Source organism: Marinobacter sp., from assembly GCF_052091845.1.
Taxonomy (GTDB): domain Bacteria; phylum Pseudomonadota; class Gammaproteobacteria; order Pseudomonadales; family Oleiphilaceae; genus Marinobacter.
This window is the reverse complement of record NZ_JBQDCO010000006.1, coordinates 55965-105216: the sequence shown is the minus strand read 5'-3', so window position 1 is coordinate 105216 and position 49252 is coordinate 55965. Positions and strand designations below refer to the sequence as shown.

Genomic DNA, 49252 nt, shown 5'->3' with positions numbered 1-49252 from the left:
GGTTGACGATGGCTGTATTATCGCCGATTTTGAGACTTATTCAGAGTCTCCTTAGAATACCGGTTCGTAAAACTTAAAACGATGATGAGAGGTTAATCATAATGAAACTTAAACACTATGCTGTTGCGGGTCTTTTCGCTTTGAGTGCAGCTGTTCCCGCGGTGGCTTCTGCCGCTGGTGATGTCGAGGCTGGTAAGGCAAAAGCAGCCGTTTGTGCTGCTTGCCACGGCCAGAACGGCGTTGCACAGATTCCTATGTACCCAAACCTGGCGGGCCAGCATGAGCAATACCTGGTTTCTGCTCTTAAGGCCTACAAAAACAAGCAGCGCAGTGGTGGCCAGGCGGCTGTCATGCAGGGCCAGGCCGCAGCCCTGAGCGATGATGACATCGCCAACCTGGCGGCTTATTATGCAAGCCTGCCAGCCGGCGGTAAGTAAACGACATGCATCAGCGCAACAGCTCAGGCTGTTGTGCTGATAATACGGTAGCTGGGGCTGTAGGCTGATGTGCCGGGTAACTTCATTCGGTTTTGCGCAACAAATTGTTCCAGCATAGCCTCGAGTGGTTTGATCAGGGTGGGGTCGCCGGCGATCTCGAAAGGCCCTTTCTCCTGAACTTTCCGAATACCCCCTTCCTTTACGTTTCCGGCCACGATGCCACTGAACGCTTTTCTCAGATTTGCTGCAATCAAGTGCACGGGTTGTTCACGGTGCAGGTCCAAGGCGCGCATGTTCTCGTGATCTGGCTCGAAAGGCAGCTGGAATACCGGATCAATTTTCAACATCCAGTTAAAGTAATAGGCATCCTGCATGGCACGGCGGAAGGTCTCAACGTCTCCCATTCCCTTTTTCATGGTTTGCGCCACTCGTACCGGGTCATCAATAATGATTTCGTATTTGCTGGCGGCTTCGTTCCCCAGAGCATTGCGGATGAACTTGTCGATCATCTCAAAATATTCGGCGTTTTCAGGCCGACCGGTGAATACCACCGGGAAGGGCAGATCGGCGTTATCCGGGTGTAGAAGAATGCCCAGCAGATAGAGAATTTCTTCAGCGGTGCCCACGCCACCCGGGAACACGATAACGCCGTGGCCACAGCGCACAAAGGCTTCCAGGCGCTTTTCAATGTCCGGCAGAATGACCAGTTCATTCACAATAGGGTTGGGCGCCTCTGCCCCTATAATGCCCGGCTCGGTAATGCCAATGTAGCGGCCATTCTTTACGCGTTGCTTGGCGTGGCCAATAGTGGCGCCCTTCATTGGTCCCTTCATGGCACCGGGGCCGCAACCCGTGCAGATACTTAATTCACGCAGGCCCAGTTGGTGGCCAACTTCTTTGCTGTATTGGTATTCTCTGTCGCTGATGGAGTGCCCGCCCCAGCATACGATCAGGTCGGGCTGACGCCCTGGCTGAAGGGCACGGGCATTGCGCAGAATATGAAACACCATGTTGGTCAGATCGTCTGGCTCATCCCCCTTAAGCACACGGGCAAACTGTGGCGAAGAGTGGGTGTAAACAATATCTCGCAGCACCGAGAACAAGTGCTCGCGAAGGGCCCGTAACATTTCTTCGTCCACAAAAGCGTGCGCCGGAGCATTAATGAGTTCCAGCTTCAGGCCTCTGGGTTGGGGGATCAGACGTATATCAAAATCGCTGTGGGCCGCCATCAGATCCTGGCAATCGTCGGTCACGACCCCGGTGTTCAAAACGGCCAGCGCACATTGTCTGAAAAGCCGATACAAGCCACCTTCACTTCGGTCTTTAAGTAAATTGACCTCGTGATTAGACAGTATTTCCAAACTGCCCTCGGGGGAGACAAGGGCATTGATTGTGGGGTTGCTCATGAACGAAGAAAGCTCCTGGATGTTGCGGTAATACTCTATTTTAAAGGATGACTGCGAACGGTTAGACTATGCGCTTTTCCTAATATATACCACCCGACAAAATATCCTCTTATGAAACTGCTTATTCGCCCAGCTCCGGAAGTCGCCACCAAGAGCAAACCTGTTCGTCGCCAGCAAATGCGCCACCTGCGCCAAAATGTTCGTAAACTTCTTGCACGGCTCGACCACAATATTGTGGTGAGTGGTTGCTGGGACAGGGTAGATGTTGAAGTGCCAGACGATCGTGGCTTGAATGGTGCTGTGGTCGACGAGGTGATGCGTATTCCCGGTATCTCCACTATTCAGGAAGTCGCGGCGTTTCCGCTTGTCAGCCTTGAAGATATTACCGAAAAAGCGGTAACGGCTTTTGATGGTCGTCTTGATGGGAAAACCTTTGCGGTGCGTGCCAAACGTCATGGCAATCATGATTTTGATTCAGTGGAACTTCAACGTGCAGTGGGCAGTGCGCTGATGCTGGCGGCCACGGATGCCAGCGTCGCTCTCCGTTCGCCAGATGTGGAAGTGCGCATTGAGGTGCGAGATGACAATTTCCACATCGCCCATCGCAAACACCGGGGCCTGGGTGGTTACCCGCTGGGCAGCGTCGAGAATGTAATGACTTTGGTATCCGGTGGCTATGACTCATCTGTGGCAGCTTATCTTATGTTACGCCGCGGGCTTCGCAGCCACTTTTTGTTTTTCAATCTTGGTGGTATAGCCCATGAGGTGGGGGTGCGCCAGGTGGTTCATTATCTGTGGGATCGCTACGGTGCCTCCCACGGTGCCAAGTTTATCTCTGTGCCTTTTGATGGCGTGTTGGAAGAAATCATGAGGTCGGTAGGTCATCGCCATTGGGGCGTGGTGCTGAAACGACAAATGCTCAAGGCTGCCAGCGAGCTTGCTCAGGGCAATAATGCCTCTGGCCTGGTTACGGGTGATGCGGTGGCCCAGGTATCCAGCCAAACCCTGACTAACCTGAACGTGGTTGACCGGGCCAGCGACGAAGTGGTTTTGCGCCCGCTGATCGCTATGGATAAAGAAGCCATCATTGCGATCGCCCGGGAAATTGGTACAGAGCCTTATGCCCGAACCATGCCCGAATATTGCGGCGTAATATCCCAAAAGCCAGCGACTCGCGCAAAGTTGAGCCGGGTAGAGGCAGACGAGGCGGCAATGGATCCACAGGTCCTGATCCGTGCGATTGAAGCCCGCAAGGAAACCAGGGTCAGTGAGCTTCTGGACAGCACCGCAACGCCGGAAGAGGTGGAGCTGGTAACCACGCCCGCTGTCACAGACGTTATCATTGATGTTCGCCATCCTTCAGAGGGGGAGCAGTCGCCGCTGCAGCTCACGGGCAACGAGGTTCTGAGCATTCCGTTTTATGAACTGAACCGGAAGGTGGCAGAGCTGCCCGCTAATCGCCAGTACCTGCTGTATTGTGACAGAGGTTCCATGAGCCGCATGCACACTGTGCATTTGAAGGCCGAAGGGCATGGCAACATCAAAGTTTACGCGCCAGCTTCCTAGCAGGTTGCTGGCACTCCGCGAGTCATCTGTTCGTCATGCCTTTGAAGAACTGCTGTACGTTCTCGCTCAGGGTATCCAGGTCATAGCCGCCTTCCTGAACCACCAGCGTTGGCAACTGAAGCTCGCGAACCCGCGAGCTGAGCCGGCAGAACCCTTCCGAAGACACAGAAACCTTGGCCTGGGGGTCATCCTTGTAAATATCAAAGCCCAGGGTCAGAATCAGTGCGTCTGGCTGAAACAGTCCGATAGCCGTGATTGCCTCCTCCAGCTTCTCGAAAAAGACCTCTTCGGTTGAGCCGTGGGGCATTGGCATGTTGATATTGTAGCCATAACCCTCGCCTTCACCCCGCTCATTTTCGAAGCCGCTTACCACAGGATAAAAGTTAGTGGGATCGCCGTGGATGGAGATATAAAGCACGTCGCTGCGCTCGTAAAAAATTTCCTGAATGCCCTGACCGTGATGCATGTCGGTATCAAGAATCACCACCTTTGGAAATTTTGATTTCATGTGTTCGGCAGCAATGGCGGCGTTATTCAGGTAGCAAAAACCGCCGGCAGAATCCTTGCGGGCGTGGTGCCCCGGTGGCCGGCATACTGCATAGGCAGAGCGGTCGCCTTCCAACAACGCGTCGGCGGCGCCAAGAGCGCTCTGGGCAGACCAATACGCCGCGTTCCAGGTGTGCTCGCCGATGGGGCTGCTTCCGTCTGCCTGGTAGCGCGCTGCTTCCGCAAGAATACCGATGAGGTGGTTTGGCGAACGGACGAAGATATTGGAAATGACCTCTTCTCCCCAGTCGCCCATTTTTATCCAGCGGCGGTGGGCAGATTGAAGAAAGCGTAGATATCCCAGGTCGTGTACCTTGGAGATAGGCCCTGCGTTATGGTCCGCCGGCTCTAAAACCGGAATGCCCATCTCCTTCAGACCTTCCAGCATTTGGCGGGTACGATCTGGTATTTCCTGGGGCTCGCGCATTTGGCCACGGGTGAAGTAGGTTTTCGGACAGTGCTGATCTTGTGCAGGATGGAAAAACGCTTTCATTATCCGACCTCCAGGGTTTCCGGTTCTACGGGTATGGGCACTGGGAGTATAGGCACAGATGGAGAATGGTCAAAAGCCATGCTATTGGCTTTACAGGTTGAGAATCTGCATCCACTATGGAAGACATACCCAACTGACGCAAATGTGCACCTTATCAGGTGTCGTTACTGACTGAACAGGAGCCGAAATGATCGAGTCACCATTGCTTGAAAAACTGACTGGCTACATTGGCGGTCGCTGGACAGACAACGAACAGGGCAATACCTTTGACGTTTATAACCCGGCAACGGGAAAGGTGATTGCGCAGGTCGCTTCCATGCCGGAACGTGAGGTAAAGGCGGCAGTTGATGCAGGCAAGTCGGCGCTTCGGCTGACCAGCCCCTACACTCTCGAAACCCGCAAACAATGGCTGGAAGATATCCGTGACGCTCTCCGCGCCAACAAAGAGGAAGTTGGCCGAATTCTGTGCCTGGAACATGGCAAGCCGTTGCACGAAGCTCAGGGCGAGGTGGATTATGCCGCCGGCTTCTTCGATTACTGCTCCAAACACATTCAAGCGTTAGACGCTCATACACTCCCGGAAAAACCCAAGGACTGCACGTGGACTGTGCACTATCGCCCTGTAGGGGTTGCCGGGTTAATTACGCCCTGGAACTTCCCTATTGGCATGATTGCCAAGAAACTCTCTGCCGCTTTGGCTGCCGGTTGCCCGTCAGTGATTAAACCGGCCAGCGAAACGCCGCTGACCATGATTGCTCTGTTTGCGCTGCTGGATAAACACGTGAAGCTGCCAGATGGCATGGTGAATCTGGTTATGGGCAAATCCAGTGTGATTGGCAAGGTTTTGTGTGAAAGCCCCGACGTGCCTATGCTGAGCTTTACCGGTTCTACCGAAGTGGGTCAGAAACTGATTGTGGATACCGCCGGTCAGATTAAAAAGCTGGCTTTGGAGTTGGGTGGTAACGCGCCGTTTATTGTGTTTGATGATGCCGATCTGGACGCTGCGGCAGACAACTTGATTGCGAACAAATTTCGTGGCGGTGGGCAGACATGCGTGTGCGCGAATCGGATCTTTGTTCACGAGAAGATAATGGATGCCTTTGGTGAAAAACTCGCAGAACGCGTAAACAAGATGACGGTGGGGGATGGCATTACCGGCGATGTTGATCTCGGACCGCTCATCAATAAAGCCGGTTTCGACAAAGTGAAGCAACACCTGGAAGACGCCCTGAATAAAGGCGCGACGCTGATTGCCGGCAAGCAACCGGCTGATCTGGGGAGTGGGCATCTTTTCTTCCCGCCAACGGTTGTCTCGGGCGTTACACGGGATATGCGCTGTTCCCGGGAAGAAACCTTCGGGCCGCTGGTTCCCATGGCAAGCTTCCGTACCGAGGACGAAGTGATCGAAGCCGGTAACGATACAGAATTTGGCCTGGCTTCTTATGTTTTCACCGCAGATGTTGAGCGTGCCCAGCGAGTCACAGCTGGCTTGCGGTTTGGCCATGTGGGCTGGAATACCGGCACCGGGCCTGCGCCTGAAGCGCCTTTTGGCGGCATGAAAGCCTCCGGAACCGGCCGCGAAGGTGGGCTTGAGGGCCTGTTTGAGTTTGTGGAAGCGCAAACGGTGCCCAGAGGGTTCTGATTCAGGAGCAAGTCGTCTAAACAAAGAGGGCGAGCCAATGGCTCGCCCTCTTTGTTTCCGGCTTCTGTTCAAGGTGTGAGAATAACCTTCACAGAGCTGTCTACGTCGGCTTCATCAATATAGCCAATGGCGCCGGGCGTTGATGAGACCTGGGCCTTCATCGCTGCCCCGCTGGCGGCTTCTGCAGGTGGCTGGCCACGGCCGGTAAACACCTGCTTGGACCAGAAGGCTTTGAGCTGGGCATCGTTGCGACCGGTGATCTTGTCGTGGAACTCGGCGCGAACCGCATTGCCACCTGGAAGTTCAAAAGGGCTGGCTTTTTGACCATCTGGTAGTTGTTTACTGCGATTCAGGTACAGATCACGTACCTGATTGTTGGTGATAGTATCCGGGCCAGCGGTATTGCCAATAACTACAACATCAGCTATCGCAAGGGGGCTGACCAGCAAGCTGGTCGCGAAAATCAGGCTTAGCTTTTTCATGGGAGCCTCCTTTAAAACGCTGAGTCGAGTTTGAGGGTAAATACATTGGTGCTGTCGGTGTCATTGAACACCATGTGTTCAACATTTAAGTTGCCGTAGCCTTTATCGAGACCGCGGACATGGGTTACATCGGCTTTAATGGCCACGCCCGGAGTGATATCCCAGCGTGTGCCAACGCTGAACTCCTCGCGCTGATAGTTCAGGATGGATTCTGGAACTGCGCCGGGGATGAAAGCACCTGTGCGTTCGCTTTCATCCTTGCTCTCAATCCAGCCAGCGGCCACGTATGGTGTCCAACTCCCAAAGCGATGACCTACAGAAAGATAGGCGGAATCAGTGTCTGGGAACTTGCCGTCTACCTCCACTCGGGTCACTTCACCGATAATTTGCCACTCGCCATCGTCATAACTAGCACCAACTCCGTAAAAGTTGCCTCGGCTGAAATCTGCAAGAAGGCTGTTTACTTTAATTCCCGGCGGTGCCAGAGCACCTAGTTTTGTGGCATCAATATAAGTCTCGGCAGTAGCTGCAACACCGCGCACGGTCCAGATGTAATCAGTCCAGGTCAGGTTAATGCCACCCATGTTGCGGAGCTCAACGTCTCCTGAGTTGCCATCTTCATCGGTAAAACCTGTAAATGCCGTTGCAGTGAGAGATGAATTTTCAAAGTTAAAGTTATAACTGGCATCAGCACCCACGTAGCTGGTGATCGCAATCGGGCCGTAAACGCTTTGTGGTGGGCGTGCCCAAGGCTGTGCGTAGCCAACTTCAAGAGAATCGGAATACATGAAGAACGGGATGCGCATTTTGCCCGCTCTCAACTGAAGGTTATTAGTGGGGCGATGGCTCAAATAGGCCCACTCTACCTGTGGCTCCCAGTCATCAGAGCCGCGGCCAACCAGTTGCAAAACGGCCTGGCTTTTCTCGGTTACATCAAACGTGCCTTGCAGTGCCAGCAAGCTTAGGTCGGCCACGTTGGTTTTTTCAGTAATGCCAGCGAAGCCAGCGTCGTTACTGGCCCGCGCCACACCGGTGCTGAAGAAGCCGTTAAAGCGTACGCGGTCATTATTGGTGGCATTCAGCTGTTGCTGCATGGAGTTCAGCTGCTGCTGCATGCGGGCCAATGTGTCGTCAGTGTCCTGGGCAGAGGCACTGCTCGCAGCAATAGCCAGGGCCAATGGAGCGAGGTGTAGCAATTTTTTCATAGGTTTTGATCCGTAGAAAATTTATCGTGATTTATTTACACGCGGAATTGGCTGGCAACGGTTTGAAGACCGTTGCTGACGCTCTGGATATCGCGACTTACGCCATCCAGTTCGTCGGTGCTCTCCATGACTGCCTCGGCATTCCGGTGCATATCCGTCATGTATGTGGTGACTTCATTAAACGTGGTGCTTTGTTCATAGGTGGCGGCAGCAATTTGTTCATTCAGCTCACTAATTTGCTGCACGTTCTGCAGAATTCGGGAAAGAATCTCGCCAGATTCGGTGGTTGCTTCCACGCCTTCATGGGCTTTATTTACACTGGATTTCATAGACGTAACAGCGGAAGACGAGAGCTTTGACAGCTCGGAAATCACACTCTGAATCTCTTCAGTCGCTTTATGGGTGCGTACAGCTAACCCCCGAACCTCATCTGCAACCACCGCAAAACCTCGGCCATGCTCACCGGCACGGGCGGCTTCAATTGCGGCGTTTAGCGCCAGCAAGTTTGTTTGCTCTGCGACTGTTTGAATGGTGTCCAGCAAGCCGCCGACACGGGCGGAGAACTCGTCAAACTGATTAACCAGGCCAGCGGTATTCTCGATCTCGTTTACCAGTTCACGAATGGTCGACACATTATTTTGAACCTTCTCCTGGCCAGACTGGGCAAAGCGGGTGGCATCCTGAGTCTGATCCGAAGCGCTGGAGGCAAAGCCTGCGACTTCCTCAACGCTTTTTACCAGCTCATCCACAGAGTTACGGGTGGATGAGATGGATTGCGCTTGGCTGCTGATACGCTCCAGGTTCGTCCGGCTGGCGCTTGTTAGATTACCTGTGGCCGTATTGAGGCCGTTCACGTCGTCGCTGATGGTGGCAAACGAGTTATGCAGCTTGGCAACAAACAGGTTGAACTGGTTAACCAGCTCCCGGAGCTCATCACGGCCTTCGTAGTTCAGGCGCTGCGTGAGGTCGCCCTCGCCAGAGGCCATGTTTTTCAGGGAATCGATAATTTGAGTAAGGCTGGAAGATATGGAACGCCCAATCACCAGGCTGATCACGATGAGCACAATGACCGTCACTACCAGAATGATCAGCGCCAGTGTCTGGGCGTTGCTTGAAGCGGTAACTGTTTCTGAAATAGCGCTCTGGAATTTAGCCCGATTGGTTTCCCGCATGGCTTTCAGGTCTGCCTGCAATTTTTTCAGACGCTCTGCATTTTGAGCCGCATCGTCACCGATACGGCTGAAGTCGGCAGAGCCATCAATAATAGAGGCCGCAATGCGGGTGGCATTGTCGTAGTAGTTGTTCAGATTACGATTAAGTTTTTCGATGGTGTCGGCTTGGGTTGGGCTTAACTCGGCGATTTTTTCCAGGTTGGTCGCGATAGTGTTGCGATAAGCCTGTGTTGACTCAAGCTGTTGGTCGTCACCGGTGGTAACCGAGCCGCTGATCTGCTGTTCCATTAACTTTAACTGGCCTTCATTAATGGTGGTCAGTTCCAGTGTTGGATAAAGCCGATCCTTCACTTCACTCAAACGGTCAGAGTTGGATCGCTCGGTCATAAATGCAAAACCCTGACTGATCAGGAAGGCGAGAATGGCGATGCTGACAAGCAAGCCAAGCTTTTGTGAGATTTTCAGAGATGACAGCATAGTCTTTTCCTGGGGGTATAACCTGAGTTAACGGTGCGGATTATATGGGCCGGTCGTTATAGGCGAAGTGGTAATCGTGTTTCATGCTGTTACCTTCTGTTGTCGGCCGGAGTGGCCATAACTTTATAGGGGTGTATACGCATGGCACACAATCGTTGTATAGGAACAAGGCAGGGTGCAGCCCAAATTGTTATAATCCATCGCCTGAATTTTCAACTTACCGGACTACAGTGATACCCCAATGGATGTCTCCCACATTATCGATTCCCTGAATGATGCCCAGCGTGAGGCAGTGACGGCCCAGAACGACCATTTACTGGTTCTGGCCGGTGCCGGGAGCGGTAAAACCCGGGTGCTGGTACACCGGATTGCCTGGCTGATGCAGGTAGACCGGGTACCGCCTACGGGGATTCTGGCTGTTACCTTCACCAACAAGGCCTCGAAGGAAATGCGTTATCGCATTGAGCAGATGATGGATATTCCTGCCCGGGGTCTGTGGTTTGGCACCTTCCACGGTATCGCCCACCGGCTGCTGCGGGCCCACTGGAAAGACGCCGGCCTGCCGGAGAACTTTCAGGTGTTGGACAGCGACGACCAGTTGCGGCTGGTGAAACGGGTGATGCGGGAAGCGGGGATTGACGAGAGCCAGTTCCCGCCACGCCAGGCCCAGTGGTTTATAGGCAGCCAGAAGGACGAAGGCCTGCGGGCCGACCATATTCAGGAGAATCCCGGCGACCATTTCACCGCCACCATGCTGAAAATCTATCGCCGCTACGAGGCGCTATGCCAGCAAAGCGGCCTGGTGGATTTCGGCGAACTGCTGCTGCGCTCCCACGAACTCTGGTTGCACCGGCCGCAATTGCTGGCCCATTACCAGCAGCGTTTCCAGCACATTCTGGTGGACGAATTCCAGGACACCAACACCATTCAATACGCCTGGCTGCAGGTGCTGGCCAGCAACCGGGTGCCGCTTACCGTGGTGGGCGACGACGACCAGTCCATCTACGGCTGGCGCGGTGCCAAGGTGGAGAATATCCAGCAGTATCAGCGGGATTTTCCCAACGCCCGCCTGGTGCGGCTGGAACAGAATTACCGCTCCACCCAGCTGATTCTGAAAGCTGCAAACTCAGTCATCGCCAACAACCAGGGCCGGTTGGGCAAGGAGCTGTGGACCGAGGGCGTAGAGGGCGAACCCATCAGCCTGTACGCCGCCTTCAACGAACAGGACGAAGCCAACTACATCGCCGACAGCATTGCTGCCTGGGTGGATGAGGGCAACCTGCGCAGTGAATCGGCCATTCTGTACCGCTCCAATGCCCAGTCCCGGGTGCTGGAAGAATCCCTGATGCGCCAGGGCATTCCCTACCGGGTGTACGGCGGCCTGCGCTTCTACGACCGCCAGGAAATCCGCAACGCCCTGGCCTACCTGCGGCTGGTGCACTACCGCCGGGACGATGCCGCCTTTGAACGGGTGGTCAACCTGCCCACCCGGGGCATCGGGGCCAAGAGCCTGTCTGAAGTGCGCGAATACGCCACGGCTCAAAGCATTTCCTTGTGGGAATCCGCTCAACGGCTGCTGGACGCCGGGCAGGTGAAAGGCCGGGCCAAAACCGGTTTGCAGGCGTTCATCGGCATTATTGAAAGCCTGTCCGAGATGGCGGAAGACGCCTCGCTGCAGGGTTTGATGAAAGAAACCATCGAGGCGTCGGGGCTGAAGGATTATCACGCCAAAGAGAAAGGTGAGAAGGCCCAGCAAAAAGTGGAGAACCTGGAAGAGCTGGTCAGTGCGCTGGCGGACTACTCGGTGGAAGAGGGCGTGGATCCGCTGGTCGAGTTCATCGCCCAGGCGGCCCTGGACGCCGGTGAGTCGCAGGCGGAAGATCACGAGGACAGTGTGCAGCTGATGACCCTGCACTCCGCCAAGGGGCTGGAATTCCCGTTGGTGTTTCTGGCGGGTGTGGAGGAGGGTCTGTTCCCCCACGGCATGTCGCTGGAAGAACCGGGGCGCATGGAAGAAGAGCGTCGTTTGGCCTATGTAGGTATCACCCGGGCGATGAAGAAGTTGGTGGTTACTTACGCCGAATCCCGCCGTTTATATGGGCAGGAAAAGTTCAACGCTGTCTCCCGTTTTGTGCGGGAAATCCCCGGGGACTGCATTCAGGAAGTGCGGCTACGCAACACGGTCACCCGCCCGGCGATGATGGATCGCCCCAACGAAGGGCTGTTCAGCCAGGATTCTGCCAGGGAGTCCGGGTTCAGCCTGGGACAGCGCGTTCGGCACCCCAAATTTGGCGAGGGCGTTGTAATGAACGCCGAAGGCAGCGGCCACCATACCCGGGTGCAGGTGAATTTCGATGAAGGCGCAAAATGGCTCGTGCTGGCGTTTGCACCCCTGGAGGCCTGCTAGACTTTCGGAGTTGGCAGAGGCTGGGTAAGGCTTTTCAAAACACGCTCCTTGCGGCACATCCATGTGACGCTTGGGCTCCGCCCTTTAACGCTTCATGCTCCTGCGTCGCGCTAAAGGTCCTGGGCAAGCCGTCCTTGGCTTGCCCGTGAAGTGCTTCGCACTCCACCCATGGCTCCGCACAGTTTTGAAAAGCCTTACCCAGCCTCCGCTGCAAACATTTTGCTGGCCGCCGCCTACATCAACACCGCGTAAATAACCCCAGCCAGAATGACCCGATAAATCACGTAAGGCCACATGCCCACTTTATTCAGCCATTTCAGGAAGTAGTGGATGGCCGTAATCGCCACCACAAAGGACACCGCGCCGCCTACCAGAAACGCACTCCAGTCTACCATTACATCCGCCGTGGCCACTTCCAGAAGCTTTACCATAGAGGCCAGTGCGGTGATGGGGATGGCCAGCAGGAACGAGAACCGGGAAGCTGCCTGGCGGCTCATGCCCAGAAACAGGCCGGCGGTGATGGTGATGCCGGAACGGGAGGTGCCGGGTACCAGGGCGATGGCCTGGGCAATGCCCACCAGCAGGGCGTCCTTCCAGTTCAGGCTTTCCAGGCTGCGTTGGCGCTTGGGCAACCAGTCGGCCAGGCCCAGCAGCAGACCGAAGAACAGCGTGGTGGCGAAGATGATTTCCACGGCGCGCAGTTCGTTGTCAATAAAGTCCAGCAGGGCCAGCCCGGCCAGGCCAGCGGGAATGGTGCCGATCACCAGATACAGGGCCAGCGCCCCCTGGCCGACCACGCGCCTTTGGCTCATGGAGATCAGCCCGTCCCGGGCGATGCCGAACACGTCTTTGCGGAAGTAAATCACCACCGCCAGCAGCGTGCCCACGTGCACCGCCAGGTCAAAGGCAACGCCCTGGTCGACCCAGTCGAAAAAAGCCGGGATGAGAATCAGGTGAGCCGAGCTGGAAATGGGCAGAAATTCGGTCAGACCCTGGAGTAGGCCAAGGTAAAACGCCTGGAGAAAGTCCATTCTGGGGGTTCCGTTGGAGTCAGGGGTTCATCGTTCAATGCGTATAAAAAGTGGGCGGGATAGTAGCAGGGTGGTGGTGTACTGAACAGGCCCGGAGACGCTGCAGGTTTGGCCCGGGCCTGGATTGATCGATCAGTTGGGAAATTGGTCCCGGGTGTTGTTGGCAATACGAACCAGCACCAGCATCAACGGCACCTCCACCAGCACGCCCACCACGGTGGCCAGGGCAGCGCCGGATTGCAGCCCGAACAGGGCAATCGCCGCTGCGACAGCCAGCTCGAAAAAGTTACTGGCCCCGATCATCGCGCCGGGGGCGGCGATGCAGTGGCGAACCTTCCATAACCTGGCCCAGCCGTAAGCCAGGAAGAAAATGAAGAAGGTCTGGATCACCAGCGGCACCGCAATCAGGGCAATGTGCAGCGGGTTCTGCAGAATCACCTCGCCCTGAAAGGCAAACAGCAGCACCAGGGTGATGATCAGCGCCGCCGGGGTGATCGGGCCCAGGCGTTTCATGAACACCTCGTCGTACCAGGCCTGGCCGTGGCGGGCGATGAGCGTGCGACGGGTCAGGTAACCGGCACTCAGGGGCAGCACTATGTACAACAGCACCGACAGTAGCACTGTGTTCCAGGGCACCTGGATGTCGGAAATGCCCAGCAGCAAGACCACAATAGGGGCGAAGGCGAACAGCATGATGATGTCGTTCAGGGATACCTGTACTAACGTATAGGCGGCATCGCCCCGGGTCAGGTGGCTCCACACGAAAACCATGGCGGTACAGGGGGCGGCCCCCAGCAGGATGGCACCGGCCAGGTATTCAGCCGCCAGGGGCGGTGCAATCCACGGCTCGAACACCACCATCAGGAAGAACCAGGCGATGGCGAACATGGTGAAGGGTTTGATCAGCCAGTTCACCAGGGTGGTGATGGCCAGGCCCCTCGGCTCTTTGCGCACACCGACCACAGCGCTGAAATCTATCTGCGCCATCATCGGGAAAATCATCGCCCAGATCAGCACGGCTATGGGAATCGACACCTGGGCGTATTCAAAGCGGGCCAGGGTTTGTGGCACCACTGGGGCAAGCTGGCCCAGGGCCACGCCTGTGACAATGGCCAGCGCCACCCAAACAGACAGGTAGCGGCCGAACAGGTCCATGCCTTCAGTGTCAGAGGCGTTATCGGCTTCGGTACTGTGGCTCATGGTCGCCTCTCAGATAGATCGTTGGTTAACGCGTTTTGATAGATCTTCTGCGTTTTCCTTGCGCTCGGAGTAGCGGTTGGTGAGGTAGCTGCTGTGGTCGCGGGTCAGCAGGGTAAACTTCACCAACTCTTCCATCACGTCCACGATTCGATCGTAGTAAGGAGAGGGTTTCATGCGATCCTTGTCATCGAACTCCATGTGGGCTTTGGGTACTGATGACTGGTTTGGAATGGTCACCATGCGCATCCACCGGCCCAGCACCCGCAACTGATTGACCACATTGAACGACTGGGAACCTCCGCATACCTGCATCACTGCCAGGGTTTTGCCCTGGGTTGGTCGCACGGCGCCTATAGACAGGGGAATCCAGTCGACCTGGGTTTTCATAATGCCGGTCATGGCGCCGTGACGCTCCGGCGAACACCACACCATACCCTCGGCCCATTGCGCCAGTTCCCGAAGTTCCTGAACTTTTGGGTGTGAGGCATCTTCTGCGTCGGCCAGTGGCAGGCCGCGGGGGTTGAAGAGGCGGGTTTCGGCGCCCATGGCATCCAGTAAACGCGCGGCTTCCTCAGCCGCCAGGCGGCTGAATGAGCGCTCACGGAGCGAGCCGTATAGCAGCAGAATTCGCGGTGCGTGCTCGGAAGGCGCATTGGCGGATAACTCTTCTGTGGCGGGGGCCATGAACAGCTCGGGATTAACGTTGGGCAGGTCATGTGCTTTCATAGGGTAGCTCGGAGGTTCCGGAAAGTTGATGATTGGAGTCGATGGCCGGCGTCTTTACTTTGTGACATTTCACGCCTAATATCGCTTAAAGCATATATGCGGGAAATCGAATATTCAATCACGTGAAAGACAAGCATGATGGATAGAAGTGCTGTGCCAAAAAGTGAAATTCGCCAGAAAGCAGCGCATATCAGCCCGGGTGCCCTGTTCAGGGCCTTTAGTGATGAGTTGCGACTGGCGGCGATGCTGCTGATTCGGGATCAGCAAGAGCTATGTGTGTGTGAGCTGACTGAAGCCTTTGGAGTGTCCCAGCCGAAAGTCAGCCGCCACCTGGCCATCCTCAGGGATTTAGAGCTGGTGGAAACGGAACGTCGTGGCCAATGGATCTATTATTGTCTTAATCCCCGGCTGCCAGCCTGGATCCTGCGGGTTCTGGATGAAACTGCGCAGAACAATGGCGTATTGATTGAAACACCTCTGGCGCAGTTGCGGGCCATGGCGGAGCGCCCAACTGTGCAGTGTCCCTGATCATTTACCGGGTACACGGGTTGAGAAACTCTCAAAGAGGTCTGTATGAGTAAGGTCACAGTAGGCATTAACGGATTTGGCCGTATTGGTCGGCTGGCTCTGAGAGCAGCCTGGGGCTGGCCGGAGCTGGAATTTGTTGCCGTTAACGATCCCGGGGCAGATACCCATGCCCTTGCACACCTGCTGAACTTCGACAGTGTGCATGGATGCTGGAGCCACGAGGCTGAAGCCCGTGGTGACAAGTTAGAGATTGAAGGCAAGCGCATCAACGTCACCCACAACCAAGCTATCAGCGACACCGACTGGTCTGGCTGCGACCTGGTGATCGAGGCCAGTGGCGTGAACAAGACGGTAGCGGTGCTGCAGGGTTACCTGTATCAGGGCGTGAGGCGCGTGGTGGTTGCCGCGCCAGTCAAAGAAGAGGGGGCCAAGAACATTGTCTTGGGGGTGAACGAGCACATTTTCGATCCGGCTAACGACCGCATAGTTACCGCGGCTTCGTGTACCACCAACTGCCTGGCGCCTGTGGTTAAAGTGATTCACGAGAAACTTGGTATCAAACACGGCTCCATTACGACCATCCACAGCCTGACCAACACTCAGACCATCCTTGATGCGCCCCACAAAGACCTGCGCCGGGCTCGGGCCTGCAGCAGCTCGCTGATCCCCACCAGCACAGGGTCCGCTACCGCGATTATCGAGATATTCCCGGAGCTGAAAGGGCGGCTGGATGGCCACGCTGTGCGAGTGCCGTTAACCAATGCTTCGCTGACCGACTGTGTGTTTGAAGTGGAAACGCCGACGGATCGCGACACCGTAAACCAGCTATTGAAAGAAGCTGCCGAGGGTGAACTGAAGGGTATTCTGGGCTATGAAAAGCGCCCGCTGGTGTCTATCGACTACAAGACCGACCCCCGTTCCTCCATTGTCGATGCCCTGTCCACGCTGGTGATCAATGGCACCCAGGTGAAGATATACGCTTGGTATGACAACGAATGGGGTTACGCTAACCGTGCCGTAGAACTGGCACGCAAGGTAGGTTCTGCCTGAAATGACGGCTGCTATCCGTCAGTATCTGGTAATAACCGGTAACTACTGGGCCTTCACCTTGACGGACGGTGCTCTGCGCATGCTGGTGGTGTTGCATTTCCACCAGCTGGGTTATTCGCCCCTGGAAATTGCCCTGTTGTTCATCTTTTACGAATTTTTCGGGGTGGTGACCAATTTGCTGGGTGGGTATCTGGGTGCCCGCATGGGCCTGAACCGCACCATGAACATCGGGCTGTTCCTGCAAATTGCAGCGCTGGTTATGCTGGCAGTGCCCGCAGTCATGCTAACGGTACCCTGGGTGATGGCAGCACAGGCTTTGTCCGGCATTGCCAAAGACTTGAACAAGATGTCCGCCAAGAGCGGTATCAAACTGCTGGTGCCGGATGAGCAGCAGGGTAAGTTATACACGTGGGTGGCCATCCTTACCGGTTCGAAGAATACCCTGAAAGGCGTGGGCTTTTTTCTGGGCGGCGTATTGCTGATGTCGGTTGGATTTACCAGCGCAGTGATTGCCATGGCGGCGGCTCTTGGGTTGGTGTGGCTGTCCAGTCTGTTCCTGCTCAAGCAGGAACTGGGCAAGAGTAAAGCCAAGCCGAAGTTTCGCGAGATCCTGTCAAAAAGTCGCGCCATTAATGTGCTATCGGCCGCACGTATGTTTCTGTTTGGCGCCCGGGATGTGTGGTTTGTGGTGGCCTTGCCGGTGTATTTGCATACGGTGTTTGGCTGGGATTTCTGGAAGGTAGGGGGCTTTATGGCCTCCTGGGTCATCGGTTATGGCTTTATCCAGACCGTTGCTCCCCGAATCACTGGCAACCTGGAAAGCAAAAAATCTGCCGTGCTCTGGGCAGCTGCCCTGGCGCTGATTCCCGCCGCCATTGCCATTGGCCTGATGGTCGGCTGGCCGCCGCAGTGGGTGGTCATCGGTGGTCTTGTGTTATTCGGCGTATTGTTTGCTGTCAACTCATCCCTGCACAGCTATCTGATTGTCAGTTATGCCCGGGGCGACGGCGTGTCGCTGGATGTGGGCTTTTATTACATGTCCAACGCCGCGGGCCGGCTGATGGGTACTATTTTGTCTGGCTGGGTTTATCAAGGATACGGTTTGGAAGCCTGCCTCTGGATTTCTGCAGGACTGGTAGCGATGGCGGCGCTGTTGTCCCTGATGCTTCCCGAAAGGCATGAAGCCCGGGCCTGACAGCGACAGGGTTCAGAAGCGCAACACCAAGCCCGCACCCGCTTCAATCTGAAGGTAACCGCTGCTGCGATATTTAAGCTCACAGCCACCGGAGCAGAACGCCGAACCGCCCGAGTTTAGAGCCGTATAGATACCGCGCAGGTCAAGCCGCAGGCGCAGGCTGTCGCTGAGAAAGAACTGATACCCTCCACCGAGGGATAGAGCAAGTCGGTGGTTAGTGTCGTAGGCGGAGTTGTGGCGGGTTACACCCAGTACGCCAGACGCAAAGCCACCGTAGGTTTTGCCTCCCGGAAAGTATAGGCCGCCGAATTGCAGCTGGTAAATCGTCACGTCGATTGCCTGTGTGCCTGGGGCAAACTGGCCGTTATCAAGCTTTGCCGAGGTTTCCTGCCGGCCAAAATACAGCTCACCTTGCTTGCCTGCCTCAGGCAGGTCGAAGTTCAGGGTCAGCCCATGGCTTGTGGTGTCTTTAAATCGGACTTGGTCTTTGGTGTTGGCGCTGGCGGATTCAATATCCACGGAGCTACCCATACGGTAGCCCGCGAAAGGCGCAATTCCGATATCGGCTGCCGCTGGCGAGGCTGCCAGTGCAAGGCCTGACGCCAATGCGATTGACTGCCTGAAGTTCATGGGTTTTGGATCTCTGCTGTCGCATTTTGGTCAGGTTGAACGCTATGGTGTCACCATTACAGATACGGGCGACCTTGCCAATAGGTGGGGACGATCCAACAGAACGATGATTCTGATCAGAATGGAGGTGTTTTTTATGTCGGAGACCAAAGTTGTTGTAATCACCGGTGCCAATCGCGGCATTGGTTTAGAGCTCGCCCGCCATTATGCCGGAGAGGGGCATGAAGTGATTGGTGTGTGTCGGCAATCGTCCGAACAACTGACAAGCGTGGCCACACAAGTAATCGAGGGGATAGATGTCACCACCGACGAGGGCATTGCAAAACTGAAGGCCGAGCTGGCGGGCAAAGATATCAGCTTGCTAATCAATAACGCCGGCTTGCTGCAGGATGAGCAGCTTGGCAGTATTGATTTCGACTCCATCCGGACACAAATGGAAATTAATGCTTACGCTCCGTTGCGTGTAGTCGAGGCGCTAGTTTCATTGATGGGGCAGGGTAGCAAGATCGCTAATATCACCAGCCGCATGGGCTCCATTGCTGATAACGATTCAGGTGGTCGCTATGGCTATCGCGCCTCCAAAGCGGCGCTGAACGCCTTTGGTAAATCTTTGGCGATGGATTTGAAGCCCAAAGGTGTGGCCGTTGCCCAATTGCATCCAGGTTATGTGAAGACGCGCATGGTGAACTTTGGTGGCTTGATCACCCCGGAAGACTCCGCCCGCGGCCTTGCAGAACGTATTGCCCAGCTGAGTTTGGAAAACACCGGCTCATTCTGGCATAGCAACGGTGAAGAACTGCCGTGGTGAAGCGGTTGCCGAATTACTGATTATTGAGGCTGCTCCGGCACTTCCCGGATGCGGCCTTGTTCATCAATGGCCACGTATACAAAACAGCCTTCGGTCACCTTGCGCAGGGTTTTTGCGGTGCGATCCAGAGTCCACACTTCTACATTGATTTTCATAGAGCTGCGCCCTATGTCCACCAGTTTGCAGTAGCAGCCGACTTGAGAGCCAACCCGCAGAGGCGAGAGAAATTCCATCCCGTCCATGGCAACAGTCGCGTTGCGGCCCAGTGAAATACGCCCGGCCATGGTGGCGGCGGCGATATCCATCTGTTTAACCAGCCAGCCGGCGAATACGTCACCATTGGCATTGGTATCCTGGGGTAGTGGCACAATCTGAAGGGTCAGGTCGCCTTGGGGTTTGGGTTTGTCGTCATCGTATGCAGTCATCAAGCCAGCCTTTTAAGTCTCTAGAATTATTTTCTTAGCATGGTAACGGTCTATCACGTGGCTGCAAGCTTATTTGCAACTTCTGATCAATATTTCAAATGATGTAACAAAGCTGTCATACAGGGGCTTTAACCTTCACCCATCAGTAAACCGGTGCTGTACACAAACTAAGTGACTGATGGAGATTTAACGTGATTAAACCGAATATGGCTCTTGCTATTGTTGCTCTGACTGGCGGGTTATCCATGGTTTCTGCCCCAGCCCTGGCCCGCGACACCGTAAACGTTGTGGGTTCTTCAACGGTTTACCCTTTTGCCACGGTGGTTGCCGAACGCTTTGGGCGCAACACCGATTTTCCAACACCTAAGTTGGAATCAACAGGTTCGGGCGGTGGCTTCAAGTTGTTTTGTGCTGGCACTGGCACCCAGAACCCGGACATTACCAACGCATCCCGCCGGATGAAGTTGAGCGAGTTCGAGATGTGCCAGCGTAACGGTGTAGAAGCCATCACCGAAGTGAAAATCGGCGCAGATGGAATTGTGATCGCCAACTCGAAGGACGCTCAGAAGCTCGATTTAACCCTGAAGCAGGTGTTCCTTGCGCTGGCCAAAGACGTTCCAGACCCGGTGGGCGGCGAGAAGCTGGTGCCGAATCCCTACAAAAAATGGAGTGATGTAGACCCCGGCCTGCCTGACACCGCTATTCGCGTAATGGGCCCGCCGCCAACCTCGGGTACCCGGGATGCTTTTGTGGAAATCGCCATGGAAGGGGGCTGCAAAACCTACGACTTTATCGCGCAAATCAAAAGCGACGACAAATCCCGCTACAAATCTGTATGCCACAGTATGCGGGAAGACGGCCCGTTTGTAGAAGCCGGCGAAAACGACAATTTGATCGTGCAGCGTCTGGTGCAGGATAAAGACACCCTGGGGATTTTCGGGTACAGCTTCCTGATGGAAAACAGCGGTGAAATTCAGGCCTCAACCATTAACGGTGTTGAACCTACGCCAGATACCATTGCCGATGAGCGGTACCCGGTGGCCCGCTCGTTGTTTTTCTACATCAAGAACGCCCACGTAGGTGTGGTGCCGGGTATTCAGGAATATGCCGAGGCGTTCACCACCGAAAATGCCTGGGGTGATAACGGCTACCTGGTGGATGTGGGCCTGATTCCGAACCCACGCAATGTGCGCATGGAAACGGCGAAGGCGGTTAGAGCGCTTAAACCAATGACAGGTGATGCGCTTTAATGCAGACCGCTGATTTATTGCCCCTGGTTCTGGTGCTTGCCGCAGTCGCTTTCGGGTTCGCTTATATGCGTTCCCGTGCGGTAGCAGCACCTCTTGGCGGCATTCGTAATCTCAAGGCTCTGCCGGCGTACTATGCCGCCAGGGCCGCACTTTGGTGTGCAATCCCGGCGCTGATCATCCTGGGCGTTTGGGCGGCCTTTGAGGGCAAGGTCATTCAAGACATAGTGATGGCCTCCCTGTCCGAAGAATTAGCGCCACAGTCGGAGGGTCAGGCCAGCCTAACGCTTTCCCAGGTCAGTAACCTGGCTGCCGGCAAGCTGAACCCGGCTATAGTTCCGGATGGGATTTCCGGCGCAGCAACACTGTTGCAAGAACTGCGTGAGCAAAGCGGTCAATTCAAAACGCTGTTGGTGATTCTGTTAGCCGTTCTGGGCGGTGCTTTCGCATGGGCACGGGTCGCGCCGCACATCAATGCTCGTAAGAGCGTTGAACGTACGCTTCAGAGACTGTTTTTTGTGTGCGCCGCCGTGGCGATTCTTACCACCATCGGCATAGTTTTTTCCGTTATTTTCGAAACCTTCCGGTTTTTTGGCAAAGTGCCGATCAGTGAGTTTCTGTTTGGTACCAGCTGGAGCCCGCAAACGGCGCTACGTGCCGACCAGATAGGCTCAGAGGGCGCGTTCGGCGTTATTCCGCTGTTCACCGGAACCCTGATGATTTCCGCCATTGCCTTGTTGATCGCCGTGCCAGTCGGCCTGTTGTCGGCGGTGTACCTTTCCGAATACGCCAGCCGGCCGGTTCGTGCGGTGGTTAAGCCATTGCTGGAGATGCTGGCTGGCGTGCCCACAGTGGTTTACGGCTTCTTTGCAGCGCTCACGGTGGCGCCTTTTATCCGTGATCTGGCGTTGGCGCTGGGGCTTGAGGCCTCCTCCCAGAGTGCGCTGGCTGCGGGGCTGGTAATGGGCATTATGATTATTCCGTTTGTGTCGTCACTGTCTGACGATGTGATCAACGCGGTTCCGAGAACCCTTCGGGATGGCTCATTGGCACTGGGCGCCACTCAATCCGAAACCATGAAGAACGTGATTTTCCCCGCAGCATTGCCAGGCATTATGGGGGGTATCTTGCTGGCGGCTTCCCGGGCCATAGGCGAAACCATGATTGTGGTGATGGCTGCCGGCCTGGCGGCAAACCTGACTGCCAATCCGTTGGATTCGGTGACCACCGTAACGGTGCAGATTGTCAGCCTGCTAACTGGCGACCAGGAATTTGACAGCGCAAAAACCCTGGCTGCATTCGCGCTCGGCATGATGCTATTCATCGTAACGCTGCTGTTGAATGTGATTGCACTGAAAGTGGTGCGCAAATACAGGGAACAATATGACTGATCCAGGCTCGCAGGCGGAGCTTGTCCGCCGGTCGCTCAAGCGCCGCTACCGTAAAGAACGCCGCTTCCGGTGCTATGGCATAGCCGCCATCGCGATTGCGCTGTTTTCACTGGTGGCGCTGTTCACAGATATTATCAGCAAGGGCTATACCGGTTTCATCAAAACCACGGTAACTCTGGAGGTGCATTTGGATGGCGAGCTGATGTATCTGAATGACGCCACGGACCCGGATCAGATCGCCATGGCGGATTTTCAGGCGCCCATTATCCAAGCGCTGCAAAGGTATTTTCCGCAGGCTACAAGCCGCGGCGATAAGCGGGAACTCAGCCGGATGACCGGCAGCTACGCCAGCAATCAGGTGCGCGACCTGCTGAAAGCAAACCCGGGTTTGTTGGGCACCAAGGTAACGATGGAGTTTCCGGCCCACGATACGGTGTCGGTTTATGTAAAGCATGCGGGCGATTCCGGGTACTCCATACGTTTGACTGAGCAGCAGCAACGGTGGACAGATGAGCTACGCCGCAAAGGCGTGATTGATGCCGCCTTCAACGATGTGTTCTTCAGCCGGGGTGACTCAAGAGAGCCGTCTAATGCGGGCATTCTCGGGGCGCTGATCGGGTCGGTACTGACCATGGGGGTTACCCTGGTCATCGCCTTCCCCGTGGGCGTGTCAGCGGCCGTTTATCTTGAAGAATTTGCGCCCCGTAACTGGCTCACAGACTTTATTGAGGTGAACATCAACAACCTGGCTGCGGTGCCTTCCATTATCTTCGGATTGCTGGGGCTGGCGGTGTTTATTGGTTTGTTCGGTATGCCCAGGTCGGTGCCCGTGGTGGGGGGCCTGGTGCTGGCGCTGATGACATTGCCTACCATCATTATCTCAAGTCGGGCTGCGATTAAAAGCGTGCCGCCGTCGGTTCGCGAGGCTGCCCAAGGCATTGGCGCATCGAAAATGCAGGTGGTTCTGCACCATGTGTTGCCTTTGGCCATGCCCGGTATGCTGACCGGTTCCATTATCGGCATGGCCCAGGCATTGGGTGAAACTGCGCCTCTTTTATTGATCGGGATGGTGGCGTTTATAGTGGACATTCCAGAGGGATTCTTCAGTTCCGCCACCGTTTTGCCCGTACAAATTTTTATCTGGGCCGGCAGTGCTGAGCAAGGCTTCGTGGAGTTGGCCTCCGCGGGCATCATGGTTTTGCTCGCCTTCCTCATTACTATGAATGCATTCGCCATCTGGCTGCGTAAGCGTCTTGAGCGCCGGTGGTAACGAGATCACTCCTATGGGCATGAATATGAATCCAGCAGAAACCATGATTGAAGAGGGGCGAACCGTTGGTATCCCTTTCTCGGACGAACCGAAATTCAAACTGCGGAATGTTAACGTATTTTATGGCGAAACCCAGGCGATCAGAAACATCAGCCTGGATATTGCCCGCAATGAAGTGATTGCCTTTATCGGGCCATCTGGCTGTGGCAAATCTACCTTTTTGCGTTGCCTGAACCGCATGAACGACAGTATTGAGAGCTGTCGGGTTAAAGGTTCTCTGCAACTGGATGGCCAGGACATCTATGTAGCCAAGCAAGATGTGGTGGAGCTGCGTGCCCGTGTGGGCATGGTGTTCCAGAAGCCCAACCCTTTCCCCAAGTCGATCTACGATAACGTTGCCTATGGCCCGCGCATTCATGGCCTGGCTAATCGCAAATCGGAGCTCGATGACATTGTAGAACGCAGCTTGCGCAAGGCCGGCCTGTGGAGCGAGGTGAAGGATCGTCTGGACGCCATGGCAACCGGCATGTCTGGTGGTCAGCAGCAGCGATTATGCATCGCCCGGACCATAGCTGTAGGCCCGGAAGTGGTTTTGATGGATGAGCCGTGTTCCGCGCTGGATCCTATCGCCACTGCCCGAATTGAAGAGCTGATTGCCGAATTGTCCCAGAATTACACCATTGTGATCGTAACTCATTCCATGCAGCAGGCCGCTCGGGTATCTAACCGCACCGCCTATTTCCACCTGGGCCATCTTGTGGAAGTAAACGACACCAGCAAAGTATTTACCACACCGGAACACGAACTGACCGAGTCCTATATTACGGGCCGTTTCGGCTGATCCAGGTGCCCGGAACAAGAGAGGAACCCAGAATGGTTGCTAAAACAGATGACGTTTATGGGGATCACATCTCCAATAAATTTAACGATGAACTTCTGGCCCTGAAAACCCGTTTTCTGAAAATGGGCGGCTTGGTAGAAGCTCAGATAGGCAGTGCCGTTGTGGCATTAATGGAAGGTGATGCCTCTTTCGCAGAAGAAATCCGGAGCAAGGACAGGTTGGTGGACCGGATGGAGATGGATATTGATGAGGAAGCCATGCTTATTATCGCCCGTCGACAGCCAACGGCCCGGGATTTGCGACTGGTCATCTCGGTGATCCGAATGGTTGCGGACTTGGAGCGAGTGGGGGATGAAGCCAAAAAAATTGCCAAGTTTGCAATGAAGTTGTCCGAGGAAGGAACGTCGCCCCAAGGGTACGGAGAAGTCCGCCACATTGGTGCCCATGTAATGAGCATGCTTCACGACTCGCTTGATGCGTTTGCCAGGCTGGATTCTGAGCAGGCTTTGCAGGTGATGAAAGAAGACAAGCGAGTGGATGAAGAATATCAGACCGCCGCACGAACCCTGCTGACCTTCATGATGGAAGACGCCCGCAACATTTCACGTTGCATGTCGGTGATGTGGGTTCTGCGAGCGCTGGAGCGAGTCGGGGATCACGCCTGCAACATTGCCGAGAACGTGATCTTTATGGTCAAGGGGGAGGACGTCCGCCATACTTCCATGGAGGAAGCAGAGCGGGTTGTGGGGCGCTAGGCCCCACTGTATGCCTTTTTCAGGGCTATTCAGGCTTGCTTCATTTTGTCGGTATAAGGAGGCCAGCCCAATGGCTTGCCCGCCAACAGATGAAGGTGAATGTGAAACACCGTCTGGCCGGAGTTTTCACCACAGTTCATCACGGTGCGGTAACCGTCCTCAGCGAAGCCCATGTCTTTGGCAAGTTTGGCGGCAACCCAGAATAAGTGGCCAGCCAGTTCGCGGTCCATCTCCTCGATATCATTGATGGTGGCAATTGCTTTTTTCGGAATTATCAGCAAATGCACCGGTGCCTGAGGGTTGATATCGCGGAATGCCAGACTGATGTCGTCTTCATAAACAATGTCAGCAGGGATTTCGCGGTTGATGATTTTTGTGAAAAGCGTATCTGCCATGATGGATTCCTGTTTTGTCGCTTGGTTTTTCATGCACTCAAAGTTGGTTCAGTCCCGGAAGCCTGGCGGTTAATTGCCGGATGACCGCCGGTAGTTCGTCATCGATCCCCATGGCATAACGTGCCACCTGGTTACGGGCGAAGGGGACGGCTCGGGCGGTTCCCAGCCCGATGTTCCGAAGCAAGTGGAGCGGCGGAGCCTGGTTACTGAACAGGTGGTAGAACGCATCCATGGCAAACATCATGCGCCGGTTCGCCGGCCTGCGTTGCTGTTCGTAGCTGGCCAACCGTGTGGAATTTGCCAAATCCTCACCCGCGCGCCAAGCCTCCCTCAGAATAGCCTGCAAACACTGGGCATCCTGGAAACCGAGATTCACACCCTGGCCTGCCAGCGGGTTGATGGTGTGGGCGGCGTCACCCGTCAGCACAATGCGCCCAGCCGAGTAGTGCTTGGCGTGTTGCCGGGCGATGGGGAAGCTGGCCCGGCCGTCAATATGAGTTAGATGCGGCAGTTCTGCCGGAAAGCTCCGCTGGATTTCTGCCATCAATGCGTCGTGGCTCAGGCTTTTAAGGCGCGCGATGTTCTCGGGTGCGTCGTACCATACCAGTGATCCTCGGCTCTCGCCCGGGTAGTCGGGGCCTGCGCTATGCAATGGCAAAAAGGCCCTGGGGCCAGAAGGATAGAAACCCTGCCAGGTGATGTCTTCCACTTCGCCTTGATAGCGCACAGAAATCACCATGGCCTGCTGGCCATACTGATTCCGGGTAACACCTATGCCAGCCATGTCTCGCACCCGAGATTGGCCACCATCGGCGCCGATAACCAGTGCGGCGGTTAACTGCTTGTTGTTCTCAAGCGTTACCGTTGCCAGCTCATGTGTCTGGGTAATACTGGACACGCCATTGCCGGCCAGTGTGGTAACGCTGGGCTCTGCTTTTGCTGCTTGCCAAAGGCCTTGCTGGGTGACTGAGTTTTCAACGATATGACCGAGGTGCGTGGTGTTCAGACCGGCAGCATTGAATTCCACCCGGTTCGCGGTTCGCGGCAAAAGCTTGCTAAGCGGGTGTTGGGTCTCATCCCACACGGCGAGGCGATGATAGGGGGTCGCACGCATCTTGAGTATGTGATCCCAGGCGCCCAGGCTTTGCAAGTATCGTTCGCTGCCAACACTTAAGGCAGACACGCGGATGTCTGGAGCGGCTTCCGGATCGAATGTGGGGGCAGGTGCGCGATCAACCATCGCAACGTGAAAGCCTTCACGTCCGAGGCCGGTGGCAAGAGCGGCACCGACCATGCCGGCGCCGACAATCACAATATCAAAAGCTTGAGTCATATCGGGTTCCTGTCTGATGCCCACAGTTTACGCGAAGGCAAAAAACAGACAAGCGACGGAGATCAAGCCGGCTATAAATGCACTCTTACTCCAGCATGCCAGACACACTGCGCTCTGGTGAGTTCTCAGGCCGGTGACGGCTTTTCAAAAGCCAGGCCGGTTTCTGCGAGCCAGGTTTGATAAAGCCCCTGTTGAGTACCATTGGCTGAGCCAGGTTCAGGAAATCCCGGGTCTTCATATGCAGGGTTTCGGTATGGCTTCCCGCGGCAAAGGCGAGTTCAGTTTGATCTGTCAGAGCCTCTGCACAATAAACCGTCATGCCAAAAAGGCTGCCAAACGGCGGCATGGCACCGACTTCGCAATCCGGAAACCGATCCTGGAAAGCCTGTTCATCGGCCAGGTCGACAAAGTCGGTATCCAGTATGCGGGAAAGGCTATCCCAGCGTACACGCCAGGTGGCCGGCATGACCAGCATAGCCATTTTCCCATCCAGCTCGATAATAACGGTCTTGGCAACCTTGTCACCTGCAATTTTTACGTGGTGAGCCAGTTCCTGGGCGGTAAACGCGGGAGGGTGATTAAGGCACATGTATTCAACATTTGCCTCATCAAGAAACTCTTTTAGCTGCTGTATCGGCACAATGAAAGCCTCCTACCAGCAATGACAGCAATCCGGAGCGGCTGACTTGATGCCAGCTCCGCTTCGACGACGGTCTGACGGGGCGTATTTTGCCCCGCCATTATTGGTCAGCTTAGCTGAGGTTACCGAGTTTGCGAGTAACGTGTTGTATCATTTTGCGCGGTTGCTGTTTCTTGTCCAATCTGCTGCATATTAACGTTACGCTGTGGCAGCGGAGCATGCAGGCCTTCTTCGTCAAACGCTTTTCTGACACTTTCGTGCATGTCCCAATAATATGGCCACAAATCGTCTGTGGCGACCCAGACACGGAACATCAGGTTAACTGAGCTTTCGCCAAGACTGCCCACGCAGATTCTGGGTGCCGGGTCGGTCAGCGAGCGCTCATCTTCTTCCATCAAGCGTTGCAGTATAGCCTTGGCTTTGTCAATGTCGTCGCCGTAGCGAATGCCGAATGTCATATCGCAGCGGCGGGTGTTGTAGATGCTCACATTTACCAGCGTGGCGTTGGACAAGCTGCCGTTCGGAATAACAATTCTGCGGTTATCGAAGGTATTCACAATGGTGTAGAGAATGCTGATCTCATCTACGGCACCCAAATAGCCCTGTGCTTCTATGGTATCGCCAACCTTGAACGGCTTGAAAATCAAAATCAGTACGCCGCCGGCGAAGTTTGCAAGGCTACCCTGCAGGGCCAGGCCAACAGCCAAACCGGCCGCACCGATGAGAGCCACAAAGGATGTGGTTGCAATGCCGACCATGGAGGCAACGGAAACCAGCAGCAGCACTTTGAGAACAACGCCGATTAATCCGCATAAAAACTTGTTCAGCGTAGGGTCTTTTTTGCCCAGTTTGGAGTCCAACAGGGTCACAAGGCGATTAATCAGCCACAAACCGATAATCAGCGTGATAATGGCCAGCAGAACCTTCGGCGCGTAAGTCATGACCAGTGAAATAGCCTGATCAATGTATTCCGAGGCGGGTCCGTCGGCGCTGAATAAGTCTTCCATAGGGGCTCCTTGTGATTTTCGATTTTTGATACGCTTAAATTTTCAGCGTAAGTCTGAAATGAATGGGTGTATTCAGCGCTTTATATAGCAGACAAAGCGGCCGAGGTACATCAAGGTGATGGTGGCAATGCCTGTACCTTACGCAGAGGTATTCCCTTTGGCCCAGTCGATAATGACATCCGGGCCACCGCGAACCAGTATTTCCCCTTGTTTTTGCCCAAGCTGATAGTCGTACATCGGGTCGTAATAGTTTTGAAGAAGCGGTTGAATCCAGGCATCGTGGGCATGAACATCGCCGGTGCTTTCCTGTTTTACCAGCGCTTGCTCCATAAAGCCGCGCAATTGGCTATACCGATCGCCGCCCAGGCGTTTGCTTATGCGTTCAAGCGCCCCCAGAAGGTAGTCCCGAAAATTCAGCCAGCCGGCTTCATCGCCGTCACGTGCCATATAATCAGCCGTCATGTTTTCTACGTAGTCTTCCCGGATAATCTGTGTGCGGTCTTCCAGTGATTGTTCCAGAACAAGCAGGGGCGCGTGTGCCATGCGCTCCTTCAGGGAGTCCGGTATGGCGCAGCGGCCAACCAGACGGCTTTCATCTTCCAGATACACCGGGCCGCCAATCAAGTGGTGGGCCTTTAACATGGCAACCGCTAAACGGTTTTCGAAATCTATCTGTGATGGCTGTGGTGTTACCTGACGCCCGAAGCTGGAGCCTCTGTGGTTTGCCAGCCCCTCAAGGTCTACCGGATTCGGCAGCTGTTGCAGTACCCGGGTTTTGCCTGTTCCTGTGCGCCCGCTGATGATTTGAAAACTGCCCGTTTCAACAAGGCTTTCCAGGCCATCTATAAGATACCGACGCAAAGCCTTGTATCCACCCTGAACGAGCGGGTAGTCAATGCCTGCCTCTTTTATCCACTGCTGAGTCAGCCTGGATCGCAAGCCGCCCCGGAAGCAGAATAAATAGCCCTCCGGATGGCGTGCTCCAAATCGTTTCCAGGCTTCGATGCGCTGGGCTTTGATGTCGCCGGCTACCAGTTGATGGCCTAGTCTGATGGCTTCGTCCTGACCCTTGTCTTTATAACAGATGCCTACGCGGTGTCGTTCCTCGTCATTCATGAGTGGCGCGTTTTCAGCGCCAGGGAAGCTGCCTTTTGCAAATTCTACAGGCGCTCGCACATCCATCAGAGGAACGTCGTTCAGGAACAGGGAAAGGAAGTTGTCGGTATCAGGTCTGCTTGCCATTTCAGGGTTCAACCGCTTGCTATAATGAAGCGGCAGTATAGCGGATATGGGGTTTTTCTGCTTTGTGATTGGTTTTTAAGCGGCGCGTACGCAAGTTTTGCACAAAAAAGGGTAACCCATGGGTTACCCTTTAACGAAACAGATCAGCGCGTCCTTGCGCTGCGTGCAACAGCCGTGTTGCGAGTCCTTGTGCCATTCCCTGGTGCCGGCTTCCTGGCCAGCAACCCGAATAGTTGTCCCTTAAGCCTGGTATCCGTGAGTCCTTGCTTCTCCCTGCAGTCCTTGCAAGGGTGCATCCAGTGCATCGTCCTTTTCCCTGTCATCCTTGACGACCACACTATAGCAATTGATTACATGGAAACCTATCAACTCTGAACACTTATGCGGCATGTTTTGTGGTTTTTGAGATGGTGAGCTATACATATCAGCAGCTTGGGAGCTTTTTTAGCGATGCTGGCAACCGCTGCGTACGCAAACTTACCGTAAGTTCCTACAGGATTGTGCGAGATATCTCACAAGATTTCAGGTGAATCTCTCAAATCTCTTTTGCGGGGTTTGCGTATGCCCGGCCAGGGTAAAAGCCCTATCAGTATTCCTGCGCCGTCGGCTGCGACATCCGCAAAGGAAAAGTCCCGGTAAGGCAGGTTGGCCTGAACGGCTTCAATGCCCAGCCCGAAGCCAAGAAGCGCGGGCACATACCAGAGAACGCGCAGTTGCGGCCAGGCAAGCCGGGTAACAATAGTGAGCTCAAAAAACGCGATCAGGTGATTCACTTTATCGCTGGACGCTGAGGGGATCGGGTAATCGTTGCTTGTGGTCGCCAGATAGCCAACGCCTATCACGGACAGTATAAGAGCCGTGCGCCACAGTGGCTGAAAGTTAAGCAGCGCCAGCAGTTGGTTTTTCAGTGTTGCCATTGGTGACATCCGTCAGAGTTCTCTGGCTGTGTGGAGGTTTTCAACATGATATGCTTTGCGCCCCGTCACTGTCATCGAAGCGGAGGACTATTCAGTAATGCTCAGAGGTAATTTTTTTCGTGGGCTGGGCTATCTGGGTGAGGGCTTCCGCCTGATACGCCAGCCTGGCTTGCGGCTGTTTGTCGTGATTCCGCTTGTCATTAACATTCTGCTCTTCGGGTTGCTTTTCTATTTTTTGGGTGAGGTTTTCAGTGCGTTAATCGCCACAGCCATGGGCTGGCTGCCCGATTGGGCCTGGCTGCAGTCGCTGGACTGGCTGTTCTGGATCCTGTACGGAGCTGTCATCCTGCTCATGCTGGCCTACGGTTTTGTGATCCTTGCCAATCTTATTGGTTCCCCGTTTTATGGTTACCTTGCAGAACTCACCGAAAAACACCTTACCGGCCAGGAAGTCAGTCCTGACGACGGCTGGGCAGCTATTATAAAGGACATTCCCCGAGCGCTCTGGCGCGAAGTACAAAAAATTGTTTATTACTTGCCGCGGGCTATTGGCCTGTTTGTTATAGGGCTTATCCCGGTAGTTAACTTGATCGCTGCAGTGCTGTGGTTTGTCTTCAACAGCTGGATGATGGCGTTGCAATATGTAGATTACCCTGCAGATAACCACAGGGTGAGCTTTAAGGCATTGCGTCAGCTGCTTGCTGACACCCGGCTGTCTGCAGTGGGATTCGGGCTGCCGGTTGCCCTGGCCGCCATGGTGCCGGTTTTGAATTTAATCGTGGTTCCTGCAGCCGTCTGCGGTGCAACTGCCTATTGGGTGCGTGAAAACGGCGCAACACGAAATTAAAGAGTTTGGAGGTTTTTTGGACGCATCGGAATTTGTGGTTGGTCAGCGTTGGGTGAGTCACAGTGATACAGCGCTTGGTTTGGGCATAGTGACGGACATTTCCGGTCGGCGGGTTACCCTGGGGTTTCCTGCCGCTGATGAAGAGCGCACTTACGCCATTGATAATGCACCGCTTTCGCGCATTGTGTACCAGCTTGGCGAGGAGATAGAGACCTTTGAAGGCGCCAAATACACCGTGCGTGCGGTAGAGGACCTTGGTGGTGTGCTGTTGTATCACGCTGAGCTTGTTAACAGTGAAGGGCTTGAGGAAAACCTTGAGCAGATATCTGAAGTAAAGCTTGCCGGGTCGGTGAATTTCTCTGCGCCCCATCAGCGCCTGTTTGCCGGTCAATTTGATCGAAACGGGGCGTTCCGCCTGCGTTTCGCAACAATTCAGCACATGGATCGGCTGCGTGCCTCGCCGGCCAGGGGGCTGATTGGTGCGCGCACACAACACTTGCAGCACCAGATTTACATTGCTCACGAAGTCGCAAAGCGTCACGCGCCGCGAGTGCTTCTGGCCGATGAAGTTGGCCTGGGTAAAACCATTGAGGCCGGTCTTATTCTGCATTATCAGTTGCAGACAGGTCGCGCCCGCCGCGCTCTGATTGTGGTGCCTGACTCGCTGATTCACCAGTGGCTGGTGGAGATGCTTCGTCGCTTTAATCTGCGTTTTTCTATTGTCGATCAGGGCCGCTACGACGCCTTGAAAGACAATGAAGACGATGTCGACGCACTGATGAGCCACATTTTTGGCGATGAAGATGCCATTAATCCGTTTGAGAGTGACCAGCTGGTGTTGTGCAGTCTCGATTTTCTGGTTAACAGCAAGAAAGCCCGGAAAGATGCACTAAAGGCCGACTGGGACTTGATGATTGTAGATGAGGCCCACCACCTGGCCTGGAGCCCTGAGGGCGCCAGCCCTGAATATCAAGTGATAGAAGAGTTGTCTGCAGCCAGTGAAGGCTTGCTGCTGCTGACCGCAACACCGGAACAGGTGGGCGTAGCCAGTCACTTTGCCCGGCTTCGCTTGCTGGATCCGGCGCGTTTTCACGACTTACAGGCGTTTCAGGACGAAGAGCAACAGTACGAAGCGATCAATAGCGTTGTGCGGCGCCTGCAGGACGAGAATGCAGACATTCATGGTGACGACCAGAAAGCACTGGAGAGCTGGTTGGGCGATGAGCTGCAGCAGTTGTTGAAAAGCGATTCGCCACGTCAGTCCATTATTGACGCATTGCTCGATCGCCACGGCACCGGGCGGGTTCTGTTTCGCAACACCCGGGCGGCCATTCAGGGGTTTCCCGAGCGCCGCGTAAACGCCGTGCCCCTGGAACTCCCGGCCATGTACCAGGGTCAGGAAGTCGGTTACCCGGGGTTGGCACCAGAGCAATCAGTGCCTGAAGAACAGTGGTTAGCCGAGGACCCCAGAGTTGCCTGGCTGGAGAAAAAACTGGCAGGGCTACGCCCGGCTAAAGTGGTGGTTATCTGCGCCAGGGCTGAAACGGCCATGGCTCTGGAACACTATCTTCAGTTGCGGGCCGGTATTCGCAGCGCCGCATTTCATGAACACCTGAGTCTTGTGGAGCGTGATCGCGCCGCGGCCTATTTTGCCGACGATGAACAAGGCGCTCAGGCGTTGATCTGTTCAGAGATTGGCAGCGAAGGTCGCAACTTTCAGTTTGCTCACCATCTGGTGCTGTTTGATCTGCCCGCCAACCCGGATTTGCTCGAACAGCGAATTGGCCGTCTTGACCGGATTGGTCAAACCCAGACCATTGATATCCACATTCCCTATCTTCAAGGCACTTCTCAGGAGATTCAGTACCACTGGTTCCATGAGGGCTTGAACGCATTTGCCGAGAGTTGCGCGGTGGGTGTCGCGGTGCAGGAAAAGGTTAGCAAGCAATGGCAGAGTGCCATTGATGGCGAGTTTTCTGCGCTGAACAGTTTGGTGGAATCGTCCTCTGCCGAGGCTGCCCGGCTTAAAACACTCCTGCAGAATGGCCGGGATGCGCTGATTGAGCTTAACTCCTGCCGGGGCGATATTGCGGATACGCTGATTGCCGGCATTGAAGAGGAGGAGGGCTCCGCACAGGTGCGGGACTACATGGTAGAAGCGTTCGATATTCTCGGGGTGGACATAGAGGATCACTCGGAGCATGCCGACATTCTGCGCCCGGGCGAGCAGTATCAGGCAGGGCATGTAGCCGAATTGCCGGAGGACGGTGTAACCGTTACCTGGGACCGCCAGCATGCCCTGGAGCGCGAAGACATTGCCTTTATGAGCTGGGAACACCCGATGGTCACCGGGGTGATGGATTCTGTAACCAGTTCCGGGTTGGGCAAAGCAGCGTTGGCCAGTTTGTCGGTGAAGGCGTTGCCTGCCGGTACTCTGCTGATGGAGGCGGTGATGACGGTGCATTGCCCTGCACCGGACGCCTTGCAGTTAACTCGCTATTTGCCCGTTTCGCCCCTGCGCTTGTTGGTAGATGTGAACGGTAAAGAGCTTTCGGCAGCTTTGCCCCATGATCGTTTGAACGACCTGTGTTCAAACATCCGACGCCGCACGGCACAGGCGGTTGTGCCGCAGATCCGGCCACAGGTAGAAACTATGGTGGACCATGTGGAGCGGCTGTCTGAACCGCACCTGGAGCCGATGAAGCAAAAGGCGCTGGAGCAATTAGCGGCCAATGTTGAGCCGGAAATTCGTCGGCTGGAAGCTCTGAAAAAAGTGAATCCGGCTATTCGGGAAGAGGAAATCGATTACTTCCGCAATCAGCTGAGCGCCGCCCGTGAGGCAATTGGGCATGCGAGCCTGGCACTGGAAGGTATTCGGGTCATTGTCACGGCGTAAGTGTTTTGCGACACCGCTCACCGTTGGCGGCTACGGCACCGGTTGATGAATGATAATCTGGTACTATGCCTTGAACGTAGAACTTCGAGTCTTTAACCATGGATGACAGAGAGAACCTATGATGACTTTCATTCTGTTTGTAGTGGCGCTGGCAGGCCTGTTGGTGGTCATGCGTCGTGAAGCCGGTGCTAAATCGGCTATTGGCGTATTGGTTGTGGTTGGCGTTTTATCGATGCTGTTTGCATCCGGGTGGCTGGCCTTCATTCTGTTTGTTGGTGCAGCCGCGACTGCCGCCGCCGGGCTGCCTGCTTTCCGCCAGAGCTGGCTGACACCGCGCATTTTCGCCATGTTTAAAAAGGTTGCCCCGAAAGTGTCTGAAACCGAAAAGGTTGCCCTCGAGGCCGGCACCGTAGGTTGGGATGGCGAGCTGTTTACCGGCCGGCCGGACTGGCACAACTTGCTGATTAACCGGAACACCGGGTTAAGCGACGAAGAACAGGCCTTTGTGGACGACCAGTGTGTTCAGGCTATTTCCATGTGTGATGCCTGGGATGTTGCCGTAGAGCGGGCCGACCTGCCGAAAGAGCTTTGGGACTTCCTCAAAAAAGAGAAGTTCTTCGGGATGATTATTCCCAAAGAGTACGGCGGGCTGGGTTTCTCTGCAAAAGCGCAGACAGCCGTCCTTCAAAAGATTGCCGCTAATGAAACACTGATGGTATCTGTGGGCGTGCCTAACTCTCTCGGGCCTGGCGAGCTGTTGGTCAAGTACGGCACTGATGAACAGAAGGATCACTACTTGCCACGCCTGGCCGATGGTCGGGAAATTCCCTGCTTTGGCCTGACCGGCCCTCGTGCTGGCTCGGATGCCACATCACTGCCGGATGCCGGTATTGTGTGCAAACAGAAAGTTGACGGCAAAGAAGTTGTAGGCATTAGGCTGAACTTTGAAAAGCGCTGGATCACCCTCGCACCTATCGCGACGGTTGTCGGCCTGGCGTTTCGTATGTTCGACCCTGACGGGCTGCTTGGCGAAACCGAAGACTACGGCATTACCTGTGCGTTGATTCCCCGTGATACCGACGGCATGGAAATCGGCCGCCGCCATTGCCCCATTGGCAGTCCTTTCCTGAATGGTCCGATTATTGGTAAGGATGTTTTCATTCCACTGGATTACATTATTGGCGGTATGGAAATGGCCGGCCAGGGTTGGCGTATGCTGGTCGAGTGCCTTTCCGTGGGTCGCTGCATTACGTTGCCCTCCGGTGCCGCCGGTGGGGCAGCTGCCGCTGTTGGTACTGCGGGTGGATTCACTCGCATTCGTCGTCAGTTCAATACGCCTGTGGCAGACATGGAAGGTGTGCAGGAGCCCCTGGCGCGAATTGCTGCCAAAACCTACATTGCCCAGTCGGCCGTTAATCATACAGCTAACATGATCGATAAAGGCGAAAAGCCTGCTGTGCCGTCTGCCATCCTTAAATATCACCTGACGGAATACCAGCGCGAGGTTCTGACGGATGCCATGGATGTGCACGGTGGCAAAACCGTGACCCTTGGGCCGCGCAACTACCTTGGCATTGGTTACAGTGGCGCTGCAGTGTCCATTACGGTGGAAGGCGCTAACATCATGACTCGCAGCCTGATGATTTTTGGTCAGGGCGCTATTCGTTGTCATCCGTATGTGCTCAAGGAGTTGGCGGCTAAAGACAACGACGATATCAATGCGTTCGATGATGCCTTCTTTGGCCATGCCGGTCTGGTTTTCGGCAACGCAGCCCGAGCCTTCACTCAAGCACTTGGTCTTGGCCGTGCAGATGTGCCGTTCGACAGTGCCAGTCGCAAATACGCGCAAGCTGTGTCGCGCTTCAGTGCTGCCTTTGGCTTGTGCTCTGATGCCGCCATGACAACTCTGGGCAGCGACCTTAAAATGCGCGAGCTGATTTCCGCACGCCTTGGCGACATGCTATCCAATTTGTACCTGGCCTCCATGGTTCTTAAAAACTGGCACGAAACCCAGCCAGTGGAGGGCGAAAAAGAAGTGATGCAGTACAGCCTTGGGTTTTTGTTGCATCGCACGGAAGAGGCTCTTGAGGGGTTTCTTCAGAACCTTCCCAACCGCGCCGTTGCAGTGGTTCTGCGCAGCATTACGTTGCCGCTGGGTCGGCGTTGGGGTAATCCCCATGATGACCAGACCCGCAAACTGGCTCGGTATATCTCTACTGATACGCCCATCCGTACCAAGCTGCTTGACAGTACCTGGACTACCGAAGGTGCAGGTTCGGTTCAAAACCCCGTGGCCACCTACAACGGTCTCTTGAAAGACTACGACAAAGCCGAGCAGTTATATCGTAAAGCCGGAAAAGCGTACGCCAAAGGCGAGTTGCCTATGACGGCACTGCATCCGGAGCAGCGTTTTGAGGCTGCATTAGAGGCCGGTGTTTATACTCAGGAAGAGGCGGACTTTATGGTTGAGTATGAAGCGGTGGTTCTGGAGATGCTCACAGTGGATGATTTCCCGTTTGATAAGTTTGCTCACAATAAGGATACCGTGATAGATCACAATCCAGCGTAATAGAGCGACAGCCATTATGTGGTTATCGTTTTTTGCAGTCAGTGTTGGCGCCGTTATCGGCGCCAACCTGCGCTGGTTTCTGGGGCTGTGGTTGAACACTGGCTACCACGCTGTCCCCCTGGGTACGCTTGCAGCCAATCTTTGTGGCGGATGGCTAATAGGTCTGCTGATTGGTTATTTCAGCCAGGCCAGCACGCTGGCGCCAGAGTGGCGCCTGTTTGCCATTACCGGGCTGTGCGGCGCTCTGACGACATTTTCGACGTTTTCCCTGGAAATGTTCGCCGCGATTCAGGATGGCAAATGGCCGATGGCAATAGCCGGTATCCTGCTCCATGTGGTGGGTTCCGTCTTGATGACTGCGTTGGGTCTTTACACATTTGGCCTGGTAAAGGGTTAACTCGTAACACTACGTACATAAATTGTTGCAAATCTACTTGGCAAACCCATGATGCTAGAGTAGAGTCGGTGGTGAAGGAAAGATTCAGCAAAGCATTTCATGAATAAGACGTACTCCGCAGTTAGTAGTGACCGTCCTGTTTTTGATACCGCGAGTTCTGTATTTCCATAAAACGCTGACCCGACACATTCAGTGGATGGCAGCAGATAATATGATTGATTTCAGGAAGTTTAAGTATGTCTACTACTACCGGTACTGTTAAGTTCTTCAACGAAGCAAAAGGCTTCGGCTTTATCACTCGTGAAGGCGGCCCGGACGTTTTTGTTCACTACAGCGCTATTCAGGGCAGCGGTTTCAAAACTCTGGCAGAAGGCCAGCAAGTTGAGTTTACCGTTACTCAGGGCCAGAAAGGTCCTCAGGCGGAGAACGTTACTGCTCTTTAATCCCGTTCGGATAGAGCAATAACCGCCAAAAAGGCAGCTTCGGCTGCCTTTTTTTGTTGTAAAAGCCCTGTTATTTTCCTGTGGCGGGGTGTTGATGTGGGACCTTTTCAATCACACACCGAGTATGACTGGGTTTTACAACCGGAGAGTTTATGAAGCTGATTGGATCAACTACCTCGCCCTATGTTCGGCGAATTCGCATTCTGCTGGACGAAGAGCGCTACGAGTTCGTTAATCTGGATATTTACGGTGAAGATCGTGACGAAATCCGGCGCAGTAATCCGACACTGAAAATTCCAGTCCTGGAGAGTGATGGCCAGCAAATCTATGACTCCCGGATTATTGCCCGATACATCAGTTCTACGCAGGGTCGAGATCCTCTTACCTGGGATCAACAAAACCAGCTTACCCTCATTGATGGCGCCAACGATTCTGCCGTCACCTTGATATTAGCTAAACGCTCCGGACTGGATGTAGACACGCCGGGCGTGTTGTTTTTTGACCTTCAGCGCGAGCGGATTATGACCACCTTGCGCACCCTTACCGCCCAGGTTGAAGATGGGCAGTTTGAAGAGTGGAACTACCCCGCAATCTGTCTTTACTGCTTGGTGGACTGGCTGGACTTTCGCAGCCTTGTGGATTTCTCCGGTATTGAAAGCCTGCTCGCTTTCCGGGATAGCCGGAAAGAAACGCCCTGGGTTGCTGAAACCGATCCGCGCCGGTCAGAAGCCTGACGATCTGACGGGTGTGATTAGTACCATTTCCGAGACGGCGCCGGGTCTGAGGTGAGCGACAGGTCAGGGAAGACCGCGCGTAATTAATAAAGGATCGCCCCTGCCTTCCACGGCTGCCAATTCGGCGCTGGATAGCCATTCCCCGGGTGGTTTGTTTAGCACCTCTGCGCAGGCCACCAGGGCATGACCCCAGGAGCAGCCATTGGCAAACAGCATGCCGGCCTCATTCAGGGTGCCACCCTGGTTAGTATAGCCTAGCACCCTGCTGTGACCCGGGTCGGGGAATAGGGTGTGCACATGGCCACGGAACACTTCGGGGCGCATGTGGGTCAGCGCAATTCTTCGATGTAGCCGGCTCGGCAACAGTTTTTCCCGCTCAAGCTCTGAAAGACAACTTGCAGCTTCTACAGTATCCCTGGGTACGCGGAAACGGCCCGGCTCCTGCACATACACCAGGCGAAAGGATGTGCCGGTGTCACGCAAGCGTTCGCAGGCGCGAATGGCTTCTGATAGCTGATAGGCACCGTTGGCGATCAGCAGTACGGGTTCACCCCCGGATGTATCTTCGTCCACTACCAGGGCGCCACCGCGAGCAAGTGTTTCGGCCTCGCCGCTATCGAAAACACAGGGTCTGTCCCGCTTTGGAATGACCATGCAACTGATGGTTCCCCGATTGTTGTAAACTGAGGGCAGTACCGCAAGGGCGCTGTTGTAATCGGCGGGGAAAATAACCCGGGACACATCGTTCATTTCACCCAGCAGGCTTTCACAGAATGTGGTGTCTTGATGAGACTGCTCATTCTTGCCGTTCTCCCAAGTGTGGGAGGTGGCGATAACCGGTAAACCAAGCCAGCGGGCAGGTCGGCCGACCACTTTTTGATGCCGCGCGAAAATCAGTTCCTGCCGGATGGCACCGAGCATCTTCACACAGAAGGCTTCGTAGCTGGCAACCAGATTAAGCCCTGCCTTGTTCGCCAGGCAGGCTGACACCACGGCTTCTTCATTCAATACCGTGATGATTTTTCCGTGCACTGACTCGGATGCGCTTTCCGGGACATTTACCCTGTGCTTGAGTTCTTCCAGAACACCTTTCAGGCGGTTGCTGGCAAGCTCGTCGGGGTTGCCGACCCTGGGTCTCAGTTCGGGATTTTGCTTAACCAGTGCCCGGAAAAAAACGTCCACTGCCAGCATCGGTGAAATCCTGTCATGGCGGCAGGGGATGGCGGGAATCACCAGATCCGGCGGATTACGCATAGCCAACGGGTGGTCACGCTCCAAAGGTCGGTCTTGCCGGTTGTGTTCTTTCAGCCGCAGCGTGCTTTTTGCAAGCTCATCCGGGGCTACCCACAGCAGGGAAGCGTGTTCATGGAACAGCTGCCGGGCATGGATGTCGACGCGGGGGTTATCTGGTAACGGTAGGTTATGAGCAGGATTAAGACCTGCACCGTAGAAACCGAAACCTTTGACAGTCTCGGCGATGCCGTAAGGTATTCGAACCGGATAGTGCAGCTCGCCCGTTAAAGCTCGATTGCTGCGATCCTGAAGAGAATGCTCCATGTCTGCCAGGGCGCAAACAAAGGCCGCCGGGTCGCGACCATCAAAGCGGAAGGGTTCAAACCCTCTGGCTGCCAGGTGCGCCTCAAATCTCTCCAGCCCTTCGCGGGTGCCCAACTCGGTGCGTTGTTCGATGCGGCGGCCGTTGGCAATCATAATGGGCGCTACCAGGCCGCAGTCCTCGGACCGCCACCATCGGGGTATCCAATCGCTGCCCCGCTGCTCTTCTGCCGCGCCGTCGGAAAGAAACGCCACCAGTGATTCCCCCGGCAGCGGCATGTGTGCGTACTGAAGTTCGGCAAAACCCAGATAGCCGCCCTCCATAATGCCGCCAGCCGTGTAAGGGTTCACGTGGCTGCCCAGAGGTGCCGCCGTGCTGCCATCGGGCTTTTGCTGATAGCTATAGAAATCCGCTACCATTCGTGACAACCCGTCTGTTCCGGTGTAGCGTTCACTCTGTTCCGGGTGCAGGTTGCCGGTGAGTACGTTCAGTGCATCTATGGCTGCCACGCAGTGCCCTTGGCCCATCAGCCAGCTTCGTGTTTGCCCGGTCATGTTATTCAAGGCCAGGTAGCCCGCGTAAGCCGGCACCATGTTGAGTGCGCCACCGGTATGACCTTCAGGTTGGCATTTGAAATCCCGCGCGGCCAGCGGGGCGCCGGTGCTGTCAACCCGGTTGGCGTAGGTCATGTGCACAACCAGCCAGAGGCCGGCGCTGGTTATTCGGTCGAGATCTGCCAGTTTGCGATAAACCGTTGCAGAGTCCGGTTGATGACCTGCCGCAACAAGCCGGGCGGCGAGATTTTGTACGCGTTCACAGGTAGTGTCGGTGTGCTGAATCACGCCATAGCCGCGACGCCAGAGTTGGTACTCGGAACAATCTTCTGCTGGCGAAATGGAGAGTGACATGACATGCCTCCACGGCTTAATTATTTAGCAATGATTGTAAGACAAGACTGTACTCTATCATTTGATGCAGGTCAGTCTGGCAGACTTATGACAACAACTGTGGTTTGTGGATACTTTTGAGGAGAGACTGATGACTGATGATAAACGCCGCCGTTATTCCGCCCCCGTGGTAGACGGCATAGGCAAGTCTGCCAGCCGTGCCATGCTTAGGGCAGTGGGTTTTACCGATGAGGATTTCCGCAAACCGCAGGTTGGCATCGCCTCTACCTGGAGCAATTTGACCCCCTGCAACATGCACATTCATGAGTTGGCAGAAGCTTCCTCCGCAGGTGCCGATGCGGCTGGTGGTAAATCGCTGATTTTTAATACCATCACTGTGTCTGACGGCATCGCCAATGGCACATTGGGCATGAAGTATTCTCTGGTTTCCCGGGAGGTTATTGCCGATTCTATCGAAACCGTAGCCGGGTGCGAGGGGTTTGACGGGCTGGTTGCCATCGGCGGCTGCGACAAAAACATGCCCGGATGTTTGATGGGGCTGGCCCGGCTGAACCGGCCTTCGGTCTTTGTGTATGGTGGCACCATTCTGCCCGGCGAAAATCACACAGACATTGTCTCGGTGTTTGAGGCTGTAGGCGCTCATGCCCGGGGCGATTTGGACCTGATTGAAGTCAAACAGATTGAGGAAACGGCTATTCCCGGCCCGGGTTCCTGTGGTGGTATGTATACGGCGAATACCATGGCGTCGGCGATCGAAGCCATGGGCATGAGCTTGCCCGGTAGCTCGGCGCAGAATGCGGTTTCCAACAACAAGATAGACGACTGCAGTGCCGCCGGCGCAGCGGTTATGACGTTGCTTGAGAAAGACATCAAACCTTCAGACATTATGACCCGTGAGGCGTTTGAAAATGCTATTACGGTCATTATTGCCCTTGGCGGTTCAACCAATGCTGTGCTGCACCTGCTGGCAATGGCCAGCACGGTGGGGGTTGAACTAAGCCTTGAAGACTTCGTTGAAATCGGCAAACGCGTGCCTGTGCTCGCGGATCTACGCCCAAGCGGGCATTACATGATGTCCGAACTGGTGGCCATCGGCGGCATTCAGCCACTGATGAAAATGCTTCTGGAGCGTGGCCTGCTGCACGGTAATTGCCTGACCGTTACCGGCCAGACCCTGGCGGAAAACCTGGCATCCGTTGAGGCCTATCCGGAAGCCCAGGACATTATTCATGCCTTCGATAACCCCGTTAAGGAAGACAGTCATTTGCGTATTCTATACGGCAACCTGGCACCTGAGGGCTCGGTTGCCAAGATTACCGGTAAGGAAGGCACGCAGTTTTCCGGTCGTGCGCGGGTCTTCCATTCAGAAGAAGAGGCTCAAGAGCGGATTATCGACGGCACGGTGGTTGCCGGGGATGTGTTGGTTATTCGCTATGAAGGCCCGAAAGGTGGCCCGGGCATGCGTGAAATGCTGACGCCTACCTCGGCGATTATGGGCAAGGGCCTGGGCAATGACGTGGCGCTGATAACCGACGGGCGTTTTTCCGGCGGCAGCCACGGCTTTGTGGTTGGGCACATTGCGCCGGAAGCCGCTGAGGGTGGCCCTATTGCGCTGGTTGAAGATGGCGATACAATTACCATTGATGCCGTTGCCAACACCATGGAACTGGATGTGACAGCGGAAGAGCTGGAGCGTCGCCGCAAAGCCTGGGTGGCTCCGCAGCCTCGTTCTACCCGGGGTGTGCTGGCGAAATACGCCCGCACCGTGAGTTCCGCCTCCACTGGTGCCGTTACAGATCTGCCCTAGTGTGCCATTGCCGTAAGATAGAGTTTGATACATGCACAGAATGAATATGGTGCGAATGCTGTTGTGGTGGGTGCTTTGCCTGCCATTTGCCGTGCAGGCTCATCCGAATGGCTCTGATGCGGAAGCTCAGGGCCCGAGCCTGGCATCCGTTAACGCAGCGGTGGCCATCGCTGGCAATAACGACCTGGTGTTTGCAAAGAATGCCGACCGGTCTGTGCCCATTGCCTCGGTTACCAAGGTGATGACAGCGCTGGTGGTGCTGGAGTCTGGTGCGCCCCTGAATGAATGGTTGGTGTTCCGGAAGCGCCACACCCCGGCGGCGGCCAATGCATACACCCGTATCCGCGTTGACTCGCAAATGCGCCGCTCCGACGTGCTGCGCATTGCCCTTATGTCGTCCGAGAACTTTGCCGCCTACACCCTTGCACGAAGTCATCCGGGAGGGTTTGAGGCGTTTGTGGAAGCCATGAACGCCAAGGCAAAAGAGCTTGGCATGTCTGGAACAGAGTTTGTAGACCCCACGGGCTTGTCGGTGGAGAACGTCTCAACCGCCGGCGACCTGGTGCGGCTGGTCAATGCTGCTGCGAAGTATCCCGAAATACGTGAGTACTCTACAACCGATTACTTTCGGGGTCAGTTTCGCCAGCCCCGTTACAGCCTGTCATTCGGAAACACCAATGCATTGGTGCACCGGCAAAGCTGGGGCGTGGGGCTGAGTAAAACCGGCTACCTGTCTGATGCAGGGCGTTGCCTGGTTATGATATCCAATATGAATGGCAAGCGCGTGGTGACAGTGCTTCTGGATTCCCTGGGCACCCGATCGCCCATGGGGGATGCCGGGCGCATCAAGCGCTGGCTTGATACTGGTGCCAAGGGACAGGTAGCAAAGGCGGCGAGAGAATACTCCCGGGAAAAAAATGCGGCCTATAACGCCATGGCTCATAGCGCCACAGCCGCTTTGAAATAAAATGCGCAAGCTGAACAGGGCAAGGCTCTCATGATCCAGATTTTTACCACCGGCGGTACCATCGATAAAGTGTATTTCGATGCCAACAGCGAGTTTGAAATCGGTGAATCTCTGGTGCCGGAACTGCTGGCGGAATCCAATATCCACACGGGTTACCGCCTGCAGGGTTTGTTACGCAAGGACAGCCTGGAAATGAACGACAAGGATCGCGTGCTGGTGCGTGAAGCCGTTACTTCCTGCGACAGTCATCAAATACTGATTACCCACGGTACCGATACCATGGCGGAAACGGCCCAGGCACTGGCATCCTTGCGCCATAAAACCATTGTGCTCACGGGGGCAATGCAGCCTGCAAGGATGCGCCGCAGTGATTCCGTATTCAACATAGGTTTTGCCTGGGCAGCGCTGCAGCTTTTGCCAGCTGGTGTGTACATCGCCATGAATGGGGAAGTGTTCGAAGCAGGCGCGGTGCGCAAAAACCTGAAAGCCCAGCGGTTCGAGCGCACCTGAGCAGGTTTCAACTTAACCCGCCGAAGCGATTTCCTTTTCTGACAATTCGCGATATTCGCCAGGCTGCAATGCCGAATCGAGAACAATCCCGCCAATGCTTTGCCTGTGCAAAGCCTCTACATGGTTGCCCGCCGCTGCCAACATGCGCTTTACCTGATGGTAACGCCCTTCTGAGATCGTGAGTTCAATCAATCGGGGTTCCAGAACCTTTACCTGTGCTGGTTTGGTAGGCTTTGGATCCTGGTGCAGTATTACGCCTGCCTCAAGGGCTGCGATGGTTGAGTCCAGAATAGGCGTGCTTAAATTCACGCGATAGGTTTTTGGGCACTGTGTTTTGGGGGAGGTAACCCTGTGCGACCATTTGCCATCGGTTGTCAGCAATAACAAGCCCGTGGTGTCGGCGTCCAGCCGCCCGGCTATGTGAAGGTTGCGGGCTACCTCTGTTAGTTCAGCCGGCAGTAGATCCAAAACTATCGGATGTTCGCTGTCCCGGGTGGCGCTAACAATACCCCCAGGCTTGTTGAGCATAAGGTAGCGCTCACCCTTCAAGATGAGCCGTTCGCCTTCCAGCATGACCTGAGCATCGGCTGAGAGGTGCTTGCCGGTATCTTTCCAGACCTCACCGTTTACCTCAACGTTACCTGCATGTATGGCACGCTTTGCTTCTTTGCGTGAAAGAGGTGAGGTGGTGGCGATAAATTGATCAAGACGCATGGTTTTAACATTCCTCGCCGGGGGGCGGCGTTGTAAGACTGGCCAGGCACAGTGTCGGAATGGCGCCAGTCGTGCGGGCCCATAGTAGCGACAGTGCGCCGGTGTTCATGGCGGGCCGTGGCGCTCGCTCGCCATCAGCGGGCGTAAGGGTACCATTTCGTTCACGGGCCAGCACAAAAGAAAAAGGGTGCGCTCCTGGAATGCCCAAACGAATGTCGGTTGCGGTGATTTTACCGTTGATTGTTTTGTAGTCGAGAAAACCCCGGGTAAACCATTCCAGCCGACGGGCTTCCGGCCATTGTGATACGGCGTCCGCCAGCTCCGGTTGGCGCAGAAAATGCTCGAGCGTTAACGGGGCGCCACCATCCAAAAAACCTGTAACGATTTCAACTCGTTTTTGATCAGTGATGGCAGTGGCGCGCCAGAGAATGGTGTTGAAGGGCATAGGCTGTACGAGTAACTCAGCGTCGGCAAAGCCGGCTTTTGCCAGGGCAGGCTGCACACGCTCAGTAATCATCTGTTGAGCGGCATAAGACCAGCCGAGATACGCAGTAGACAGTAACAGGCCTGCGATTATGGCTCCCAATGCGGGAGGGCGCAGTAGAAGGGCAATGCACCCGGCGAGCAAGGGCAGAGTATAGAGTGGGTCAATAATAAAAATGCTGCTAATGGCAAGCGGTCGGCCAAGTGGCCAGAAAACCTGAGTGCCGTAGGTAGTAAACGCGTCCAAAACAGGGTGCGTCATCAATACCAGAGCGGTTAGTAATAGCCAGCGCGGAAACCCCAGCTTCGGCTTCCAGCGCCAGAGTAATGCAGCCAATAGCAGTGATAGCGGTGCAAGCACCAACAATGAGTGGCTGAAACCGCGGTGTTGGGTGAAATTTGCCACCGCCGTTCCGTAATCAATCAGTACATCAAGATCAGGAAGTGTAGCCAGCAGCGCGCCGGTGAGAAGGGCTGGTCGCCCAAGCGTTTTGCCTGCCAGAGCCCCGGCTATTGAGGCGCCAAGGGCGGCCTGGGTGATTGAGTCCATGAATTCCGCATATGTATAAAAAATGGTGGTGAGTATTATGCGCGGTTTAGTGATTCAGATCACGGAGAGCAGGCATTAATAAAATACAGGCGTTAAAAAAGCTGACGCCTCGAGCCTGGTGAAAGGGCGAGGTGCCAGCTTAGTGCTGTCTATGGATGGGGCAGGCTGTTTATCGACAGACCGCCTGACAACGTGTTAGCCGATCAGGCTTTGCGGCGACGTGCCATGCCCAGGCCGGCAAGGCCAAGGCCAATCAGGGCAATGGTGCCTGGCTCCGGTACAGCAATCGCGTGAAGCTTTGCCTGGAGTGTGTAGTCCTGGGTGCTGAATTCACCCGTTGAGACACTGTCGCCATCCTTGAAGCCAATAAGCTCCAGAGAATATATAAAATCGCCCAGCTTAACGCCTTCACTTGTTACAGTCTCTTCCTGCGTAATGACGTCGTACCAGCCGATGTCTTCGGAGTGAGAGAACTTGAATGTTCCATCGGTCGTGCCGGTCTCGCCAAAACCTGCGAAATCAAGTGTTATGGCCAAATCTGTCGATGTTAAACTCGTGCCCCAAGTGGGGTTGTTTTTGTGAGTCAGTGTGCCTAGATCAAAAGCTGAATCGTCATAGATCGTCTGCTGGCTTGCAGCTTTAAACTCATAGCTACTTTTTGGACCCGGAATGGTGCCAAAAATCGTTTCAATATCATTGCCCCGACTGATTTTGCTTTCGCCATTGCCAGTAATGTAGCTTCCGTTGGCATTAACGTTAGTGAATACACCATCAATCTTCGTTATATCAACAGGAAACGCCGCCACGCTCATAGCTGCTGACAACAACAGCGCACCAAAACCGCCTTTTGTTAACATCTTCATGCATTACTCCTAGTTTCAATGCTGAAATAACAAAATGTTATATCTATTGCCGCTACGAGAATGCTATTTTTGTGCCAACTTAAAAATCCATTCGATTACAGGCACTTGCAGGTTTTTGGTTTTTTGAGCTGTAAATAAAGCTGACAACCTAGGGAGTGGCTACCCCAAGCCCGTCAAGCAGTTCCGGTCCCGGGTAGCCATCAGCGACCATCCCTTCATCGCGCTGGTACTTCCGTATAGCAGAGCGGGTGGCTGGTCCGGTTATGCCGTCGGGTTTGCCGGCATCGTAGCCACACTCGTTGAGGCTGGTTTGCAGCTCAAGAACCGTGTCTCTGGAGAGGGAGGGGGCGTCTACCGGTGGCGGGTTCTGAAGAGTGCCTGCACCGGCAATACGGTCTGCCAGGTGGCCGACGGCTATGGCGTAAAACTCCGAGCGGTTCCAGCCCATGATCACTTTGAAATTGTGATATGCCAAAAAGGCAGGGCCACGATGGCCGGCAGGGATAATCAAGGCGGCTGAGATATCCTCACGTGCGAGGGGTTTGCCAAATGCATCGGTAATGCCCAGCTCCCGCCATTTGCTTAGGTTAAGGCGTCGGCCATCAGCAAGGGAGTAGTCAAAGTTTTCTGGTAGTAGCACTTCCCGGCCCCAGCGGTAGTCGCCATCCCAGTTCATGGATTCAAGAAAACGGCCGGCAGACATCATGGCGTCTGGCAGGCTGTTCCACAGGTCGCGGCGGCCATCGCCATCCCCATCCACTGCATGTTTGAGAAATACCGTGGGCATAAACTGAACGTGGCCCATGGCACCAGCCCAGGAGCCTTCCATTTGCTCAACCGGAATGGCACCTTCATCAATAATTTGCAGGGCAGCAATCAGTTGTCCGGTAAAAAAAGTGCTGCGACGGGTGTCGCACGCCAGGGTTGTCAGGGAATCCGGCACGGACATTTTGCCGAAATAGCTGCCGAAGTGGGTTTCAAGCCCCCAAAAAGCAACCAGATAAGGGGCAGGTACGCCGGTTGCTTCGGTTACCCGCTCCAGCAGGGCGCTGTGCTCTTGGAGCAATTCCCGTCCCTTGCTCACCTTGTCTTCATTCACCCGGCGGTTCAGGTAGTCAGCAAAGGTGGTGGTGAACTCGGGTTGTTTGCGGTCCAGCTCGATAACCCGGTCTACATGCTGAACCCCGGTCATGACGTTCTGGGCGGTTTTGGTGCTAACTCCGGCGGCAATGGCTTTTTCCTGCAGTTGCAGTTTGCACTCTTCAAAGCCATCGGGTGCTTTTGCCAGGGTAGGGTTCTCTGCCGCGACGGGCAGCGCAGATGTAGCCAAAACGGTGGACACACAGAGACGGCATGCCATATGCCGGTTGGGAAGAATCCTTGCAAGCTTGGTTAGCACGCGAGACCTCGGTCAGAGTAAAAGGTGTGAACGATTATGCCATGGTAGCGTGTTTTTCCGTCGGTGAAACACTTTGCAAGACCAGCGGGTGTGACAGTTCTTTAACTTATCTGTTTCCGTGTTTTCATAGAACTGTATCTTTTTGGGTGTTCGGGTTTGAAGTTTGTGGCTTTTTTGTAGCTTGCGGGTTTTCCAGGTGGGGCTTTGTTCTATAGTCGGGGTTAACATTTGCGAGAGTGGATAACATGGCAATGCTGAAAGCGCTGGTGGTTGATGACGCCAGTTTTGTAAGAGATCTGGTTAAGCGCACGATACGCCAACGCTTTCCAGTGATAGAAACGACAGATGCCCAGAATGGCCGCAGGGCGCAGTCGCTCATGATGCGGACAACGTTCGACTTGATTTTGTGTGACTGGGAAATGCCGGAAATGTCTGGTTTGGAACTACTGCAATGGATGCGTGAGCAGCCTCAGTACGAGAAAGTGCCTTTCATCATGATCACCAGTCGAGGCGATAAGGACCATGTGATTGAGGCCGTAAAGGGAGGTGTTTCTGAATACCTGGGCAAGCCTTTCAGCCCTGAAGGTTTGAGTAAAAAAATCATGAAAGTGATGGGTGGCACCCTGAAGGCTGCCATGGGCAAGAGTGGCAGGTCCATGGCAGGGCCAACCGATGCGTTCAAAGAGTCGGCCACTTTGCTTACGCAAAAGCGAGAGCCTGCACAGACGGCCTCGCCGGCTGGTCAGCCTGCCTCTGCACCACCGTTATCCGGGAATCGGGCCTCAACGTCGACAAAGGGCAGTGTGAGCCTTGCTTCGATACGCTTTGCCGACAGTACCCTGAAATCTGCTGTTAAGGATATCAATCTGACGGAAGTACGGGTGATTGCAAAGCGGGACCAGGCGTTTCCGGGTATTTTGGATCAGGCGGTTGTTGATATAGAGGTAGCTGAAGGACAGATGGCACGGTTGAACGGCTATGTGCACCAGTTGCAAGCGGTAGACAAGCGCCGTGATACTGACTTTGTGAGCGTTATTATTCGGTTTGTGGATGAGGATCCGAAAAAGCTTGAGGACCTGTCCCGGTTTGTTGCCCGTTTTCGGGCCGGCAAGCGCTGAATTCTTCTCGCATCTGTGACGGGTGCTG

The 49252-nt window shown here is 54.9% G+C and carries 44 protein-coding genes; 23 read left to right on the top strand and 21 right to left on the bottom strand.

All coding sequences use genetic code 11. The features are described from left to right. The first annotated feature begins 101 nt into the window (after nt 1–101). Nucleotides 102–437 carry a c-type cytochrome gene (locus tag ACTHYN_RS03595; RefSeq protein WP_441811133.1) on the top strand — a complete coding sequence of 112 codons (336 nt, stop codon included), beginning with the start codon at nt 102–104 and terminating at the stop codon, nt 435–437. Nucleotides 438–460: 23 nt separating this feature from the next. Here the strand turns inward: ACTHYN_RS03595 and ppnN are convergent, their stop codons facing one another. Beyond that, a complete protein-coding gene (gene ppnN, locus ACTHYN_RS03590; RefSeq protein ID WP_441811132.1) occupies nt 461–1843 on the bottom strand; it encodes a nucleotide 5'-monophosphate nucleosidase PpnN in 1383 nt (460 codons plus the stop codon). A gap of 111 nt (nt 1844–1954) precedes the next feature. On the opposite strand from ppnN, the gene thiI reads away from it, so the two are divergent. Beyond that, nucleotides 1955–3409 carry a tRNA uracil 4-sulfurtransferase ThiI gene (thiI, locus tag ACTHYN_RS03585; RefSeq protein ID WP_441811131.1) on the top strand — a complete coding sequence of 485 codons (1455 nt, stop codon included), beginning with the start codon at nt 1955–1957 and terminating at the stop codon, nt 3407–3409. A 22-nt stretch (nt 3410–3431) separates the two neighbouring features. Here the strand turns inward: thiI and ACTHYN_RS03580 are convergent, their stop codons facing one another. Next, the gene (locus tag ACTHYN_RS03580; protein ID WP_441811130.1) at nt 3432–4448 is read right to left on the bottom strand and encodes a histone deacetylase family protein; all 1017 of its coding nucleotides are present in this window, start codon (nt 4446–4448) and stop codon (nt 3432–3434) included. 187 nt (nt 4449–4635) lie between these two features. Between ACTHYN_RS03580 and ACTHYN_RS03575 the strand changes: the two genes are divergently transcribed. Further along, a complete protein-coding gene (locus tag ACTHYN_RS03575; RefSeq protein ID WP_441811129.1) occupies nt 4636–6090 on the top strand; it encodes an NAD-dependent succinate-semialdehyde dehydrogenase in 1455 nt (484 codons plus the stop codon). 68 nt (nt 6091–6158) lie between these two features. Here ACTHYN_RS03575 and ACTHYN_RS03570 read toward each other — a convergent pair whose 3' ends face one another. From ACTHYN_RS03570 to ACTHYN_RS03560, 3 genes are read right to left on the bottom strand one after another with little or no spacing between them, the layout of a single operon-like run. After that, on the bottom strand, nt 6159–6572 hold the full coding sequence (locus tag ACTHYN_RS03570; protein WP_441811128.1) for a phosphate ABC transporter substrate-binding protein: 414 nt from the start codon (nt 6570–6572) through the stop codon (nt 6159–6161). 11 nt (nt 6573–6583) lie between these two features. Continuing rightward, nucleotides 6584–7777 (bottom strand): hypothetical protein, encoded by a 1194-nt coding sequence (locus tag ACTHYN_RS03565; RefSeq protein WP_441811127.1) that lies wholly within the window; start codon nt 7775–7777, stop codon nt 6584–6586. A 35-nt stretch (nt 7778–7812) separates the two neighbouring features. Further along, nucleotides 7813–9426: a methyl-accepting chemotaxis protein gene (locus tag ACTHYN_RS03560; protein ID WP_441811126.1), complete on the bottom strand. Its 1614-nt coding sequence runs from the start codon at nt 9424–9426 to the stop codon at nt 7813–7815. A 241-nt stretch (nt 9427–9667) separates the two neighbouring features. Between ACTHYN_RS03560 and uvrD the strand changes: the two genes are divergently transcribed. Continuing rightward, nucleotides 9668–11833, top strand: coding sequence for a DNA helicase II (gene uvrD, locus ACTHYN_RS03555; RefSeq protein ID WP_441811125.1), 2166 nt, complete (start codon nt 9668–9670; stop codon nt 11831–11833). A gap of 233 nt (nt 11834–12066) precedes the next feature. On the opposite strand, the gene ACTHYN_RS03550 is transcribed toward uvrD, so the two are convergent. The 3 genes from ACTHYN_RS03550 to arsH all read right to left on the bottom strand — a co-directional run bounded on the left by ACTHYN_RS03550 (nt 12067) and on the right by arsH (nt 14790). Further along, a complete protein-coding gene (locus ACTHYN_RS03550) occupies nt 12067–12864 on the bottom strand; it encodes an undecaprenyl-diphosphate phosphatase (RefSeq protein WP_441811124.1) in 798 nt (265 codons plus the stop codon). 132 nt (nt 12865–12996) lie between these two features. Beyond that, on the bottom strand, nt 12997–14064 hold the full coding sequence (gene arsB / locus ACTHYN_RS03545; protein WP_441811123.1) for an ACR3 family arsenite efflux transporter: 1068 nt from the start codon (nt 14062–14064) through the stop codon (nt 12997–12999). Between the two features lie 9 nt (nt 14065–14073). Continuing rightward, nucleotides 14074–14790 (bottom strand): arsenical resistance protein ArsH, encoded by a 717-nt coding sequence (gene arsH, locus ACTHYN_RS03540; RefSeq protein WP_441811122.1) that lies wholly within the window; start codon nt 14788–14790, stop codon nt 14074–14076. A gap of 153 nt (nt 14791–14943) precedes the next feature. Here arsH and ACTHYN_RS03535 point away from each other — a divergent pair, with 153 nt between their 5' ends. From ACTHYN_RS03535 to arsJ, 3 genes are read left to right on the top strand one after another with little or no spacing between them, the layout of a single operon-like run. Next, a complete protein-coding gene (locus ACTHYN_RS03535) occupies nt 14944–15318 on the top strand; it encodes an ArsR/SmtB family transcription factor (RefSeq protein WP_441811121.1) in 375 nt (124 codons plus the stop codon). Nucleotides 15319–15363: 45 nt separating this feature from the next. Then, entirely contained in the window at nt 15364–16368 is a 1005-nt protein-coding gene (locus ACTHYN_RS03530) for an ArsJ-associated glyceraldehyde-3-phosphate dehydrogenase (RefSeq protein ID WP_441811120.1), read from the top strand. Nucleotide 16369: 1 nt separating this feature from the next. Further along, complete coding sequence (gene arsJ / locus ACTHYN_RS03525) at nt 16370–17563, top strand: organoarsenical effux MFS transporter ArsJ (RefSeq protein ID WP_441811119.1); 1194 nt, start codon at nt 16370–16372, stop codon at nt 17561–17563. Between the two features lie 12 nt (nt 17564–17575). On the opposite strand, the gene ACTHYN_RS03520 is transcribed toward arsJ, so the two are convergent. Then, on the bottom strand, nt 17576–18193 hold the full coding sequence (locus ACTHYN_RS03520; RefSeq protein WP_441811118.1) for a hypothetical protein: 618 nt from the start codon (nt 18191–18193) through the stop codon (nt 17576–17578). A 136-nt stretch (nt 18194–18329) separates the two neighbouring features. Here ACTHYN_RS03520 and ACTHYN_RS03515 point away from each other — a divergent pair, with 136 nt between their 5' ends. After that, nucleotides 18330–19001: an SDR family oxidoreductase gene (locus ACTHYN_RS03515; protein WP_441811117.1), complete on the top strand. Its 672-nt coding sequence runs from the start codon at nt 18330–18332 to the stop codon at nt 18999–19001. A gap of 20 nt (nt 19002–19021) precedes the next feature. Here ACTHYN_RS03515 and ACTHYN_RS03510 read toward each other — a convergent pair whose 3' ends face one another. After that, nucleotides 19022–19426, bottom strand: coding sequence for an acyl-CoA thioesterase (locus ACTHYN_RS03510; RefSeq protein WP_441811116.1), 405 nt, complete (start codon nt 19424–19426; stop codon nt 19022–19024). Nucleotides 19427–19632: 206 nt separating this feature from the next. On the opposite strand from ACTHYN_RS03510, the gene ACTHYN_RS03505 reads away from it, so the two are divergent. Genes ACTHYN_RS03505 through phoU form a run of 5 tightly spaced genes read left to right on the top strand, consistent with a single transcriptional unit; the run spans nt 19633 to nt 24930 of the window. Continuing rightward, complete coding sequence (locus ACTHYN_RS03505) at nt 19633–20676, top strand: substrate-binding domain-containing protein (RefSeq protein WP_441811138.1); 1044 nt, start codon at nt 19633–19635, stop codon at nt 20674–20676. After that, nucleotides 20676–22064: a phosphate ABC transporter permease subunit PstC gene (pstC, locus tag ACTHYN_RS03500; RefSeq protein ID WP_441811115.1), complete on the top strand. Its 1389-nt coding sequence runs from the start codon at nt 20676–20678 to the stop codon at nt 22062–22064. The genes ACTHYN_RS03505 and pstC overlap by 1 nt, the downstream gene beginning before the upstream one ends. Beyond that, on the top strand, nt 22057–23334 hold the full coding sequence (gene pstA / locus ACTHYN_RS03495) for a phosphate ABC transporter permease PstA (protein WP_441811114.1): 1278 nt from the start codon (nt 22057–22059) through the stop codon (nt 23332–23334). The genes pstC and pstA overlap by 8 nt, the downstream gene beginning before the upstream one ends. Before the next feature lie 25 nt (nt 23335–23359). Further along, complete coding sequence (gene pstB / locus ACTHYN_RS03490) at nt 23360–24175, top strand: phosphate ABC transporter ATP-binding protein PstB (protein WP_441811113.1); 816 nt, start codon at nt 23360–23362, stop codon at nt 24173–24175. A 32-nt stretch (nt 24176–24207) separates the two neighbouring features. Further along, nucleotides 24208–24930, top strand: coding sequence for a phosphate signaling complex protein PhoU (gene phoU / locus ACTHYN_RS03485; protein ID WP_441811112.1), 723 nt, complete (start codon nt 24208–24210; stop codon nt 24928–24930). A gap of 29 nt (nt 24931–24959) precedes the next feature. Here the strand turns inward: phoU and ACTHYN_RS03480 are convergent, their stop codons facing one another. From ACTHYN_RS03480 to ACTHYN_RS03455, 6 genes are all read right to left on the bottom strand, one after another. Continuing rightward, nucleotides 24960–25325 carry a histidine triad nucleotide-binding protein gene (locus ACTHYN_RS03480; protein WP_441811111.1) on the bottom strand — a complete coding sequence of 122 codons (366 nt, stop codon included), beginning with the start codon at nt 25323–25325 and terminating at the stop codon, nt 24960–24962. 37 nt (nt 25326–25362) lie between these two features. Next, nucleotides 25363–26658, bottom strand: a complete 1296-nt coding sequence (locus ACTHYN_RS03475) for an FAD-dependent monooxygenase (RefSeq protein ID WP_441811110.1) — start codon at nt 26656–26658, stop codon at nt 25363–25365. 85 nt (nt 26659–26743) lie between these two features. Continuing rightward, complete coding sequence (locus ACTHYN_RS03470) at nt 26744–27298, bottom strand: aminoacyl-tRNA deacylase (RefSeq protein ID WP_441811109.1); 555 nt, start codon at nt 27296–27298, stop codon at nt 26744–26746. Between the two features lie 122 nt (nt 27299–27420). Further along, complete coding sequence (locus ACTHYN_RS03465) at nt 27421–28305, bottom strand: mechanosensitive ion channel family protein (RefSeq protein ID WP_441811108.1); 885 nt, start codon at nt 28303–28305, stop codon at nt 27421–27423. A gap of 138 nt (nt 28306–28443) precedes the next feature. Continuing rightward, nucleotides 28444–29547, bottom strand: coding sequence for a tRNA 2-selenouridine(34) synthase MnmH (mnmH, locus tag ACTHYN_RS03460; protein ID WP_441811107.1), 1104 nt, complete (start codon nt 29545–29547; stop codon nt 28444–28446). A 512-nt stretch (nt 29548–30059) separates the two neighbouring features. Further along, a complete protein-coding gene (locus tag ACTHYN_RS03455; RefSeq protein WP_441811106.1) occupies nt 30060–30464 on the bottom strand; it encodes a VanZ family protein in 405 nt (134 codons plus the stop codon). 97 nt (nt 30465–30561) lie between these two features. Between ACTHYN_RS03455 and cysZ the strand changes: the two genes are divergently transcribed. The 6 genes from cysZ (at nt 30562) to ACTHYN_RS03425 (ending at nt 38350) form a co-directional block, all read left to right on the top strand. Next, the gene (cysZ, locus tag ACTHYN_RS03450) at nt 30562–31311 is read left to right on the top strand and encodes a sulfate transporter CysZ (RefSeq protein WP_441811105.1); all 750 of its coding nucleotides are present in this window, start codon (nt 30562–30564) and stop codon (nt 31309–31311) included. A 16-nt stretch (nt 31312–31327) separates the two neighbouring features. Continuing rightward, nucleotides 31328–34207 carry an RNA polymerase-associated protein RapA gene (gene rapA / locus ACTHYN_RS03445; RefSeq protein ID WP_441811104.1) on the top strand — a complete coding sequence of 960 codons (2880 nt, stop codon included), beginning with the start codon at nt 31328–31330 and terminating at the stop codon, nt 34205–34207. Nucleotides 34208–34328: 121 nt separating this feature from the next. Continuing rightward, nucleotides 34329–36776, top strand: a complete 2448-nt coding sequence (locus ACTHYN_RS03440) for an acyl-CoA dehydrogenase (RefSeq protein WP_441811137.1) — start codon at nt 34329–34331, stop codon at nt 36774–36776. Nucleotides 36777–36792: 16 nt separating this feature from the next. Beyond that, a complete protein-coding gene (gene crcB, locus ACTHYN_RS03435; protein ID WP_441811103.1) occupies nt 36793–37173 on the top strand; it encodes a fluoride efflux transporter CrcB in 381 nt (126 codons plus the stop codon). 236 nt (nt 37174–37409) lie between these two features. After that, nucleotides 37410–37616 (top strand): cold-shock protein, encoded by a 207-nt coding sequence (locus tag ACTHYN_RS03430; protein WP_041340064.1) that lies wholly within the window; start codon nt 37410–37412, stop codon nt 37614–37616. 152 nt (nt 37617–37768) lie between these two features. Continuing rightward, nucleotides 37769–38350: a glutathione S-transferase N-terminal domain-containing protein gene (locus ACTHYN_RS03425; RefSeq protein WP_441811102.1), complete on the top strand. Its 582-nt coding sequence runs from the start codon at nt 37769–37771 to the stop codon at nt 38348–38350. A gap of 63 nt (nt 38351–38413) precedes the next feature. Here ACTHYN_RS03425 and ACTHYN_RS03420 read toward each other — a convergent pair whose 3' ends face one another. Continuing rightward, nucleotides 38414–40813 (bottom strand): xylulose 5-phosphate 3-epimerase, encoded by a 2400-nt coding sequence (locus tag ACTHYN_RS03420; protein WP_441811101.1) that lies wholly within the window; start codon nt 40811–40813, stop codon nt 38414–38416. A 130-nt stretch (nt 40814–40943) separates the two neighbouring features. On the opposite strand from ACTHYN_RS03420, the gene ilvD reads away from it, so the two are divergent. The 3 genes from ilvD to ACTHYN_RS03405 are packed head-to-tail and all read left to right on the top strand — an operon-like array spanning nt 40944 to nt 44097. Continuing rightward, nucleotides 40944–42620 carry a dihydroxy-acid dehydratase gene (ilvD, locus tag ACTHYN_RS03415; protein WP_441811100.1) on the top strand — a complete coding sequence of 559 codons (1677 nt, stop codon included), beginning with the start codon at nt 40944–40946 and terminating at the stop codon, nt 42618–42620. 31 nt (nt 42621–42651) lie between these two features. Further along, nucleotides 42652–43587 carry a D-alanyl-D-alanine endopeptidase gene (gene pbpG / locus ACTHYN_RS03410; RefSeq protein ID WP_441811099.1) on the top strand — a complete coding sequence of 312 codons (936 nt, stop codon included), beginning with the start codon at nt 42652–42654 and terminating at the stop codon, nt 43585–43587. A gap of 30 nt (nt 43588–43617) precedes the next feature. Then, nucleotides 43618–44097 carry an asparaginase domain-containing protein gene (locus tag ACTHYN_RS03405; RefSeq protein WP_441811098.1) on the top strand — a complete coding sequence of 160 codons (480 nt, stop codon included), beginning with the start codon at nt 43618–43620 and terminating at the stop codon, nt 44095–44097. 12 nt (nt 44098–44109) lie between these two features. On the opposite strand, the gene ACTHYN_RS03400 is transcribed toward ACTHYN_RS03405, so the two are convergent. The 4 genes from ACTHYN_RS03400 to ACTHYN_RS03385 all read right to left on the bottom strand — a co-directional run bounded on the left by ACTHYN_RS03400 (nt 44110) and on the right by ACTHYN_RS03385 (nt 48067). Continuing rightward, the gene (locus ACTHYN_RS03400) at nt 44110–44811 is read right to left on the bottom strand and encodes a pseudouridine synthase (protein WP_441811097.1); all 702 of its coding nucleotides are present in this window, start codon (nt 44809–44811) and stop codon (nt 44110–44112) included. A 4-nt stretch (nt 44812–44815) separates the two neighbouring features. After that, nucleotides 44816–45844, bottom strand: a complete 1029-nt coding sequence (locus tag ACTHYN_RS03395) for a metal-dependent hydrolase (RefSeq protein WP_441811096.1) — start codon at nt 45842–45844, stop codon at nt 44816–44818. Between the two features lie 203 nt (nt 45845–46047). Then, entirely contained in the window at nt 46048–46707 is a 660-nt protein-coding gene (locus tag ACTHYN_RS03390) for a THxN family PEP-CTERM protein (protein ID WP_441811095.1), read from the bottom strand. A 148-nt stretch (nt 46708–46855) separates the two neighbouring features. Next, the gene (locus tag ACTHYN_RS03385) at nt 46856–48067 is read right to left on the bottom strand and encodes a lytic murein transglycosylase (protein WP_441811136.1); all 1212 of its coding nucleotides are present in this window, start codon (nt 48065–48067) and stop codon (nt 46856–46858) included. Between the two features lie 284 nt (nt 48068–48351). Between ACTHYN_RS03385 and ACTHYN_RS03380 the strand changes: the two genes are divergently transcribed. Then, nucleotides 48352–49224, top strand: a complete 873-nt coding sequence (locus ACTHYN_RS03380) for a response regulator (protein WP_441811094.1) — start codon at nt 48352–48354, stop codon at nt 49222–49224. The last annotated feature ends 28 nt before the right edge of the window (nt 49225–49252 follow it).

Bases quoted from the DNA above. Each gene is read 5' to 3' on its own strand.
- ACTHYN_RS03595 (WP_441811133.1), top strand. From the start codon at position 102: ATGAAACTTAAACACTATGCTGTTGCGGGTCTTTTCGCTTTGAGTGCA.
- ppnN (WP_441811132.1), bottom strand. From the start codon at position 1,843: ATGAGCAACCCCACAATCAATGCCCTTGTCTCCCCCGAGGGCAGTTTG.
- thiI (WP_441811131.1), top strand. From the start codon at position 1,955: ATGAAACTGCTTATTCGCCCAGCTCCGGAAGTCGCCACCAAGAGCAAA.
- ACTHYN_RS03580 (WP_441811130.1), bottom strand. From the start codon at position 4,448: ATGAAAGCGTTTTTCCATCCTGCACAAGATCAGCACTGTCCGAAAACC.
- ACTHYN_RS03575 (WP_441811129.1), top strand. From the start codon at position 4,636: ATGATCGAGTCACCATTGCTTGAAAAACTGACTGGCTACATTGGCGGT.
- ACTHYN_RS03570 (WP_441811128.1), bottom strand. From the start codon at position 6,572: ATGAAAAAGCTAAGCCTGATTTTCGCGACCAGCTTGCTGGTCAGCCCC.
- ACTHYN_RS03565 (WP_441811127.1), bottom strand. From the start codon at position 7,777: ATGAAAAAATTGCTACACCTCGCTCCATTGGCCCTGGCTATTGCTGCG.
- ACTHYN_RS03560 (WP_441811126.1), bottom strand. From the start codon at position 9,426: ATGCTGTCATCTCTGAAAATCTCACAAAAGCTTGGCTTGCTTGTCAGC.
- uvrD (WP_441811125.1), top strand. From the start codon at position 9,668: ATGGATGTCTCCCACATTATCGATTCCCTGAATGATGCCCAGCGTGAG.
- ACTHYN_RS03550 (WP_441811124.1), bottom strand. From the start codon at position 12,864: ATGGACTTTCTCCAGGCGTTTTACCTTGGCCTACTCCAGGGTCTGACC.
- arsB (WP_441811123.1), bottom strand. From the start codon at position 14,064: ATGAGCCACAGTACCGAAGCCGATAACGCCTCTGACACTGAAGGCATG.
- arsH (WP_441811122.1), bottom strand. From the start codon at position 14,790: ATGAAAGCACATGACCTGCCCAACGTTAATCCCGAGCTGTTCATGGCC.
- ACTHYN_RS03530 (WP_441811120.1), top strand. From the start codon at position 15,364: ATGAGTAAGGTCACAGTAGGCATTAACGGATTTGGCCGTATTGGTCGG.
- arsJ (WP_441811119.1), top strand. From the start codon at position 16,370: ATGACGGCTGCTATCCGTCAGTATCTGGTAATAACCGGTAACTACTGG.
- ACTHYN_RS03520 (WP_441811118.1), bottom strand. From the start codon at position 18,193: ATGAACTTCAGGCAGTCAATCGCATTGGCGTCAGGCCTTGCACTGGCA.
- ACTHYN_RS03515 (WP_441811117.1), top strand. From the start codon at position 18,330: ATGTCGGAGACCAAAGTTGTTGTAATCACCGGTGCCAATCGCGGCATT.
- ACTHYN_RS03510 (WP_441811116.1), bottom strand. From the start codon at position 19,426: ATGACTGCATACGATGACGACAAACCCAAACCCCAAGGCGACCTGACC.
- ACTHYN_RS03505 (WP_441811138.1), top strand. From the start codon at position 19,633: ATGGCTCTTGCTATTGTTGCTCTGACTGGCGGGTTATCCATGGTTTCT.
- pstC (WP_441811115.1), top strand. From the start codon at position 20,676: ATGCAGACCGCTGATTTATTGCCCCTGGTTCTGGTGCTTGCCGCAGTC.
- pstA (WP_441811114.1), top strand. From the start codon at position 22,057: ATGACTGATCCAGGCTCGCAGGCGGAGCTTGTCCGCCGGTCGCTCAAG.
- pstB (WP_441811113.1), top strand. From the start codon at position 23,360: ATGAATCCAGCAGAAACCATGATTGAAGAGGGGCGAACCGTTGGTATC.
- phoU (WP_441811112.1), top strand. From the start codon at position 24,208: ATGGTTGCTAAAACAGATGACGTTTATGGGGATCACATCTCCAATAAA.
- ACTHYN_RS03480 (WP_441811111.1), bottom strand. From the start codon at position 25,325: ATGGCAGATACGCTTTTCACAAAAATCATCAACCGCGAAATCCCTGCT.
- ACTHYN_RS03475 (WP_441811110.1), bottom strand. From the start codon at position 26,658: ATGACTCAAGCTTTTGATATTGTGATTGTCGGCGCCGGCATGGTCGGT.
- ACTHYN_RS03465 (WP_441811108.1), bottom strand. From the start codon at position 28,305: ATGGAAGACTTATTCAGCGCCGACGGACCCGCCTCGGAATACATTGAT.
- mnmH (WP_441811107.1), bottom strand. From the start codon at position 29,547: ATGGCAAGCAGACCTGATACCGACAACTTCCTTTCCCTGTTCCTGAAC.
- ACTHYN_RS03455 (WP_441811106.1), bottom strand. From the start codon at position 30,464: ATGGCAACACTGAAAAACCAACTGCTGGCGCTGCTTAACTTTCAGCCA.
- cysZ (WP_441811105.1), top strand. From the start codon at position 30,562: ATGCTCAGAGGTAATTTTTTTCGTGGGCTGGGCTATCTGGGTGAGGGC.
- ACTHYN_RS03440 (WP_441811137.1), top strand. From the start codon at position 34,329: ATGACTTTCATTCTGTTTGTAGTGGCGCTGGCAGGCCTGTTGGTGGTC.
- crcB (WP_441811103.1), top strand. From the start codon at position 36,793: ATGTGGTTATCGTTTTTTGCAGTCAGTGTTGGCGCCGTTATCGGCGCC.
- ACTHYN_RS03430 (WP_041340064.1), top strand. From the start codon at position 37,410: ATGTCTACTACTACCGGTACTGTTAAGTTCTTCAACGAAGCAAAAGGC.
- ACTHYN_RS03425 (WP_441811102.1), top strand. From the start codon at position 37,769: ATGAAGCTGATTGGATCAACTACCTCGCCCTATGTTCGGCGAATTCGC.
- ACTHYN_RS03420 (WP_441811101.1), bottom strand. From the start codon at position 40,813: ATGTCACTCTCCATTTCGCCAGCAGAAGATTGTTCCGAGTACCAACTC.
- ilvD (WP_441811100.1), top strand. From the start codon at position 40,944: ATGACTGATGATAAACGCCGCCGTTATTCCGCCCCCGTGGTAGACGGC.
- pbpG (WP_441811099.1), top strand. From the start codon at position 42,652: ATGCACAGAATGAATATGGTGCGAATGCTGTTGTGGTGGGTGCTTTGC.
- ACTHYN_RS03405 (WP_441811098.1), top strand. From the start codon at position 43,618: ATGATCCAGATTTTTACCACCGGCGGTACCATCGATAAAGTGTATTTC.
- ACTHYN_RS03400 (WP_441811097.1), bottom strand. From the start codon at position 44,811: ATGCGTCTTGATCAATTTATCGCCACCACCTCACCTCTTTCACGCAAA.
- ACTHYN_RS03395 (WP_441811096.1), bottom strand. From the start codon at position 45,844: ATGGACTCAATCACCCAGGCCGCCCTTGGCGCCTCAATAGCCGGGGCT.
- ACTHYN_RS03390 (WP_441811095.1), bottom strand. From the start codon at position 46,707: ATGAAGATGTTAACAAAAGGCGGTTTTGGTGCGCTGTTGTTGTCAGCA.
- ACTHYN_RS03385 (WP_441811136.1), bottom strand. From the start codon at position 48,067: ATGGCATGCCGTCTCTGTGTGTCCACCGTTTTGGCTACATCTGCGCTG.
- ACTHYN_RS03380 (WP_441811094.1), top strand. From the start codon at position 48,352: ATGGCAATGCTGAAAGCGCTGGTGGTTGATGACGCCAGTTTTGTAAGA.